This window comes from Vogesella aquatica, assembly GCF_028548455.1.
GTDB classification, from domain to species: domain Bacteria; phylum Pseudomonadota; class Gammaproteobacteria; order Burkholderiales; family Chromobacteriaceae; genus Vogesella; species Vogesella aquatica.
Genome location: NZ_JAQQLF010000010.1, coordinates 1 through 55,122, shown reverse-complemented (window position 1 = coordinate 55,122; position 55,122 = coordinate 1). Strand labels below are relative to the sequence as shown.

Annotated in this window: 59 protein-coding genes (1 of these 59 only partly in view); 19 read left to right on the top strand and 40 right to left on the bottom strand. The window is 60.9% G+C overall.

Features of this window, described 5'->3' with window-relative positions:
- From ileS to PQU95_RS09360, 6 genes are all read right to left on the bottom strand, one after another.
- Positions 1-512, bottom strand: partial view of an isoleucine--tRNA ligase gene (gene ileS / locus PQU95_RS09385; protein WP_272751745.1) — the 5' portion only. Its footprint begins 2,269 nt before the window's first position; 512 of the gene's 2,781 nt are visible here — the first part of the coding sequence; the start codon lies at positions 510-512; its stop codon lies off the left edge, out of view.
- A complete protein-coding gene (locus PQU95_RS09380; protein ID WP_272751744.1) occupies positions 509-1,444 on the bottom strand; it encodes a bifunctional riboflavin kinase/FAD synthetase in 936 nt (311 codons plus the stop codon). The genes ileS and PQU95_RS09380 overlap by 4 nt, the downstream gene beginning before the upstream one ends.
- A 120-nt stretch (positions 1,445-1,564) precedes the next feature.
- Positions 1,565-2,239, bottom strand: a complete 675-nt coding sequence (locus PQU95_RS09375) for an OmpA family protein (RefSeq protein ID WP_272751743.1) — start codon at positions 2,237-2,239, stop codon at positions 1,565-1,567.
- 232 nt (positions 2,240-2,471) lie between these two features.
- Entirely contained in the window at positions 2,472-2,975 is a 504-nt protein-coding gene (locus PQU95_RS09370; RefSeq protein ID WP_272751742.1) for a DUF934 domain-containing protein, read from the bottom strand.
- Entirely contained in the window at positions 2,959-4,614 is a 1,656-nt protein-coding gene (locus PQU95_RS09365) for a nitrite/sulfite reductase (protein WP_272751741.1), read from the bottom strand. The genes PQU95_RS09370 and PQU95_RS09365 overlap by 17 nt, the downstream gene beginning before the upstream one ends.
- Before the next feature lie 52 nt (positions 4,615-4,666).
- Entirely contained in the window at positions 4,667-5,371 is a 705-nt protein-coding gene (locus PQU95_RS09360; protein ID WP_272751740.1) for a phosphoadenylyl-sulfate reductase, read from the bottom strand.
- Positions 5,372-5,482: 111 nt separating this feature from the next.
- On the opposite strand from PQU95_RS09360, the gene cysB reads away from it, so the two are divergent.
- Complete coding sequence (gene cysB / locus PQU95_RS09355; protein ID WP_272751739.1) at positions 5,483-6,421, top strand: HTH-type transcriptional regulator CysB; 939 nt, start codon at positions 5,483-5,485, stop codon at positions 6,419-6,421.
- 91 nt (positions 6,422-6,512) lie between these two features.
- On the opposite strand, the gene fabG is transcribed toward cysB, so the two are convergent.
- Both fabG and PQU95_RS09345 read right to left on the bottom strand, forming a co-directional pair.
- Entirely contained in the window at positions 6,513-7,253 is a 741-nt protein-coding gene (gene fabG / locus PQU95_RS09350; protein ID WP_017510080.1) for a 3-oxoacyl-ACP reductase FabG, read from the bottom strand.
- Between the two features lie 397 nt (positions 7,254-7,650).
- Positions 7,651-9,282: an ABC-F family ATPase gene (locus PQU95_RS09345; RefSeq protein ID WP_272751738.1), complete on the bottom strand. Its 1,632-nt coding sequence runs from the start codon at positions 9,280-9,282 to the stop codon at positions 7,651-7,653.
- Positions 9,283-9,452: 170 nt separating this feature from the next.
- On the opposite strand from PQU95_RS09345, the gene dapA reads away from it, so the two are divergent.
- Together dapA and bamC are read left to right on the top strand one after the other, a co-directional pair.
- The gene (gene dapA, locus PQU95_RS09340) at positions 9,453-10,328 is read left to right on the top strand and encodes a 4-hydroxy-tetrahydrodipicolinate synthase (RefSeq protein ID WP_272751737.1); all 876 of its coding nucleotides are present in this window, start codon (positions 9,453-9,455) and stop codon (positions 10,326-10,328) included.
- A 15-nt stretch (positions 10,329-10,343) separates the two neighbouring features.
- A complete protein-coding gene (bamC, locus tag PQU95_RS09335) occupies positions 10,344-11,459 on the top strand; it encodes an NlpB/DapX family lipoprotein (protein WP_272751736.1) in 1,116 nt (371 codons plus the stop codon).
- A 114-nt stretch (positions 11,460-11,573) separates the two neighbouring features.
- Here bamC and hemN read toward each other — a convergent pair whose 3' ends face one another.
- A complete protein-coding gene (hemN, locus tag PQU95_RS09330) occupies positions 11,574-12,980 on the bottom strand; it encodes an oxygen-independent coproporphyrinogen III oxidase (protein ID WP_272751735.1) in 1,407 nt (468 codons plus the stop codon).
- A 110-nt stretch (positions 12,981-13,090) separates the two neighbouring features.
- Between hemN and fnr the strand changes: the two genes are divergently transcribed.
- Positions 13,091-13,831 carry a fumarate/nitrate reduction transcriptional regulator Fnr gene (gene fnr / locus PQU95_RS09325; RefSeq protein WP_026108164.1) on the top strand — a complete coding sequence of 247 codons (741 nt, stop codon included), beginning with the start codon at positions 13,091-13,093 and terminating at the stop codon, positions 13,829-13,831.
- A 54-nt stretch (positions 13,832-13,885) separates the two neighbouring features.
- On the opposite strand, the gene PQU95_RS09320 is transcribed toward fnr, so the two are convergent.
- The 3 genes from PQU95_RS09320 to PQU95_RS09310 are packed head-to-tail and all read right to left on the bottom strand — an operon-like array spanning position 13,886 to position 16,017.
- Positions 13,886-14,341, bottom strand: a complete 456-nt coding sequence (locus PQU95_RS09320; RefSeq protein ID WP_272751734.1) for a flavodoxin family protein — start codon at positions 14,339-14,341, stop codon at positions 13,886-13,888.
- A complete protein-coding gene (locus PQU95_RS09315) occupies positions 14,338-15,240 on the bottom strand; it encodes a DUF1853 family protein (protein WP_272751733.1) in 903 nt (300 codons plus the stop codon). The genes PQU95_RS09320 and PQU95_RS09315 overlap by 4 nt, the downstream gene beginning before the upstream one ends.
- A 3-nt stretch (positions 15,241-15,243) precedes the next feature.
- Positions 15,244-16,017 (bottom strand): RNA methyltransferase, encoded by a 774-nt coding sequence (locus tag PQU95_RS09310; RefSeq protein ID WP_272751732.1) that lies wholly within the window; start codon positions 16,015-16,017, stop codon positions 15,244-15,246.
- 144 nt (positions 16,018-16,161) lie between these two features.
- Between PQU95_RS09310 and PQU95_RS09305 the strand changes: the two genes are divergently transcribed.
- Positions 16,162-16,956 carry an inositol monophosphatase family protein gene (locus tag PQU95_RS09305; RefSeq protein WP_272751731.1) on the top strand — a complete coding sequence of 265 codons (795 nt, stop codon included), beginning with the start codon at positions 16,162-16,164 and terminating at the stop codon, positions 16,954-16,956.
- 103 nt (positions 16,957-17,059) lie between these two features.
- Positions 17,060-17,278 carry a TIGR02450 family Trp-rich protein gene (locus PQU95_RS09300; RefSeq protein ID WP_272751730.1) on the top strand — a complete coding sequence of 73 codons (219 nt, stop codon included), beginning with the start codon at positions 17,060-17,062 and terminating at the stop codon, positions 17,276-17,278.
- Here the strand turns inward: PQU95_RS09300 and PQU95_RS09295 are convergent.
- Positions 17,273-18,565, bottom strand: a complete 1,293-nt coding sequence (locus tag PQU95_RS09295) for an HD-GYP domain-containing protein (protein WP_272751729.1) — start codon at positions 18,563-18,565, stop codon at positions 17,273-17,275. The genes PQU95_RS09300 and PQU95_RS09295 overlap by 6 nt on opposite strands.
- Before the next feature lie 135 nt (positions 18,566-18,700).
- Complete coding sequence (locus PQU95_RS09290; RefSeq protein ID WP_272751728.1) at positions 18,701-19,732, bottom strand: CDP-6-deoxy-delta-3,4-glucoseen reductase; 1,032 nt, start codon at positions 19,730-19,732, stop codon at positions 18,701-18,703.
- Positions 19,733-19,765: 33 nt separating this feature from the next.
- On the opposite strand from PQU95_RS09290, the gene PQU95_RS09285 reads away from it, so the two are divergent.
- Positions 19,766-20,638, top strand: a complete 873-nt coding sequence (locus tag PQU95_RS09285) for an SDR family oxidoreductase (RefSeq protein ID WP_272751727.1) — start codon at positions 19,766-19,768, stop codon at positions 20,636-20,638.
- Here the strand turns inward: PQU95_RS09285 and PQU95_RS09280 are convergent.
- Positions 20,635-21,258, bottom strand: a complete 624-nt coding sequence (locus tag PQU95_RS09280; RefSeq protein ID WP_272751726.1) for a LysE family translocator — start codon at positions 21,256-21,258, stop codon at positions 20,635-20,637. The genes PQU95_RS09285 and PQU95_RS09280 overlap by 4 nt on opposite strands.
- A 134-nt stretch (positions 21,259-21,392) precedes the next feature.
- Between PQU95_RS09280 and trmB the strand changes: the two genes are divergently transcribed.
- Both trmB and PQU95_RS09270 read left to right on the top strand, forming a co-directional pair.
- Complete coding sequence (trmB, locus tag PQU95_RS09275) at positions 21,393-22,073, top strand: tRNA (guanosine(46)-N7)-methyltransferase TrmB (RefSeq protein WP_272751725.1); 681 nt, start codon at positions 21,393-21,395, stop codon at positions 22,071-22,073.
- A gap of 98 nt (positions 22,074-22,171) precedes the next feature.
- Complete coding sequence (locus tag PQU95_RS09270; protein WP_272751724.1) at positions 22,172-22,930, top strand: hypothetical protein; 759 nt, start codon at positions 22,172-22,174, stop codon at positions 22,928-22,930.
- Between the two features lie 43 nt (positions 22,931-22,973).
- Here PQU95_RS09270 and PQU95_RS09265 read toward each other — a convergent pair whose 3' ends face one another.
- From PQU95_RS09265 to PQU95_RS09250, 4 genes are all read right to left on the bottom strand, one after another.
- A complete protein-coding gene (locus tag PQU95_RS09265; RefSeq protein ID WP_272751723.1) occupies positions 22,974-23,294 on the bottom strand; it encodes a TfoX/Sxy family protein in 321 nt (106 codons plus the stop codon).
- A gap of 92 nt (positions 23,295-23,386) precedes the next feature.
- Positions 23,387-23,944: a Clp protease N-terminal domain-containing protein gene (locus PQU95_RS09260; protein ID WP_272751722.1), complete on the bottom strand. Its 558-nt coding sequence runs from the start codon at positions 23,942-23,944 to the stop codon at positions 23,387-23,389.
- On the bottom strand, positions 23,944-24,159 hold the full coding sequence (locus tag PQU95_RS09255; RefSeq protein ID WP_272751721.1) for a helix-turn-helix domain-containing protein: 216 nt from the start codon (positions 24,157-24,159) through the stop codon (positions 23,944-23,946). The genes PQU95_RS09260 and PQU95_RS09255 overlap by 1 nt, the downstream gene beginning before the upstream one ends.
- Before the next feature lie 637 nt (positions 24,160-24,796).
- A complete protein-coding gene (locus PQU95_RS09250; RefSeq protein ID WP_272751720.1) occupies positions 24,797-25,276 on the bottom strand; it encodes a glutathione peroxidase in 480 nt (159 codons plus the stop codon).
- Between the two features lie 53 nt (positions 25,277-25,329).
- Here PQU95_RS09250 and PQU95_RS09245 point away from each other — a divergent pair, with 53 nt between their 5' ends.
- A complete protein-coding gene (locus tag PQU95_RS09245; RefSeq protein ID WP_272751719.1) occupies positions 25,330-25,806 on the top strand; it encodes a DUF1841 family protein in 477 nt (158 codons plus the stop codon).
- A 78-nt stretch (positions 25,807-25,884) separates the two neighbouring features.
- Here the strand turns inward: PQU95_RS09245 and PQU95_RS09240 are convergent, their stop codons facing one another.
- From PQU95_RS09240 to PQU95_RS09190, 11 genes are all read right to left on the bottom strand, one after another.
- A complete protein-coding gene (locus PQU95_RS09240; RefSeq protein ID WP_272751718.1) occupies positions 25,885-26,796 on the bottom strand; it encodes a MerR family transcriptional regulator in 912 nt (303 codons plus the stop codon).
- Between the two features lie 46 nt (positions 26,797-26,842).
- On the bottom strand, positions 26,843-27,256 hold the full coding sequence (locus PQU95_RS09235; RefSeq protein WP_272751717.1) for a nuclear transport factor 2 family protein: 414 nt from the start codon (positions 27,254-27,256) through the stop codon (positions 26,843-26,845).
- Complete coding sequence (locus PQU95_RS09230) at positions 27,253-28,026, bottom strand: SDR family NAD(P)-dependent oxidoreductase (protein ID WP_272751716.1); 774 nt, start codon at positions 28,024-28,026, stop codon at positions 27,253-27,255. Before PQU95_RS09230 ends, PQU95_RS09235 begins: the two co-directional genes overlap by 4 nt.
- Positions 28,023-28,568, bottom strand: a complete 546-nt coding sequence (locus PQU95_RS09225; protein WP_272751715.1) for a DUF3833 domain-containing protein — start codon at positions 28,566-28,568, stop codon at positions 28,023-28,025. The genes PQU95_RS09230 and PQU95_RS09225 overlap by 4 nt, the downstream gene beginning before the upstream one ends.
- The gene (locus PQU95_RS09220; protein ID WP_272751714.1) at positions 28,565-29,797 is read right to left on the bottom strand and encodes an MFS transporter; all 1,233 of its coding nucleotides are present in this window, start codon (positions 29,795-29,797) and stop codon (positions 28,565-28,567) included. The genes PQU95_RS09225 and PQU95_RS09220 overlap by 4 nt, the downstream gene beginning before the upstream one ends.
- A complete protein-coding gene (locus PQU95_RS09215; RefSeq protein ID WP_272751713.1) occupies positions 29,794-30,306 on the bottom strand; it encodes a chalcone isomerase family protein in 513 nt (170 codons plus the stop codon). Before PQU95_RS09215 ends, PQU95_RS09220 begins: the two co-directional genes overlap by 4 nt.
- Positions 30,299-31,519: an SAM-dependent methyltransferase gene (locus PQU95_RS09210; protein WP_272751712.1), complete on the bottom strand. Its 1,221-nt coding sequence runs from the start codon at positions 31,517-31,519 to the stop codon at positions 30,299-30,301. The genes PQU95_RS09215 and PQU95_RS09210 overlap by 8 nt, the downstream gene beginning before the upstream one ends.
- Positions 31,519-32,277: a DUF1365 domain-containing protein gene (locus tag PQU95_RS09205; protein ID WP_272751711.1), complete on the bottom strand. Its 759-nt coding sequence runs from the start codon at positions 32,275-32,277 to the stop codon at positions 31,519-31,521. Before PQU95_RS09205 ends, PQU95_RS09210 begins: the two co-directional genes overlap by 1 nt.
- Positions 32,274-33,584, bottom strand: a complete 1,311-nt coding sequence (locus PQU95_RS09200; protein ID WP_272751710.1) for an NAD(P)/FAD-dependent oxidoreductase — start codon at positions 33,582-33,584, stop codon at positions 32,274-32,276. Before PQU95_RS09200 ends, PQU95_RS09205 begins: the two co-directional genes overlap by 4 nt.
- A 149-nt stretch (positions 33,585-33,733) precedes the next feature.
- A complete protein-coding gene (locus PQU95_RS09195) occupies positions 33,734-34,687 on the bottom strand; it encodes a D-2-hydroxyacid dehydrogenase (RefSeq protein ID WP_272751709.1) in 954 nt (317 codons plus the stop codon).
- 7 nt (positions 34,688-34,694) lie between these two features.
- Positions 34,695-35,471 carry a DUF2189 domain-containing protein gene (locus tag PQU95_RS09190; protein WP_272751708.1) on the bottom strand — a complete coding sequence of 259 codons (777 nt, stop codon included), beginning with the start codon at positions 35,469-35,471 and terminating at the stop codon, positions 34,695-34,697.
- Positions 35,472-35,617: 146 nt separating this feature from the next.
- Here PQU95_RS09190 and PQU95_RS09185 point away from each other — a divergent pair, with 146 nt between their 5' ends.
- Entirely contained in the window at positions 35,618-35,944 is a 327-nt protein-coding gene (locus PQU95_RS09185; protein WP_272751707.1) for an FKBP-type peptidyl-prolyl cis-trans isomerase, read from the top strand.
- A 66-nt stretch (positions 35,945-36,010) separates the two neighbouring features.
- Here the strand turns inward: PQU95_RS09185 and PQU95_RS09180 are convergent, their stop codons facing one another.
- The 3 genes from PQU95_RS09180 to PQU95_RS09170 all read right to left on the bottom strand — a co-directional run bounded on the left by PQU95_RS09180 (position 36,011) and on the right by PQU95_RS09170 (position 38,562).
- Positions 36,011-36,631, bottom strand: a complete 621-nt coding sequence (locus PQU95_RS09180; protein ID WP_272751706.1) for a DedA family protein — start codon at positions 36,629-36,631, stop codon at positions 36,011-36,013.
- A 330-nt stretch (positions 36,632-36,961) separates the two neighbouring features.
- On the bottom strand, positions 36,962-37,207 hold the full coding sequence (locus PQU95_RS09175; protein WP_227302640.1) for a hypothetical protein: 246 nt from the start codon (positions 37,205-37,207) through the stop codon (positions 36,962-36,964).
- A gap of 233 nt (positions 37,208-37,440) precedes the next feature.
- Positions 37,441-38,562, bottom strand: coding sequence for a ribosomal protein uL16 3-hydroxylase (locus PQU95_RS09170; protein ID WP_272751705.1), 1,122 nt, complete (start codon positions 38,560-38,562; stop codon positions 37,441-37,443).
- Positions 38,563-38,702: 140 nt separating this feature from the next.
- On the opposite strand from PQU95_RS09170, the gene PQU95_RS09165 reads away from it, so the two are divergent.
- Complete coding sequence (locus PQU95_RS09165) at positions 38,703-39,182, top strand: FKBP-type peptidyl-prolyl cis-trans isomerase (RefSeq protein WP_017510244.1); 480 nt, start codon at positions 38,703-38,705, stop codon at positions 39,180-39,182.
- Positions 39,183-39,247: 65 nt separating this feature from the next.
- On the opposite strand, the gene PQU95_RS09160 is transcribed toward PQU95_RS09165, so the two are convergent.
- From PQU95_RS09160 to PQU95_RS09135, 6 genes are all read right to left on the bottom strand, one after another.
- Complete coding sequence (locus PQU95_RS09160) at positions 39,248-39,961, bottom strand: phosphatase PAP2 family protein (RefSeq protein ID WP_272751704.1); 714 nt, start codon at positions 39,959-39,961, stop codon at positions 39,248-39,250.
- Positions 39,962-39,969: 8 nt separating this feature from the next.
- Positions 39,970-40,785, bottom strand: coding sequence for a peptide chain release factor N(5)-glutamine methyltransferase (prmC, locus tag PQU95_RS09155; protein ID WP_272751703.1), 816 nt, complete (start codon positions 40,783-40,785; stop codon positions 39,970-39,972).
- A gap of 3 nt (positions 40,786-40,788) precedes the next feature.
- A complete protein-coding gene (gene mgtE, locus PQU95_RS09150) occupies positions 40,789-42,231 on the bottom strand; it encodes a magnesium transporter (RefSeq protein ID WP_272751702.1) in 1,443 nt (480 codons plus the stop codon).
- 415 nt (positions 42,232-42,646) lie between these two features.
- Positions 42,647-43,330, bottom strand: coding sequence for a monofunctional biosynthetic peptidoglycan transglycosylase (gene mtgA / locus PQU95_RS09145; RefSeq protein ID WP_272751836.1), 684 nt, complete (start codon positions 43,328-43,330; stop codon positions 42,647-42,649).
- A 3-nt stretch (positions 43,331-43,333) separates the two neighbouring features.
- Positions 43,334-44,155, bottom strand: a complete 822-nt coding sequence (aroE, locus tag PQU95_RS09140; protein WP_272751701.1) for a shikimate dehydrogenase — start codon at positions 44,153-44,155, stop codon at positions 43,334-43,336.
- A gap of 109 nt (positions 44,156-44,264) precedes the next feature.
- Positions 44,265-44,714, bottom strand: a complete 450-nt coding sequence (locus tag PQU95_RS09135; RefSeq protein WP_272751700.1) for a rhodanese-like domain-containing protein — start codon at positions 44,712-44,714, stop codon at positions 44,265-44,267.
- A 325-nt stretch (positions 44,715-45,039) separates the two neighbouring features.
- Here PQU95_RS09135 and glnA point away from each other — a divergent pair, with 325 nt between their 5' ends.
- From glnA to PQU95_RS09110, 5 genes are all read left to right on the top strand, one after another.
- Positions 45,040-46,458, top strand: coding sequence for a type I glutamate--ammonia ligase (gene glnA, locus PQU95_RS09130; RefSeq protein ID WP_017510235.1), 1,419 nt, complete (start codon positions 45,040-45,042; stop codon positions 46,456-46,458).
- Positions 46,459-46,653: 195 nt separating this feature from the next.
- The gene (locus tag PQU95_RS09125; RefSeq protein ID WP_272751699.1) at positions 46,654-47,103 is read left to right on the top strand and encodes a DUF4124 domain-containing protein; all 450 of its coding nucleotides are present in this window, start codon (positions 46,654-46,656) and stop codon (positions 47,101-47,103) included.
- A 185-nt stretch (positions 47,104-47,288) separates the two neighbouring features.
- The gene (gene glnL / locus PQU95_RS09120; protein WP_272751698.1) at positions 47,289-48,341 is read left to right on the top strand and encodes a nitrogen regulation protein NR(II); all 1,053 of its coding nucleotides are present in this window, start codon (positions 47,289-47,291) and stop codon (positions 48,339-48,341) included.
- Between the two features lie 18 nt (positions 48,342-48,359).
- Entirely contained in the window at positions 48,360-49,826 is a 1,467-nt protein-coding gene (gene ntrC, locus PQU95_RS09115) for a nitrogen regulation protein NR(I) (RefSeq protein WP_272751697.1), read from the top strand.
- A complete protein-coding gene (locus PQU95_RS09110) occupies positions 49,823-50,341 on the top strand; it encodes a GNAT family N-acetyltransferase (RefSeq protein ID WP_272751696.1) in 519 nt (172 codons plus the stop codon). The genes ntrC and PQU95_RS09110 overlap by 4 nt, the downstream gene beginning before the upstream one ends.
- A gap of 65 nt (positions 50,342-50,406) precedes the next feature.
- On the opposite strand, the gene PQU95_RS09105 is transcribed toward PQU95_RS09110, so the two are convergent.
- Complete coding sequence (locus PQU95_RS09105) at positions 50,407-51,330, bottom strand: LysR family transcriptional regulator (RefSeq protein ID WP_272751695.1); 924 nt, start codon at positions 51,328-51,330, stop codon at positions 50,407-50,409.
- 101 nt (positions 51,331-51,431) lie between these two features.
- Between PQU95_RS09105 and metE the strand changes: the two genes are divergently transcribed.
- Positions 51,432-53,711, top strand: coding sequence for a 5-methyltetrahydropteroyltriglutamate--homocysteine S-methyltransferase (metE, locus tag PQU95_RS09100; protein ID WP_272751694.1), 2,280 nt, complete (start codon positions 51,432-51,434; stop codon positions 53,709-53,711).
- A gap of 419 nt (positions 53,712-54,130) precedes the next feature.
- Positions 54,131-54,919, top strand: coding sequence for a substrate-binding periplasmic protein (locus tag PQU95_RS09095; RefSeq protein WP_272751693.1), 789 nt, complete (start codon positions 54,131-54,133; stop codon positions 54,917-54,919).
- Positions 54,920-55,122: the final 203 nt, after the last annotated feature.

The following is a 55,122-nucleotide window of genomic DNA, read 5'->3' as shown; positions in this document are numbered from 1 at the left end:
AAAATCTTGCCCAGGGTGCGCACGATGTCCGCTTCGGTCTTGAAGTCCATCGTCAGGTACGGGTTGTCCCAGTCGCCCAGCACGCCCAGACGGATAAAGTCTTTTTTCTGGCGCGCGATCTGCTCGTGCGCGTATTCGCGGCACAGCTCGCGGAACTTGGCCGCAGGGATATCCTTGCCGTGCAGTTTTTCCACCATCAGCTCGATAGGCAGGCCGTGGCAATCCCAGCCGGGCACGTAAGGCGCGTCAAAACCGGACAGCGTCTTGGAGCGAACGATGATGTCCTTCAGGATCTTGTTGACCGCATGGCCGATGTGGATGTCGCCGTTGGCGTACGGCGGGCCATCGTGCAGGATGAACTTGGGCCGGCCGGTAGCCATTTTGCGCAGTTTCTGGTAACGCTGCTGCTCGGTCCAGCGCTTCAGCCAGGCGGGTTCACGTTTGGCCAGATCACCGCGCATAGGGAACGGTGTATCCAGCAGGTTGACGGTTTTACGGTAGTCGATGCTCATGCCTGATCTCGTTGCAAACTGGTCAAATAGGTTCTGGCGCTGGCGGCATCGCGTTCGATTTGTGCCACCAGCTCGTTAAAATCATCGTAGCGCGCTTCGTCGCGCAGTTTTTTCAGGAAATGCACCGAAATTCTCTGGCCATACAAGTCGCCATGAAAATCAAACAGATGCACCTCCAGCTTGTAGTTCTGGGTAGTGGTCACCGTGGGATTTTTACCCAGGCTGGCCACGCCGCCCAGACGGCCATACGGCGTATCCACTTGCACCACAAAGATGCCTTCCAGCGCGGGCTTACGGTGCGGCAGGTGTACATTGGCCGTCGGGAAGCCGATGGTACGGCCCAGCTTTTGCCCATGCATGACTTTGCCGCTGATCTGATACGGGCGCCCCAATAGCCGGCCGGCACTATCCAGATCACCTGCGGCCAACCTGTCGCGCACCAGCGTACTGGAAGCACGCTCACCTGCTACCAATACCGAAGGCATGGCCTCGGTGACAAAACCTGGGTGCTGCTGCAGCAGGGCAAAATCACCTTTGCGATCAGCACCAAACTGGAAATCATCACCGATCAACAAATAACGGGTCTGCAGCTCGTCCAGCAAAACCTGCTGGACAAACTGCCCGGCAGGCATGCGCGAGAACGCATGGTTGAAGCGGTAGATGAATACATAGTCAAGCTGCGCCTGCTGTGCCAGGAACTGCAGCTTGTCGCGCAGCACCGCCAGACGTGCCGGTGGTTGCTGGCGTGCAAAAAATTCGCGCGGATGCGGCTCGAATGTCAGCAAGGCCGCAGGCAGGCCACGCGCTGCAGCCTCCTCGCGCAAACGGGCCAGCATACGCTGATGCCCCAGATGGACACCGTCAAAATTGCCGATAGTCAGGGCACAAGGGGGTAACGCAAAACGGCGGGGGTTCCCCAAAAACGCACGCATGGGCGGCTCGATAACAGATCAAAACATCCGATTTTAACCAGCCAACCCCAACATTGCCAGCCATAGCGGAAAACAAAAAAGCCCCGGGTTAGCCGGGGCTTTTGCAGCAAGATCAGCAGATTACTGCTGAACTTCCTTGGCGGTTTCTACAGTCACGTCAAAGCGACGGTCGCTAGCCAGGCAAGCGATCAGGTCTGCACGCTTCTTGAACTTCTTGGCAGTGCATTCTGCAGTCAGTTTGGCTTCGGACTCGCCTTTGCCCACTGCAGTTACTTTGTCGGCCGGAACGCCAGCAGCAACGAAGTAGTCTTTAACGGCGTTAGCACGCTTTTCGGACAGTGCCTGGTTGTATTTCTCGGAGCCCAGGTAGTCGGTGTGACCTTCAACTGCTACGGATTTCAGCAGTTTGTCGGCTTTCAGGCTGGAAACCAGTGTTTCCAGCTGCTGGTTGCCGGCAACGATCTGTGCGCTGTTGAAGCCGAACAGGCCTTCAGCGGACAGGCTAACGGTCTTGAAAACGGTTTGTACTTTAGGAGCGACGACAACCGGGGCCGGAGCTGGTTTTGCAGCAGGGGCCGGAGCCGGAGCCGCCTTGACTGCTTCACGATCGCCACACTCTACCAGACCATCACGAGCCTTGTCGTAAGTGGTCGGCAGGCGCCAGCATTCGCCGTAGGCGTTTTTCACTACTGGGGAGCCAGTCTGGTTGTTGGCGTAGCCTTCGTTAGCCGCAAAGGCATTGCCGGTCAGCAGCAGGGTAGCCAGCAGAGCGCTCAGCTTGATCGATTTTTTCATTTTACTTCCTCTTTGTTGAAACGCGTTCCGCCATTGTTTAAACAGGCCGTGACAACCTGATTAAGCGTGGCACCACAGAACGAATGTCGAAAAAACAGCACAATTGGTAAGTCATTTTCTATGACTATAGGTAAGCAGCTTAGACTATGTCAACGCCAAGCACTCAAAGTTCACACAAAAACACAACACCTTTCAGGCAAATCTTATCGAAACAAATCAACCGAAGTTGCACTCAAGCAACAATTAACGACACACGCCGCCTCAACAGTGGTACCGGTTGCAAAACCGTCGCCTGGTACTGCTCGCTGAAATCGTCCAGCCCGGCCAAGGCGTTTGCGGCGTCACGATCGGCACGAATTACAAACGCATCAAACCCCACTTGCGCCATATACGACAACTGGTCGCGCAGCACATCCCCGATGGCGCGCAACTCGCCCTGATAAGCATGGCGCTCACGCAACAAGCGCGCATGGCTGTAACCACGCCCATCAGAAAATGCCGGGAAGTCAATGGCAACCAGTGGCAGCCCAGCCAAATGCGGCTGCAGCTCTGCTACATCTTGCTCGGGTGCCAACCAGACGGCCAGCCGGCCTTCATGTGGCTTGTCTTTACACTCAAGATAGACAGCCAGCGGCAAGATGACATCTTCTTTTATCGAAAACTCTTCATCCGCACTACGCACCAGGCGCCAGCTGTCGCCATTCACCACCGCGCGATTTTTAATGAGATTTTGCATACACGCGCTCCTTGAACGGGTCCAGCCCGATACGGCGTACAGTCTCGATGAAGTGCTCGCCGTCCTGGCGCTGCTCTACATACAAGGTCATGATTTTTTCAAATGCCGCAGGCACGTCGGCTTGCGCGAAAGAAGGCCCGATCACTTTGCCGATGGCGGTGTAATTGCCCTGGCTACCGCCCAGCGTGATCTGGTACCACTCCTGGCCGTTTTTATCGACCCCCAGAATGCCGATATTACCGATGTGATGGTGTCCACAGGCATTCATGCAGCCGGAGAAGTTGCAGTCGATATCGCCCAGATCGAACAAATAGTCGAGGTCGTCGAACTTGCGCTGGATAGCCTCGGCGACCGGGATGGAGCGCGCATTGGCCAGATCGCAAAAATCGCCACCCGGGCAGCAGATGATGTCGGTCAGCAGGCCGATGTTTGGCGTGGCAAAGCCGTGCTCGCGCGCCAGCTGCCATACGGTATACAGCTCGCTTTCTTTCACATCCGGCAGAATCAGGTTCTGCTCGTGTGCGGAACGGATCTCGCCAAAACCGAAGCGGTCGGCCATGTCGGCCACCGCATCCATCTGGTCGGCGGTGATGTCACCTGGCGGTACGCCGGTTTTTTTCAGCGACAGCACTACCGAGCGGTAACCGGCGCGCTTGTGGGCGCGGGTGTTGCGCTCTACCCAGCGGGCAAAGGCCGGTTCGGCCAGCTTGTCGGTGAACCCGGCAGGGTTGGCCGCCAGCGTTTCGTACGCCGGGTCGGTAAAGAAGCTGGCGTAGTACGCCACGTCGGCATCGCTCAGCGTGGACGGGCCGTCTTTCAGATGCAGCCACTCGTCTTCTACCTTGGCGGCAAACGCCTCCACGGTCATGGCCTGCACCAGAATCTTGATGCGGGCCTTGTATTTGTTGTCGCGGCGACCGTAGCGGTTGTACACACGCAGTACGGCGTCCAGATAGGTAAGCAGATGCTGCGGCGGCAGGAACTCGCGCACCACCTTGCCCACAATCGGGGTACGACCCAGACCACCGCCTACCAGCACGCGGAAGCCGACTTCGCCGGCGTCGTTGCGCACCACGTGCAGGCCGATATCGTGTACCTGGGTGGCGGCACGGTCGTCGGTGCTACCGGACACGGCAATCTTGAACTTGCGCGGCAAATAGGCGAACTCGGGGTGCAGCGTGCTCCACTGGCGGATGATTTCGCAGTAGGCGCGGCCATCGATCAGCTCGTCGGCTGCCACACCGGCAAAGGCGTCGGTGGTGGTATTGCGCACGCAGTTGCCGGATGTCTGGATGGCGTGCATTTCCACATCGGCCAGCTCGGCCAGGATGTCCGGCACGCGCGCCAGTTCCGGCCAGTTGAACTGGATGTTCTGGCGTGTGGTGAAGTGGCCGTAGCCACGGTCGTAGGTACGCGCGATGTGCGCCAGCTTGCGCATTTGCAGGCTGGAGAAATGGCCGTAGGGAATGGCCACACGCAACATGGGCGCGTGGCGCTGGATATACAGGCCATTCATCAGGCGCAGCGGGCGGAATTCTTCTTCCGATAGCTCGCCGGCCAGATAGCGCTGGGTCTGGCTGCGGAACTGCTCTACCCGCTCGCGCACCAGACGGAAATCGACTTCATCGTACTTGTACATGCCGTGCTCTCTTGATCAAGGTTGGCCGCATAGTGCGGCCAACGTCTCCGTATTAGTCGGGGCGTTTCAGCGGGCTGGCTTTCACGTGCAGGCCACACTCTTTGGATTCGGGGTTTTCCCACCACCAGCGGCCGGCGCGGACATCCTCGCCCATGGCGATGGGGCGTGTACAGGGGGCACAGCCGATAGACGGCACATGCTTGTCGTGCAACGCGTTATACGGCACACCGTGCTCGCGGATATACGCCCAGATGTCTTTTTCAGTCCACTCGATCAGCGGGTTGTACTTCATCAGGCCGTTGTCAGCGTCGTGCTCGCGGTCGCCCAGGTCTTGCCGTGTCGGCGATTGCTGGCGGCGCAGGCCGGTAATCCAGGCGTCCAGGCCGGACAACGCTCTCTTGAGCGGGGCAATCTTGCGGATGTGGCAACAGGATTTACGCTGCTCTACGCTGTTGTAGAAGGCATTGATGCCGTTCTCGTTGACGTAAGCTTCCAGCGCTGCGGCATCCGGGTAATACACACGGATAGGGTAAGCCGGATAGGCCTCGCCCACTTTCTGCATCAGGTCATAGGTTTCCAGCGGCAGGCGGCCGGTATCCAGGCTGAAAATGGCAATGGGGAGGGACAGTTTGGCGATCAGGTGCGTCAGCACCATGTCTTCGGCGCCAAAGCTGTTGGCCAAGGCCACCTTGCCGTGCGTGCGGGCAATTTCCTGCAGCAGGGCTTCGGTCTGGGCTAGCTTGTCGGCAAGGCTCATCGGGTGCCTCCTGGGCATACGGACAGAGGATGCCATGGTAGCCAAAGGCTTTAAATCGGAAAAGAATATTGTGTTAGTATTTAATTACTTTCAGTTTTAAGAGATCAAGACATGAAACTCCAGCAATTGCGCTATCTGGTGGAAGTGGCCAAACAGGGGCTGAACGTTTCCGAGGCGGCAGAAAAACTGCACACTTCGCAGCCCGGTATTTCCAAACAGATTCGCCTGCTGGAAGACGAGCTGGGCATTCAGGTATTCATCCGTAACGGTAAACGTGTCGTCGCCGTGTCCGAGCCAGGCAAAGAGGTGCTGCGCATTTCCGAACGCATCCTGCGCGAAGCACAAAACCTGAAGCGCGTGGGCGACGAGTTCTCCAAAGAAGCCGAAGGCGCGCTGACCATCGCCACCACCCACACCCAGGCACGCTACGCCCTGCCTGGCGTGATTGCCGAATTTGTGCGCCGCTACCCCAAGGTGCGCCTGTCGATCAAACAAGGCAGCCCGACACAGATTTGCGACATGGTGGTCTCTGGCGAGGCGGACCTGGCCATCGCTACCGAAGGCATTTCACTCTACAAAGAGCTGGCCATGCTGCCCTGCTACGAATGGAACCGCAGCATCGTGGCGCCCGATGGCCACCCGTTGCTGGCGCTGGGCCGCCCGCTCACGCTGGATGACATTGCCAGCTTCCCCATCATTACCTACGACTTTGCCTTTGCCGGGCGCTCGCGCATCAACCAGGCGTTTACCGATGCCGGCAAAACGCCCAATGTGGTCCTTACTGCCATCGATACCGACGTGATCAAGACCTACGTCAAACTGGGCCTGGGTATCGGCATTATCGCCAGCATGGCGTTCGAACCCGAGCGCGATACCGGCTTGCAGGCGCTGGACGCCAGCCACCTGTTCGAGCCGTCCACCACCAAGATCGGCATCCGCAAAGACGCCTACCTGCGCGGCTACGCCTACACCTTTGTCGAGCTGTTTGCACCGCACCTGCACCGCAAAGAGGTTGACAGCGCGCTGCACCACGGTGATGACGAAGAGTAAATACCTCCCTCGATGAGCCAACGGCTGGCATGCAGCCATGAAAAAACCCGCCAGCCTGGCGGGTTTTTTGCAGCTAGCCTTGCGGCCAACCTTACAGTGTCAGGCCACCAGTGACTTCGATGGCAGCACCGTTGATGTAGCTGGCTTCGTCGGAAGCGAGCCAGGCGTACACGTTGGCAATCTCTTCCGGCTGCGCCATGCGCTTCATCGGCACCTTGTCTTCCATGGCCTGGATCACTTTTTCCGGCATGGACTTCAGGATAGGGGTAGCCACAAAGCCCGGACATACGGCGTTGGCACGAATGCCCTTTTTGCCCAGCTCTTTGGCCCAGGTTTTCACGAAACCGATTACGCCAAACTTGGAGGCAGCGTAGTTGGTCTGGCCGAAGTTGCCATACACACCCACCACAGACGACGCATTCAGGATCACACCGGCACCCTGTTCGATCATGGTATCCACCACGGCCTTGGTGCAGTTGTAAACGCCCTTCAGGTTGATGTCGATTACCTTGTCGAACTGGTCTTCGGTCATCTTGATCAGCTGGGCATCCATCACGATACCGGCGTTGTTCACCAGTACGTCGATACGGCCAAACTGGGTTTTCAGCGCGCCAACCATATCGGCGATCTGGGCACGGTCGGTCACGTCCACCTTGTAACCTACTGCTTCGCCACCGGCTGCTTTCAGCTCTTCCACCACCGCATTAACGGCATCCAGGTTGATGTCGCAAACGGCAACGATCGCGCCTTCCTTGATGAATTTTTCGGCAGTTGCTTTACCGATACCGCTGGCACCACCGGTAATGATGGAGACTTTCCCTTTCAAGCGCATAATTCTTCCTTTGCATTCAGTTGCAGGCGACCCGATTGTCGACCGGATATTGCTCCACCACCGACCCTCAAGGCCGAGTCCCTGTTTTTATTGTCTGTCTTGTCTTGTTATGCCGGTTGCACTGCCGCGTTTTGCAGCGCACAACCATCTTGCGCTGCAATATAACGCAAGCGCTCGCCGGCGGTAAAGCAAACGCTCTATAGACTGCCATCAAGGCTGGCAGGGCTGTGGCGCGATTATCGCAATGCAAAAAAATTCATCGAAAAAACAGCTATTTGCCGTCTGAGGCCACGAACACCACACCTACCCACCTGCCAGACTTGCCGGCAAACAAACCCAGTGCGCATGAAAAAAGGCAGCCATGGCTGCCTTTGTCCTTATATCCGGCCGTACCGGCTTACTCCAGGCCTTTGCTGGCCAGGTAGTCTTCGTAGTTGCCGGTGTAATAGTCAAAACCGCCTTTACCATCCAGCTCCAGAATGTGGTCGGCCAGCGAGCTGACAAACTGACGGTCGTGCGAGACGAAAATCAGGGTGCCCTTGTACTTTTCCAGCGCCATGTTCAAGGCTTCGATCGACTCCATATCCATATGGTTGGTCGGTTCATCCATGATCATTACGTTCGGCTTTTGCAGAATCAGCTTGCCGTACAACATGCGCCCCTTTTCACCACCGGACAGCACTCGTACCGGCTTGTCCACATCGTTGCTGCCAAACAGCAGGCGGCCTAGCGTACCGCGAATGATCTGCTCGTCGTCGCCTTCCTGGCCCCACTCGCGCATCCAGTCGGTCAGTGTGCTATCGCTGGCAAACTCGGCTTCGTGATCCTGGGCAAAGTAGCCCACTTGCGCCTTTTCGGCCCACTTGATCTGGCCGTAGTCGGCAGTAATGCCTTCGGCCAGAGGGGCTTCGAATGCACCAGCCAGCAGCTTCACCAGCGTGGATTTACCGGCACCGTTCGGGCCGATGATGGCCAGGCGCGCGCCGGCTTCCAGGATAAAGCTCAGATCTTTCAGCAGGACCTTCTTGTCGTAGGCCTTGTTCAGGCTGTCCACCTCTACAGCCTGGCGGTGCAGTTTGAACTTGTCGTCCATTTCAAAGCGGATAAACGGGCTCTGACGGCTGGATGGTTTCACTTCCACCATATCGGCCTTCAGTTTGTCCGCCTGCTTCAGGCGGCTGGTGGCCTGACGGGCCTTGGACTTGTTGGCCGAGAAGCGCGCCACAAACTCGTGCAGTTCCTGGATACGCTCTTTGGCCTTGCTGTTGGATGCCAGCTGGCGCTCGCGGGCCTGGGTAGACGCGATCATGTAGTCGTCGTAGTTACCCGGGTAGATGCGGATGGTGTTGTAGTCCAGATCGGCCATGTGGGTGCACACCGAGTTCAGGAAGTGTCGGTCGTGCGAAATAATGATCATGGTGGCGTTGCGCTCGTTCAGCACGTGCTCCAGCCAGCGAATGGTGTTGATGTCCAGGTTGTTGGTCGGTTCGTCCAGCAGCAGGATATCCGGGTTGGAGAACAGCGCCTGGGCCAGCAGCACGCGCAGCTTCCAGCCTGGGGCCACTTCGCTCATCGGGCCAAAGTGTTGCTCTACCGGAATGCCCACACCCATCAGCAGCTCGCCGGCGCGCGCTTCGGCAGTGTAGCCGTCATACTCGGCGAACTTGGCCTCCAGCTCGGCCGCATGCATGTAGTCGTCTTCGGTGGCTTCCAGGTTGGCGTAGATGGCATCACGCTCGCTCATGGCCGCCCACATTTCGGTATGGCCTTGCAGCACAACATCGATTACACGCTGATCTTCGTAAGCAAACTGGTCCTGGCGCAGCTTACCCAGACGCAGGCCGTTTTCGATGGCCACTTCGCCACTGGTCTGCTCCAGGTCCCCGCCCAGAATTTTCATGAAGGTCGATTTGCCGGAGCCGTTGGCACCGATCAGGCCGTAGCGGTTGCCCTCGCCAAACTTGACCGAAACTTTGTCGAAAAGCGGCTTGGCGCCGAACTGCATGGTAATGTTGCTTGTCGTAATCACGCGGATAATTCCTCTGCCAGTCTCTGAATGTGTACCGGAAAACCGTGTATTTTAGCACAAAAACCCGTGCAATCAGCGTGTTGCGGCCAACGTGCATTGCTTGCGCCGCAATAGCGGAATTCCGCTACAATCAAACACCTTACTTAATCCATTACATATAGGCAGAAGCTATGCTTACCGGCAGCCTTGTTGCTCTGGTCACCCCGATGTTCGAGGACGGCCAGGTCGATTTCGAATCGCTCAAACGTCTCGTGGACTTTCACATCGATAACGGTACCGACGGCATTGTGGCCGTAGGCACAACCGGCGAATCCGCCACGCTGGGCGTGGAAGAACATATCAAGGTGGTAGCGGCTGTAGCCCAGCATGCCGCCGGCCGCCTTACCGTGGTTGCCGGCACCGGCGCCAACTCCACCGCCGAAGCCATCGAACTGGCCCAATTGGCCAAACAGGCCGGTGCCAGCCACAGCCTGTCCGTGGTGCCCTACTACAACAAGCCCACGCAAGAAGGCATCTACCAGCACTACCGCGCCATTGCCGAGGCGGTAGACATCCCGCTGATCATGTACAACGTGCCGGGCCGTACCGTGGCCGACATGAGTAATGACACAGCACTGCGCCTGGCGCAGATCGACAACATCGTCGGTCTGAAAGATGCTACTGGCGATATCGGCCGTGCCTGCGACCTGGTGCTGCGCGCCCCGGCCAACCTGGCGCTGTACTCCGGCGACGACGCCACCGGCATGGCTTTCATGCTGTGCGGCGGCCACGGTGTGATTTCGGTTACCGCCAACGTGGCACCCAAGCTGATGAGTCAGCTATGCAAGGCATCCCGTGCCGGCGACACCGTCGCAGCCCGTGCCATCAACGACCAGCTGCAAGGCCTGCACAAACAGCTGTTCTGCGAGCCGAACCCTATCCCGGCCAAGTGGGCGCTGCATCGCCTCGGCCTGATGCCGGCCGGCCTGCGCCTGCCGCTTACCCCGCTGAGCCAGGGTGCCGTCGCCACCGTCGAAGCCGCCATGAAACAGGCCAACGTCCTGTAAACCATGAAGCCCGCAATGAACAAGACCCTGATCTCCGGCCTGCTGTGTGCAGGCCTGCTGAGCGCCTGCGCCGGCAGCAACCCCGACCTGAAATACGAATTCAAGTCGGATAGCCCGAAACCGAAATCCACACTGGAAGTGCCGCCAGACCTGAGCGCCCCGACCCAGCAAGACCGGTACCCTATTCCCCAGGTGAATACTGCCAGCGCCAGCAGCCAGGCCTCGGCCGCAAGCCCTGCCGCGGCACCGGCCACCCAGGCAGCAGCCGCCAGGAGTGCCGCGGTGGAGCGTGCCGGCACCCAGCGCTGGGTCAGCATCCCGGGCAAGAGCCCGGCAGAAGTATGGCCACTGCTGAAAGCTTTCTGGCTGGATAACGGCTTCGTGATCCAGAACGAAGAAGCGGATATCGGCTACATGGAAACCGACTGGGCGGAAAACCGCGCCAAGCTGGGCGCTACCACCGTCCGCGGCCTGCTGGAAACCGTTGGTCTGGGTAGCGTGTTTTCTACACCGGAGCGCGATAAATTCCGTATCCGCATCGAGAAAACGGCCAGCGGTACCGACGTCTTCTTCAGCCACCGCGGCATGTACGAGATCTACATCAACGAAGCCAAAGAAGAAACACGCTGGCAGCCTCGCCCGACCGACCCGGAAATCGAAGCGGTGTTCCTGAGCCGCTTCCTGGTACGCCTGGGGATGGATGAAGCCGTGGCCGCGAAAACCGTACGCCAGGAACAAGCTGCCACCACGGCACGCGCACGCCTGGTCAAGGGCGGTATCGAGCTGGATGACAGCTACGATCGTGCATGGCGTCGTGTCGGCCTGGTGCTGGAGCACAACGGCCTGGCCATTACCGACCGTGACCGCACACTGGGTGCCTACTTCGTGAAGCCCGGCAACGATGACGTGCAAAAAGCCAACGCACAAAGCAGCGGTAGCCTGTTGTCCAAACTGGCTTTCTGGAAAGACAGCAAACCGGGTGACAATGCCAGCGTGCCAAACCTGCGCGTACAGCTGACCCGCCAGGGCGAACAGCAAGTACGTGTAGAGCTGCGCACCGCCGACAATGCCGTGGTCACCGACAAGGGCCTGGAAGCCTTGCTGCAGCAGATGGTCAACGAGCTGAAATAAGCTGCCTCCTGCTCATGCCAGCCCGCCCTTTGTGGCGGGCTTTTCATTGTACCGGCAGCAAAAAGCCGACAGCCTCACTGCAGGGCTGTCGGCTTTTCTCTGGCCAGCACCGACTCAGATGGTTTTGGAATAGCGCGCCTTGGTTTCACGCTCGCGCAGATGGCGGTCGAAAATCATCGCGATATTGCGAATCAGGAAACGCCCCTTGGGTGCCACCATCAGGAAGTCGCCATCAAAGGTCAGCAGCCCTTCGCTCTGGAACGCCCGAATCTGCGGCAGCTCGACAGCAAAATAATCGGCAAAATTGATGGCAAAGGTCTGCTCTATCGCCTCGATCGACAAAGAGAAGCGACACATCAGCGCCTGTATCACGCTACGGCGCAAGATATCATCCTGGTTCAGCGTCATGCCGCGCAGCACCGGCAGGTGGCCGGCATCCAGCGCGGCGTAGTATGCATCCAGCTCTTTTTCGTTCTGCGTATAACAGGGGCCAACCTTGCCTATGGAAGACACGCCCAGGCCAATCATGTCGCAGTCGGCGTGAGTAGAATAGCCCTGGAAGTTGCGTTGCAGGCGCCCCTGCTGCAAGGCGCGGGTGAGTTCGTCGTCCGGCTTGGCAAAGTGGTCCATGCCGATAAACACATAACCGGCTTCTGCCAGCTGCTGTACCGAGTTCTGCAGGATGTCCAGTTTGGTGGCCGACGAGGGCAAATCCGCCTCGTTAATGCGGCGCTGCGGCATGAAGACGGTAGGCAAATGCGCATAGTTGTACAGCGCGATGCGGTCCGGCGACATGGCAATCACACGGCTGACCGTGTTTTCCAGCGAGTGCGCCGTCTGCTTGGGCAGGCCATAGATCAGGTCTACGCTGATGGACTTGAAGCCGGCTTCGCGCGCCGCATCCATCACCACACGGGTTTCTTCCTCGCTCTGGATGCGATTCACTGCCTCCTGCACCACAGGGTCAAAATCCTGGATACCGATACTCATGCGGTTGAAACCCAGCCGGGCCAGGTGCAGTACCGTGTCGCGGCCAACCTTGCGCGGGTCGATTTCGATAGAAAACTCCCCTTCCGGCAGTAGCTCGAAATGCTGGCGGATGATCCCCATCACGCGGTCAAGCTGTTCGTCGGACAGGAAAGTGGGCGTACCGCCACCAAAATGCAGCTGGATCACTTTTTCGCGGTTGCCCAGTTTTTCGGCCACCAGACGGATTTCCTTCTCCAGGTAATCCAGATAAGCGTCGGCGCGGGTCTTGTCCTTGGTAATGATCTTGTTGCAGCCGCAGTAGTAGCAAATGGTGTTGCAGAACGGCACATGCACATAGAGCGAGATGGGCCGATGATTGGCGCCGATCGCGCGGTGGGCCAGCCATTGCTCGTAATCACTCACCCCGAAGCCGCCATGAAAGCGGTCGGCCGTCGGGTATGAAGTGTAGCGCGGGCCTGAACCTTCCAGCCTTTCGATGAGTTCTCTATCGAATACACACTGTGTCGGCGTGAAATTTATGGTGGGTGTCATAATTAATCTGGTTGGAAAACCGGTGGTGGGCTGGTAAATTTGCGCAATTGCCACTTTTTCTGCTTTGACGCGTATCAAGCAAGCCCGCTTGCTTGGCGAAAACCTACTCTATGACTGACCACACACACTCTTTGCACGCACTAAAAGTGTCGTGCTCCAACTGCAGCCTGCGAGAACTGTGCCTCCCACTGGGCTTGAACCGCGATGAGATGGCGCAACTGGACGCCGTGATCCGTCAAAGCCGACGCTTGAAACGTGGCGAGTATCTGTTCCGCTCTGGCGAAGGCTTCCGTTCGCTGTACGCCGTGCGTACCGGCTACTTCAAAACCTGTGTCTCCAGCCAGGACGGCCGCGAACAGGTTACCGGTTTTCACATGTCGGGCGAGCTGATGGGCCTGGACGGCATTTCGTCCAACCTGCACGGCTGCGACGCCATCGCACTGGAAGACAGCGAAGTGTGCGAGCTGCCATTCAACCGCATGGAAACCCTCGGTCGTGACATCCCCAGCCTGCAGCACCACTTTTTCCGCCTGATGAGCCGTGAAATCGTGCGTGACCAATCTGTCATGTTGCTGCTAGGCAACATGAAAGCCGAGGAGCGCCTGGCGGCATTTTTGCTGAACTTGTCACAACGCCTATCAGCCCGCGGCTTTGCGGCCAACGATTTCATCCTGCGCATGAGCCGCGAAGAAATCGGCAGCTTCCTGGGGCTGAAACTGGAAACAGTCAGCCGCACCCTGTCCAAGTTCCAGCAACAAGGCTGGCTGGTGGTAGACCACAAACATATCCAGCTGGTAAAGCCGGAAGAGCTGAAGCAGCTGGTAGCAGGCTGTTCGCAAGCACAGCACTAAGCCGCCCCCCACACTGCATGCCCAACGCCCCGTCACGGGGCGTTTTGTTTGTGGCTACAGCATGCCGATAGACAGCGCAGCTGCCAGGGTGGCGCCCAGCTCGGCCGCGGCGGCCAGGTCTGCCGGCTGCGGCACGCCGCGTACCAGCAGTGGCGGGTAGGCCTGCCGCCAGCAGTAGCCACGGGCGATGCGCTCGATGGCCTGCTGCGCGCCCAGGCCATCGTTGCCGGCGCTGATCAGGATAGCGTACGGCAGGCCGGCCACCTTGCCCTGCGCCGGGTAATAGGTGCGGTCGAAGAAGTCTTTCAATGCGCCGGCCATATAGCCAAAGTTCTCCGGCGTGGCCAGCAACAGCGCATCGCAACCCAGCAATTCATCTACGCCGGCTTGCAGGGCGGGCATGATGCGCACTGTCACGCTACTTTCCTGCATCGCCGCCGCGGCTGCCGCCTTGGCCAGCTGCAAAGTATTGCCGGTTTGGCTGCTCCACAGCACCAGGAGTGTTTTCATGCGGCCAACCTTGGTAGCAAGGCGCCCAGCAGCTCTGGCACTGGCCAGCTGTCGGGCACGACAAAACCACGCGCCACCTCCTGCCACACCCCGCTCTCGTCCGGCAGCAGCTCCGCCAACAGCCATGGGCCTTCCGCCTGCGCCAGCTGGGCACGCATGGCAGGCAGGCTCTGCGTTGTAGCTTCGTCTGCTTGCGCCGGGCCAAGCCATTGCAAACGCGGCAGCGCCAACCAGCGGCTGTGCGGGTGCTGCTGCGGCCAACTATCCTGCTGCCGGCACCACCAGCCGCGGCAAGCGGCAGTATTGATAGCAGGATGCGTGGGGGCCGTATCGGCGGGGAAGAACAGCCAGCCAGTCAGGCGGCTGCAGGCGGCAAGCTGCCCGAAACCATCCGGCAGCCTGGCTGCCGGGTGTTGAGCCAAGGTGAGCTGGCTGGCCAGCTTGCGGTATTTGAGCCACCAGGCATCGCGCAGGCCCGGCCCCACCAGCGCGTGCGGGGCGCTATCCAGCTGCAGATAGAACTTGCTGGCGGCTTCCAGGTGGCAAGGCTCGCCGTCTATGCGCAGCAGAAAGTCGAATTCGCCCACCGTCAGCGTGCCATCGCGCACCGGCAGGTTGGCCGCGACCAGCTCGATGTGCGGCGCCTGGCTGAACCAGTACCCCAGCAGCGCTTCGGCGTATAGCCCCAGGCGGCGCGTAGGGCGGGCTGCCAGCCACGCCAGCAGCGGGGTGGGGTCGGCATCCAGCGCCAGCAGCTGCGGCCAACCTTGCGGCCCTAGCAGGCGCTGGCGGCTGATTTCCACCCCGCTATGCCAGGGCGGGGGCGCGGCCAGCAGGTAGGCCAGGTCGCGCACCGGCTGGCTACGTAGCTGCGCGCACTGCGCCAGGCCGGGCAACACGGTTTACTCGCCCTGCTTGTCGCGCGGCGGCAGGCTGCCGTCGGCCACGCGCTGCACCTGCTTGAAAAAGCCGCGCAGAATGTCGATTTCCTCGCGCAATACGCCTGCGCGGTTGAACAGCGCGCGCATGCGGCGCATCAGGCGCTCGCTGTTGCGCCGCTCGTAGTAGCCGATGGCTTCCAGCGTGTTGTCCAGGTGGCCGCACATGCCTTCCACCTCGGCCATGCTGGCGGCCTCGCCTTCCGCTTTCAGGTAGTTCACGTCCACACCCGTGTGGCTGAACAGCTCGTAGGTCATCACCTGTACCGCCATGGCCAGGTTCAGCGAGAAGTAGTCCGGGTTGCCCGGCACGGTCACCAGGCGGTTACACATTTCCACTTCTTCGATGGACAGGCCGAAGGTTTCGTTGCCGAACACCAGCGCTACCTGCTCGCCGTCGCGGGCGCGGGCAATCAGCTCGGGCGCCGTTTCGCGCGGGGTGGACAGCGGCGTGGTGAGCTCGCGGCGGCGGCTGGTCAGTGCGCAGGCCACGGTCACGTCCGACAGCGCTTCGGTAAGGCTGCCAACGACGGTAGCGTGCTCGAGTACGTCTACCGCACCCGAGGCCAGTACGTTGGCCTCTTCGCTGGGAAACACTTTGGGTTCAACCAGATACAAGCGGGTCAGGCCCATGGTTTTCATGGCCCGTGCCGCCGAGCCGATATTGCCCGGGTGGCTGGGGCGCGCCAGTACGACGCGAATGTTCTTTAAAAAATCAGGTACTTGGGGTTTATTCATCGGGTAATTTTGAGTAGAATCGCGGGCTATTCAAAAACACCGCTGCGAAAGCGGTGTTTATCGTTCCTTAACCCAGACAGTTTACGACAAGCGCGCACCCCACGAAGGGGCTGCGCTTGTTTTGTATGATTTTAGAGGCCGTCAATGCATCCAATGCTCAATGTCGCGGTAAAAGCCGCTCGCCGTGCAGCCAACGTTATCCAGCGTGCATCGCTGAACCTGGATACCGTGCGTGTTGAAAAGAAAAAACACAACGACTTCGTGTCCGAAGTCGATAAAGCTGCCGAACAAGCCATCATTGATGTCATTCTGGATGCCTATCCGAAGCATGCGATTCTAGCAGAAGAGTCCGGCGGCCGCGGTCTGGGTACCTCCGAGTACGAGTGGATCATCGACCCGATCGATGGCACCACCAACTTCATTCACGGTCACCCGCAATACTGCATTTCCATCGCACTGGCTCACCGCGGCCAGATCCAGCAGGCGGTGGTTTACGACCCGAACCGCAACGACATGTTCACCGCCAGCCGTGGCGTGGGCTCGTTCCTGAACGACCGTCGTATCCGCGTCTCCAAACGCATCAACATGAACGAATGCCTGATCGCCACCGGCTTCCCGGTAGTAGACCAGAGCATGCTGGACACCCATCTGGCCATCCTGAAAGACGTGATCGGCAAAACCGCCGGCGCCCGTCGTGAAGGCTCCGCCGCGCTGGACCTGTGCAACGTGGCCTGCGGCCGCGTGGATGGTTTCTTCGAATTCAACCTGAAGCCGTGGGACATCGCTGCAGGTAGCCTGATCGTGCAAGAGGCTGGCGGTATCGTCACCAATATGCACGGTGAAGACGGCTGGTTCGAAAGCGGCGACATCGTGGCTGCCGCCCCGAAAGTACTGGGCCAGCTGCTGCCGCTGATCGCCCCGCATGTGAAGAGCGCCTAAGTCGCCCTTCCCCGTAAACGCCCCCGCGCTGCCTGCAGCCGGGGGCGTTGTCGTTACGGGAACCACCCGTGCCTTATCCTATCGAAGCCAGCAAGGAGACCCCATGCCGGTTAACCATAAAAAACTGCAAGGCAGCAAGTGGACTGCCGTTACCCCGCGTGAGCGCGAAAAACACTTTCTGGTGGTGAAGGTGGAATACGACGCCGACGACGCCCAGAAAGCATTACGCGTAACGCTGGAGGCGGTACTGTCGCACCGCCACTTCACCCTGCCCTGGCGCGAGCTGGGCGACACGGCACAGTGGCAGCCAGGCTGGCTATAAGCCAGCCGGTACCGTCTTGCTGGTCAGCCCGAGAAACAGCACCACCAGTGGCTCGAACAGCTCGGATTCGTCTGCGGCCAACTTCAGCCGCTGCCGCGTCAGGTCGCGCGACAGGTGGCGCGACAGCCAGTTAGTTTCGTTGATCACCCACGCCAGCTCCTGCCACAGCGGCTCGTGGCCCTCGCCTTCGGGCGCGTGCTTGGTCAGCATGTCCAGCCCAACACTATTGAACGCACGCTGGATGCTGTTGAGCCGCATCGCCAGGTGGCCAAACAGCTGCCAACCGGCCTCGCCCATTGTCTGCGACTCGATGTGTTGCATCACTTCGTGCACCCGCGCAAAGCGCAGCAGCAGCTGGTGCAGCGACGACTGCAGCGCGTCTACCGGCTGTAACAGGCCGCTTTCGCGCGGCAAGCGTGCCGCCCGTAGCTGGGCAGGCACCCGTACCGCGGCCGAAAACTGGCCAGGCAACAGTTTGAGCGCCACTTGCAGCTGCCCCACCGGCTGGCGGGCGTGCTCGAAGATACCGGCCGCCATCTCGGCCAGCGCCAGTACCTCGGCGTTGTGCCCCACTGCCTCGCCGCGCAGCTGGCGCGGGTAGCCGCTGCCGTCCACCCGCTCGTGGTGCTGCAAGATCAGGTTGGCCACCTCCGGCGGCACAGCGCGTAGCTCGCTGGCCCACACATAACCGATCAGCGGGTGGGCATCGAACTGGCGCCAGGCGTCGGCCGACAGCGGCCCGCCCTGCTGCCAGATAGCGGGGTCCAGATACAAATAACCCACATCGTGCAGTAAGCCGGCCACCAGCAGCAGCTGGGCATCGCGTGGCGACGGTGCCAGGCTCCACGCCAGCGCGGCCACGCGCAAGCTGTGGCGGAACACGTCGGGAAAGCGGTTGGCGATCAGCTGCAGGGCCTGGGCGGCCAAGGGGGGCAAGGACAGCACTGCCAGCTCGCGCTGCAGCGTACGCTGGCCCTGCTCCAGCCAGGCGGCCAGCAGCGGGTCGTCCGCCAGCAACTGCTGCATGCCCTCGCGCAGGCGCGCCAGCAAGCCGGTGGTATCGACCTGCAGCTGGGTTTCCAGCGGCTGGCGCAAACGGTGGTTGGCCAGCAGCTCGCTGCTGCGGCTATCGAGACGGCTACCACGTGCCAACAGCTTGGTACCGTTGGCCGCCAGGATATCCTGGCTGGCATGCACGGCGAGCTGGCTGTCTGCGCCCTGCAGGTTGGCCAGGAAATGCTGGTTGACATTTTCCAGCGTCAACAGTGAGTCCGACTCGCGGTGCATGTCATTCGCCCGATTTTTTGTAATGATTCAATAAAGCAAACTTTTAGACAGTCGCCCAGCAAAATGTCGCTTCCATGACAAAGCCCCGGTGGGCACGGGGCCGACCGGGGCTGCTGCATACGCACGGCAAGCTGCTTACTTGCTGGCGCTGCCCATGTCCTTGGACAGGAAGAAGGCATCGGAGAAGAACTCGTCTGCCGGCAAGCTGCGCTCGCCGATAAAGGCAGTATGCGCGGCCTCTACCATCACCGGTGCACCGCAGGCATACACCTGGTAGCCGGCCAGGCTGTCGAAGTCGTCCAGCACCGCCTGGTGCACGAAGCCGGTGCGGCCCTGCCAGTTGTGCTCGGGCAGCGCGTCCGACACCACCGGGATAAAGGTGATGTTGGTGTGCTGTGCCTGCCACTGGCCAGCCATCTCGGCCAGGTACAGGTCAGCCGGGGTGCGGGCACCCCAGTAGAACACGATGGGGCGGGTAATGCCCTGGTGGATGGCGTGCTCGATAATGCCCTTGATCGGGGCAAAACCGGTACCGCTGGCCACCATGATGATGGGCTTGTCGGAATCTTCACGCAGGAAGAACGAGCCCAGCGGGCCCTTGAAGCGCATGATCTCTTTCTCTTTCATGGTGTTGAACACGTAGTCGGAGAACGAGCCGCCAGGCTGGTGGCGGATATGCAGCTCGATAAACGCGTCGTCGTGCGGCGCATTGGCAATGGAGAAGCTGCGCTTCTTGCCGTCTTTCATCAGGATATCGATGTACTGGCCGGCCTTGAACTGCAGGCGTTCCGACACCGGCAGCTTCAGCTTCAGCACGGCCACGTCGTGGATCTTGTCGATTTTTTCCACGCGGCACGGCAGGGTCTTGATCTGGATATCACCGACACCCGCTACCTCGCGCGCCTCGATGGTCAGGTCGCCCTTGGGTTTGGCACAGCAGAACAGCGCCATGCCCTGGGCACGGTCGGCTGCCGACAGCGCCTTGTCCTGCGCGCCGCCGTGTTCTACCTCACCCTCTACAACCTTGCCCTTGCAAGCGCCGCAGGCACCATCGCGGCAGCCGTACGGCAGGCCGACAGACTGGCGCAATGCCGCTTCCAGAATGGTTTCATGCGCTTCTACGCCAAAAGAATGGCCGCTTGGAAGCACCTTTACCTGACACGTCATCTTCTTCCCTTAAACTTCGCTAAAATGGCCGGCATGCGAACCTTGTTGATACTGGGCAGCGGCGATGTCGCCTTGCGCGCCCTCCCCCTGCTGACGCCACACTGGCGGGTCATTGCACTGATACGCCGCCCGGAAGCGGCCGCCACCTGGCGCGCGCTGGGCGCCCGCCCCTTGCTGGCTGACCTGGACGACAAAAACAGCCTGTCGCGCATTGCCGGGCTGGCCGACGCCATGCTGTACACCGCACCGCCGCCAGAACAGGGCAGGATAGACCCCAGAATGCGCAAGGTCTTGTCGCAGCTGGCAAAAACGGGGAGTCTACCACAGCAAATCGTCTATATCAGCACCAGCGGCGTGTACGGCAATGCCGATGGCAAGTGGCTGAGCGAGACCGCCCCGCTGCGGCCAACCTCACCCCGCGCCCAGCGCCGCGTGGACGCCGAACGTTGCCTGCGCGCCTTTGCCGTAGCGCACGGCACCGCACTCACCATTCTGCGCGCGCCAGGCATCTACGCCGCCGAGCGCCTGCCGCTGGCCCGCCTGCAAAACGGCACCCCGCTGATCAACGCCAGCGAAGACAGCATCAGCAACCACATTCACGCCAGCGACCTGGCTCGCCTGTGCGCCGCCGCCCTGCAGCGCCGCCGCAGCGGCATTCGCGCGTACAACGCCTGCGACAGCCAGCCTCTGCCGGTAGGCGAATGGTACGACCAGCTGGCCGACACCCTGGGCCTGCCACGCGCGCCGCGCCTGCCCCGCGCCCAGGTACAACAGCAGGTATCACCCGGACTGTGGTCTTTCATGGCCGAGTCACGCCGCCTGAGCAACGCCCGTCTGCTGCGCGAGCTGCCCGGCTGCCTGCACTACCCCACCGTCGGCCACCTGCTACGCACGCTGGGTCGCTAGCGCGGCTGCCACAACAGCCGGCCGGCCAGCAAGGCAAATACGCCGCCCAGCACATACTGCGGCCAACGTCGGGCAGGGGCAGCCACCAAACGCCGCGCCAGCCGGCTGGCCGCCACAATGACCACGCCATTCACCAACAACCCTACCCCATTCAGCACCGTCGCCAGCAACAGGAACCACATCAGCAGCGACCCAGGCGCAGGCGGGACAAACTGCGGGAACAGCGCCAGCACGAACAAGGCCATTTTCGGGTTGAGCAAATTGGTCCACAGCCCCTGACGAAAAGCCGTACCCGCCGATAAGCCTTCGTTTGCCGCCACCGCAGCAGCAGGCTGGCCACCGCGCACGCAGCCCCACGCCAGGTACAGCAAATACCCCGCGCCCAGGTAGCGGATCAGATCGTAAGCCAGCGGCACAAGCTGCAGCAGCTGCGACAAACCCAAGGCGGCAGCCAGGGCATGGCAATACACCCCGGCCTGTATGCCGGCCAGCGTGGCAAAGCCGGCCCGCACGCCCTGGCTGGCACTACGCGAAGCGATCAGCAACATATCCGGCCCCGGTGTTAGCGCCAGTACCAGCGCAGCCAAAGCAAACAGCGTGATATTTTCCATGCCCGGCATGGCGTATTCCTATTGAACAAGGCAAGACCGCAGCCTAAGTACCCGCCGCCGGCAAGTCAACGCCGCGTCGCGCTATCCGGCAGGCGCAAGATTCGGTAACATCGCGATCTTTTTGCAGTTTTTGAGTTCGCACCATGGAAAATCCAGGCTTCAAGCGCGCCATCCGCAGCTTTGTACTGCGTCAGGGCCACCTCTCCGCTTCCCAGCAACGCGCCATCGACGAAGGCATGCCGCGCTGGGGTATCGAATACCGCCCCGAGCAGCTGGACCTGGCCCAGGCCTTTGGCCGCGACGCGCCCAAGATTCTGGAAATCGGCTTTGGCATGGGCGGCGCCACCGCCGAGATTGCGGCCAACATGCCGCATCACGACTACCTGGGCGTAGAAGTCCACAGCCCGGGCGTAGGCAACCTGTTCAAGCTGATCGAGGAAAAGCAGCTTACCAACCTGCGCCTGCTGCGCCACGACGCGGTAGAAGTGCTGGACAATATGCTGGCCGATGGCAGCCTGGACGGCGTGCATATTTTCTTCCCCGACCCCTGGCACAAAAAACGCCATAACAAGCGCCGCCTGATCCAGGCCCCGCTGGTAGAAAAGCTGGTGAAAAAGCTGAAGCCCGGCGGCTACCTGCACGCCGCTACCGACTGGGAAGACTACGCCATCCAGATTCTGGAAGTCTTCAACGGCAACACCGACCTGCAGAACACCGCCGAAGCGTACGCACCGCGCCCGGACTACCGCCCGCTGACCAAGTTCGAAGCCCGCGGCATCCGCCTGGGCCACGGCGTGTGGGACATCATCTTTACCCGCAAGTAAGACAAGGGTAAGTGTGAAAAAGACGGCCAGCATGCACCGCCATAAGGCGTAAAAGCGCACAGATCGTTTCACGGATCTGCCTTTACCAGCCCGCATGCTTGCTTGAGCGAAACAAAAATGCCCCGCCATCGGCCGGGGCATTTTTTTGGGCTATCGAGCACACCGCCAACGCCGTGAAGCACTACGCCACTAAACGTGGTGGACAGCGCCACCTGACTTTGTACTTTCAGGCATCTGCCACCCCTCACATACAAAATGCATATATCATCCCTGCGGCCAACAACAGCAGTGCAGACCACTGCATTCAAACCTTAGCCATCACAAGGAAAACATCAATGTTCTGCATCACTTGCGGCGCTGACAATGTCGAAAGTTCAGCGCACTGCATCCGCTGCGGCCAAGATTTGGTGACGCTTAGAATAGACAAGTACTCGACACCATTCTCTCCCGCCTCAAGCGCAACCCTTTGGAATCCGGATGTCGCGGCGCTTCTGAGCATGCCGTTCAGCCCGATATTTGGTGCAATCATTCATGCGCTGAACTGGCAGCGTCTGGGGCAGTCCCGGCGCGCCCTCGTAGCGTGGTCATGGGGCACATTCATCTTATTGGCATTTATAGGTGTCACTTTCTATGGCGCAGTTGCGCACCTGAGCGCACATACTATCCATGCCTACTTGCGCCTTACGCAAATCGTTGCGCTTCCTCTTTGGTATTTTGCTACGGCTCGTGCCCAAGGGAAATTCATTGGACTGAAATTGAAAGGCGAATACTTACGGGAGAGCTGGTTCATTCCGGTAGCTGTCGCGACTATCCTGGTCGGGGCGCTTTATGGCTTATCTGGCACGCTCCAGCAATGACTGACATGCCAGTCAACCTGAATCGCCCTGGCATGACGGCGAGTTACCGTGAGCGCTTCACGTAAGCCAATGCTTCAGCTGCCAGTTCCGTGAAGTGCTGGGCTTCCTCTACTGGCAAGGCCACCCACTCTTTCATGGGGCGGCCTGTCCCAGAGGGATCCCAAAGCGCTGCATTGTCGAGAGACAACGCCTTTTTGTGATGTTCACCTGTGAGCTTGAATACAAGCCTGTCGTTGTGCAGTGACACAAAAGCCTTGCCGTTGACTTTGAGGCATGACTTGCCAAACATTTGACCTGCAGTGACTTCCTGGCTGGTTTTTAGTGTGGCTTTGAGCTTCTCGTATTCGATGGCGGTCGATGACATTCGGCAGCTCCTTGGCAATGTCTAACATAAGGCTAGGGTACTGGCCTGATTACCGCCGTCCCGCTTAAGCCCCTTGATAGTGCAGCATGGACTTATAGGCGTGTCCGATACGCAAGAATTTCCGCCTTTGCTGCCTCGTTGAGCTTTTCTGGGTCAATACCCATCGCACGGAAGGCACGTGCGGCTACACCATATTGCGCAGACAGGGCTGCCAAGAGTACGTGGGCACTCAGCAGCGGGGCCGTCGAGTCGGCTTTATGTTCTTTCTTCATTATCTCGCGCGTCAATGTCTGCATTAATGCTTGAGCAGACGGTTGGGCTTTATAAAGACCATCGCCAGTCGGTATCGCTGTGGGCTGATCAGCAATGTCATTCACACAAGATAAGGACACTCCCACACTGTGCAATGCATCCTTGTATTGCTTGGCGATGGCTGCAGGAAAGCAGTCCGGGTTGGCATGTAGCCGCAGAAGTGCCTTACGGGCAGTGCCATCAGGCAACGCCAAGGCTGACAGAACAAAATGCTCGGCACCCGGCTTCATTTGACCATCGGCATTGCCAAATTTTTCGGCGGCCAAACAAAGTGCTTTGATTGTGTTCATATCACGAAAACGCTGCCTGATGGTTTTAAACATAAGAATGCCTTTCATCAATCAGTTTTGGAGTGAACGTTTGCCAAGCGCTTATGTGCAGCCTGTTTGGAGACACCAAGTGCCTCGGCAATTTGCGACCAGGACCACCCCTGTTCAAGCGCAGCCATGACAGCACGATGTTCAAGTTTATCGGCCAGTAGTCGCAGTGCGACAACAGCGGCCAAAGCTTCGGCAGGCTCTTCAGCAGGGGGAAGAGATTTGAGGTCTATCATGCGTCAACATTAGTTGACGATCCTCATCGTGTCAACCCGTGTTGACGAATGTGCCGGGCTAAATGCCAAAGCCAAAAGCCAGCGGTACAGGAACAAGAGATCATTGCAGAGTTTGCATGGGGTATAGGCAACTGGCGTTTTCCAATGCCGGGTGGAAAGCGATACGCCGGGTGGTTCCCCGCGCAAGCCCGACACCGCCGCAGCGGTAAGCTTATCCGGCCGGCACTGCGGGGTGCTCGCCTTGTGGGGCACTGCTTGGTCAAACCGTACTGGCAGGGATCGCCCTGCTGCGGCCGGTTTTTTCACGCATGCCACCACCTGACATGCGCCGATGCAGCAAAAATGGCGTTAACCGGCCCCAATGACAGTGCCGCCCCCAAGTGGGCGGCAAGAATCCACCATGCCAGGCATGTCGCAAAGAAATAGGATGCAGGGCCCCATAGAACGAGCCCCCCCACCGGTAGCACCTTTTGCCTAGATGCAGACCAGCTTGGCGATAGCAGACAGCTCTGGATGCTGCAATCACCAGCGTCCGCCAGTACGGCTGTACGCTATGCCCATAGCGGCGCCGCTCTGCGCGTCGGGTCAACATTAGGCACCACAAGCTAGCGGTCTTTCTCTGATCCAGCGCTACCGGCTAGCCACCCAGCAGCGCCTCGATATCCGGCAGCAGTTCGTGCGGCTCGGCGGCGGGCTCGTAGCGTTTGACCAGCCGGCCTTTGCGGTCGATCAGGAACTTGGTGAAGTTCCACTTTACCGGGTGCGGGTGGCCGCTTTCCACACCGGTAAGCCATTGCCACAGCAGGCTGGCGGCGGGGCCGTTGACGTCGCCCTTGGCAAACAGCGGGAAGCTTACGCCAAAGCGTGTCTCGCAAAAGGTAGCGATGTCGTCTGCGCTGCCCGGCTCCTGGCCACCAAACTGGTTGCACGGGAAAGCCAGTACGGTAAAGCCGCGCGCCCCCAGGGCGGCCTGCAGTTCCTGCAGGCCCTGGTACTGGCGGGTATAGCCGCATTCGCTGGCGGTATTCACCACCAGCACCACCTGGCCCAGGTAATCGGCCAGGGGCTGCGGGCGGCCATCGGCCAGGTTGGCCGCAAAGCTGGCAAGCGTGGTCATGGTGCGTGTGTCTCCGTATAATGCTGATTTCCCGAACAAATCAGTCAACAATCATGTTTGCACCCAGCCGGCAGGATGCCCGCCGTTTCTTTTTTGATACCTGGCAAAAACAGCAAGCCGGCCACCCGCTCAGCGACCTGGAAAAGCTGCTCGCCAGTGTGATTGCCGCCCACCCCGAGTACCACGCCATCCTTAGCCGCCCCGAGCAGTACGGCGAGCGCGAATGGCTGCCGGAGCAAGGCGAAACCAACCCCTTCATGCACATGAGCATGCACCTGGCGGTGGAAGAACAGCTGTCCATCGACCAGCCGTTTGGCATTCGCACCCTATACCAGCAGCTGCTGGCCAAAACCGGCAGCGAACACGACGCGCAACACGAAGTAATCGACTGCCTGGGCGAGATGATCTGGCAGGCGCAGCGCTACGGCGGCGGGCCGGATGTCAACGTGTACCTGTCCTGTATTCGCGGCAAGCTGGGCCAAGACCCGGAAGACGAACGCCGCCTGAACCTGAAAGACATGGACGACTGAGCCGGATTGTCTGGCGTAAAACAAAGGGACCGCACGCCGGTCCCTTTGTTATGGTCAAGCCGCTACGGTTTTGCAAACCTAGCCGGCAGGCCGGGCGCGCCACTGCGCTACCAGCTCGTCCAGCTGGCCGGGTTCCTGCAGATGGATAACACCCTGCGGCAGCTGGCGCAGGCCGCGACAGCCCTTGCCCCCCAGCCACAGCTGTGTCGCGGCAGGTAATAGTGCACGCAGCTGTTCGGCCACAGCCTGCACACTGCCCTCGTACGCACCGGAGAACGACAGCACCACAATATCCACCTGATGCTTTTCTGCGGCAAATGCCACGTCCTGCAGCGGCATCTGCGCGCCGAAGGCGATGGCGTCGCAACCGGCCAGGCGTAGCAGCGCCTCCACCATCAGCAGACCCAGCACATGCAGCTCGCCCGGTGGCGTGGTCAGCATCACGCGGGGCGACATGGCGCCGGCCGGAATGGCCGCCAGGGTTTCCCGCATCACCCGGCTGACCGCCTCGGAGTACAAGTGTTCTTCGGCAATCTGCAGCTCGCCGCGCATCCACGCATCGCCCACCAGCTGGTTGGCCTCGGGCAAAAAGTCGCAGGCAAAGCGGCGCAGCCCCAGCTCCAGCATGCGGTGGCGCAGGTAGGCACGCGTGGCTTGCGCATCGTGGCTTTGTAGCGCTGCCACCAGGCCCTGGCATACGTCGGACACCTGGCGCTGCGGGGTGTGCTCGGTGGTGAGCGCCTGCAGCTGGGCATCGCTCATGGCCATCAGCTTGCCGGGGCGAAACCCCAGGTCGAGCAGGCGGCGAATCAGCTTTAGCCGCGCCAGGTCGGCCTGCGAGTACAAGCGGTCGCCGGCGGCATCGCGCGCGGGCTGCGGAAAGCCGTAGCGGCGCTCCCACATGCGCAGCAGGTCTTTGGGGATGCCGGTTTCGCGCTCGATGGCGGCAATCGGCAGGCCAGTGGCGTCGTTTTCGGGCAGTTCGTTCATGATTTGTACAGGGCCGCAAGCGACAAGACATTAACAAAGGCAGGCATTATGCCACGCGCCGTTTCAGACAGCGCAGCAGCCCGCCCAGCAGCGGCAGCTTTTCGTACAGGCCTTCGGCGGCGTCCCAGTAGTCGCGGTGGTCCACAATACGGCCGTCGCTGCCCAGTACAAACAGGGTACCGCCGTGGATGCACTGCGGCTTGCCCAGCATGGCAAAGGTGAAATCCCAGGTGACAAAGGCCTTGTCACCCTGTGCGATGACCTCGCCAATCACGAAGCGTGGCTCGGCCAGGCTACGGAACATGCGTGCGTACAGCGCCTTGATCTGCGAGCGCCCCTTGATGACGTTAAAGGGGTCGCGAAAGCTGGCGCCGTCGGCGTATACCGCGTCGATTTCGTCCAGCGTGGCGGGGGAAAGGGTTGCAAACCAGTCCAGATGGCGGGCAAGTGCGGGGTTCATAGTCCGGTTACCTTGTGTGCAAGCCAGAAATACAGGCGGTAGGGCAGGTGTGCGGCCAACTTCAGCGCACGCGTAAAACGCTTGGGAAAATGGATGTCAAATTCGCCGCGCGCCAGGCCACGCAAGATGGCGTCGGCGGCTTGCTGCGGGCTGATCAGCGCGGGCATGGCAAAGTCGTTTTGTGCGGTAAGCCGCGTAGTGACAAAACCGGGGTTCACCACGTACACGCCCACGCCGTGCGGGTGCAGGTCCAGATACAGCGTTTGCGCCAGGTGGTTTAGCGCCGCCTTGGTAGCACCGTATACCAGGCCATTGCTCATGCCGGCCCAGCCGGCCACGCTGGCTACCAGCACCAGCCCGCCGCCCTGCTGCGCCATCAGCTGCGGTACGTTGGCCGCCACACCGTACAGGCTGGCCAGCAGGTTGACATTCACCATGCGCTGCGCGGCTTCCGGTGTCAGCTCCCAGGCGCGCAGCGGGGTGTAATCGCCCGCCAGCATCACCACCAGGTCGATGCGCCCCCAGCTGGCGAGCAGGCTGTCGCGTACGCGCTGCCAGTCTTCCGGCACGGTGGCATCCATCGCGTGTACCTGCATGCGCTCTTGCCCGGCCGCTACGGCGTGCAGCGCGGCTTCGGTACGGCCGGACAGCGCCACGTGTGCGCCCTGCTGCTGCAGCGCCTGCGCCAGCGCCGCACCTATGCCATGGCCGGCGCCCACCAGCCACACGCGCTGGCCGTGCCAATCACGCAGCTTGGGGTTCAGGCTCACGGCTGCGCCCCTTTGCGAAAGAACAGCGTGACCTCGCCCAGCTTGATGCCCCATTTGCTCATCACCGAGCGGTTCAGCACCGTGCGCTCGTCCAGCTGGTACATCCAGTCGTCGAAGCGTACCTCGTACACGGTGCCGTCTACCGGCAGGCGCAGGGTGTAATCCCAGAACAGGGCGAAGCCTTCGGTGCGGCCGCTGGCCTGGCCGACCACGTCATCCGCCGTGCCGGTGTAGCGGCCGTCGGGCAGCTTTTTCAGCGTCCAGATGCGGCGCTGCTTTTCGCCGTCGTCGTAGCTAAAGTGCTCGTCCAGCACGCCGGTATCGCCCTGCCAGCTGGCGTTCATCTGCACGGTAAAGCGGCGGATGACTTTGCCGCTGCGGTCCTGAAAGGTGCCTTGCGCCGTCACCGGGCCGTCAAAGTAGCTTTTCAGGTCAAAGGTTGGCCGCGTACCGCGGTAGTCGTCGATACTGGCGGTACTGCAGCCACCCAGTGCCAATGCCGCCATCGCGGCCACCAGCCAAGCCCATCGTTTCCACATCATGCTGCTCCTTGCATGGGCGGCCGGTATCGCAAGCACCCCCACGCCATCAATTTGAAAAGTGCCGGCAAGGCCGCGTACACCCACATCAGGCCACCGGCCGCCTGGCCGGGCACATAGCCCGCCCACTGCGCCAGCGGCAGTGCCACCCCGGCAGCCACGGCCAGCGCCAGCTTGTTGAGCATGGACACGGCACCGAATACCGCCCCACCGGCCTGCTGTACGCGGGCGCCCAGCACGTCGGCCACCAGCGCGCTGGCAAAGGCCAGATCTGCGCCCAGCGCCACGCCGGTCAGCACGCACACCAGCGTAAAACCGGCACTATCCCCGGCGGCCAACAACGGCACCGGCATGAAGCCCAGCAGCGCCAGCGCCATGCCGGCCCGCCAGGCGCGCACCTTGCCGATACGGTCGGCCAGCCACACCCACGCGGGGAGCGACGCGCCCGCCGCCACAAAGTAGGCCAGCAAAAATACGCCGGTCTGCGCGCTGGCCTGCAGCACGTCGGCCACGTAAAAATTCAGCAAGGTCGCCGGTATGGCCATGGCCACCGCATTCAGCAGCAGCACCACACCAGCGGCGCGCAACGCGCCGTCACGCCACCAGGCTGGCCCGGCTTGTGCGGCCACCTCGGCTGCGGCAGGTGCCGGTAGCCGCGGCGCCCAGACTGCGGCCAACCCTGCCAGCAGTACCAAGGCCAGCAGCACCCAGACAAAGCGCTGCATGGCCGCCATCTCGCCCATGCTGCCGGCCCACCATGCCGGCAGTGCTGCCGCCAGCAGCACACCCGCCAGCCCCCAGCCCTCGCGCCAGGCAGCTACCCGCGCCCGGCCGGCCGGCGTGGGCCACAGCGCGGCGCCGTAGCGCAGCAGAGCGATGGTGAGCCAACCGTGCGCCAGGTATACCAGCAGCAGCGCACCAGACAGCTGCAGCCACAGCGGCCAGCCCGGCTGCGGCCACAGCAGCCAGGCAAAGCCCGCTACGGCAGCGGCTGCGGCCAACCCAGCCGCCAGACGCAGCGCGCTACGCCCCAGGCGGTCTTGCCACTGCCCCAGCAGCGGGTCCAGCACGGTGTCCAGCAGCCGCGTCACAAACAGCAGCAAGCCCAGGCTGGATAGCGCCATGCCAAAGTCGCGGGCGTACAGCGCCGGCAAATGCAGGTACACCGGCAAGGCCAGCATGGCGAGCGGCATGGCCGCCAGGCCGGCCAGCGCCAGCTGCAGGGGCGTCATCCGCGGCCGTTCAGCAGCTGCTCGCGCAGCGCCGGCGCACGCGAGGCCGGGTCTAACCAGATGCGGAAAAACATGCGCGCCAGCAGCGGGTCGTCCACCGTGCGCGTGTGGCGGCCGTTGTGCCAGAAGCGCAGGCTGTTGCCATCGAATGCACCGACAATTTCGTCGCCCTGCTGTACGTCGGGGATGGCTGCAGCCAAGGTATCGCGCCAGCTGGTGCGGCGGTTTTCCGGCAGGCCGTAGCGCTGCATTTCTTCCAGGCTGATATCGACGATCTTGGCCGACGGAATATCGCGGGCGTAGCGCAACGACAGCGCAAACGGCCGCGCCCAGTCAAACGCCTGGCCCTGCTGGGTATACAGCGTAGCGTCGTACAGCTTGAAACCGAACCAGCGCAAATTGCCCTGCCCTAAGGGGCGCAGGTTTGCGAGCTCTGCAGGCAGGGCCATGACGACCTCCGTTACCATCAAGCCGGCGAGCAAGGCGCCGGTAGCCACCCATCTAGACATGACGCGTCATCTCCAGCTGGCATACATCGGTGCGCCCGGCGTCAAAGCCGGCAATGCAGTAGTAGAAGTAAAACTGCCACAGCCGCACAAAGGCCTCGTCAAACCCTTGGGCGCGCACGCGCAGCTGTACAGCGTCGAAGTCTGCCAGCCAGCGGCGCAGCGTTTCGGCGTAGTCGGCACCAAAGGTGTAGCGCTCGCCCAGGCGCAGGCCGGCATTGGCAATGTGCTGCTCCAGCTGGCCGGGCGAGGGCAGCATGCCGCCAGGAAAGATGAACTGCTGGATAAAATCGGTGCTGCTGCGGTAGCGCGCAAAATACTCGTCGCCAATGGTAATCACCTGTACCACCGCCTTGCCGCCCGGCTTGAGCCGCGCGCGCAGGGTGGCAAAGTAGGACGGCCACCAGCGCTCGCCTACCGCTTCCAGCATTTCGATGGACACGATATGGTCGAACTCGCCGTCAATATCGCGGTAGTCCTGCAGGCGCAGGTCGGCCTGCTGTGCCATGCCCGCTGCGGCCAACCTTTGCTGCGCCCAGGCCAGCTGCTCGGTAGACAGCGTCACGCCGGTAACGTGTACACCACGGGTGCGGATGGCGTATTCGGCAAAGCCGCCCCAGCCACAGCCGATTTCCAGAATACGCTGCCCTGGCCGGGCGTCCAGCCGCTGCAGGATGCGCTCGTACTTGGCCCACTGCGCCGACTCCAGGCTCTGGCGGTAGTTACCGTCAAACACTGCCGACGAATAGCTCATGCTGGGGTCCAGCCACAGCTTGTAAAACTCGTTGCCCAGGTCGTAGTGGGCGTGGATATTGCGCCGGCTGCCCTTGCGCGTATTGGCACGGGTCAGGTGGCGCAGCAGGTAGCCCACCTTGCCCAGCCAGCTACCGTGGATGGCCTGCTCGACCGCCGCCTCGTTCTGCAGCGCCAGGCGCATTAGTGCTACCCAGTCCGGCGAGCTGGCCTGGCCATCGCGCCAGGCTTCGGCCAGGCCAATGTCACCAGCCAGCGCAATGCGGCGCAGGGCGCGCCAGTCGTGAATGTGCAGGGTGGCGTCCAGGCCCGCGTGGCGGCCACTGTACAGCTGCTGGCTGCCGTCCGGGCCCACCAGCAATAGCTGGCCGTACAGCAGCCGGCTCAGGCCAGCCAGTAGCGGGCGGGCGTACCATGGCGCGCGCAGCGCCTGCGGGTTCAGGGAAGGGCTCAGGGTCGTCATCACACACTCCGGGAATCGGTAGGCGGCGTGGCGGGCACGCCTTGTTTGCCAAAAAAGGGAACACGTTTGCGCCATAGCTGCAGCGCCTGCCAGTGGATGCGCGCCCACACGGCAAAGGTGAGCGTGGCGCAGCCCAGCACCAGCTGCCATACCGTGGCGGCACCCGGCGGCTGCGGCCAACCTTGCTGGGTGGCGACAAAGTCGGTGTTGTCGCCGTCGCGGCTATAGGCAATGCGTACGCTGAAGCGCCCATCGGCCTGGCGGGCAAAGCGAAAGCGGTAGCTGCCTTCCACCTGGAAAAACGGCGACACGTGCAGCGCTTTGGGCGCGGCAAAGCTGTCGCGCGCCTGCATCGGGCGCCAGTCCGGGTGGTGTACGCAGTAGTCGTGGTGCTGGCCAAAGGTATTGCTGACCTCCACCCATACCGCCCGCAGCGCGGCGGCGCGGTCGAACACCAGGTAAAAGCTCACCGGGTTGAAGGCGTAGCCCAGCACGCTTGGCAGGGTGTGCAGCTCGATGCGGCTGGCGTCGTGAAAACCGGCTGCGGCCAACCTTTGCGTGAGCCACGGCCACAGCGCGCTACCGTCACGCGGGCCGTGGCGTCGGCGTAGCCAGCACACGCCAGGCGCCAGCCGGTGTGCCGGCACATCGCCATCGGGCAGGCTCACCGCGACCCAGCTGTGGCGGTAGGCAAAATGGTGCCGTGCGGGCTGGCGGCGGCCGTGCCATACCCGCCCGGCGTACAGCTGCACGCTCATGTTGCGGCACCGGCCAGCTGCGGCAGCGGCGCATGCGCGGCCACCGGCTGGCTGATGTCCCACGGCACGGTAGCTCCCAACCCCTGGGCCACGGCCATGCCGGCCTTGAGGCCGTCTTCATGAAAACCGTAGCCGGCCCACGCACCGGCAAACCAGGTACGCTGGCGCCCCTGGATCTGCGCCAGCGCCTGCTGTGCGGCAATGGCGTCACGGTCGAATACCGGGTGGGCGTAGTCGAACTCGGCCAGCACGCCCTGCGGCTGGCGGTAAGGGTTCAGCGTGACGATAACGGGTTGCTGGAACGGCAACTGCTGCAGCGTGTTAAGCAGATAGCTCACCATCACCGGCGTATCGCTCTCCCCTGCCCTGCCAACGCGGTAATTCCACGCTGCCCAGGCTTGCTGGCGCTGGGGCAGGAAGCTGGCGTCGGTGTGCAGCACGGCGCGGTTAGGCTGGTAGCGCAGCCGCGACAGTACGCTGCTTTCCGCCGGGCTGGCATCGGCTAGCAAGGCCAGCGCCTGGTCGCTATGGCAGGCCAGCACCAGGTGGTCGAAGCGCTCCTCGCCGTGGCGGCTATGCACGGTCACGCCGTGGGCATCGCGCAGTACACGCTGCACCGGGCTATCCAGCCGCAGGCCGGGCAGGTCTTGCAGCATGCGCTGTACGTAGACACGCGAGCCGCCTTGCACGGTTTTCCACTGCGGCCGGTCCAGCACCTGCATCAGGCCGTGGTTCAGACAGAAATCAAAGAAAGTGGCAGCGGGAAAGGCCGCCATATCGCGGGTGGAGCTGGACCAGATGGCTGCACCCATCGGCAGCAGGTACCAGTCGCGCAGCGCTTGGCCGTAGCCGTGGCGGTTCAGCAGCTGGCCCAGGGTGTCGCCGGTGACGCGCGCCTCGTCACGCAAGGCCGGGGCCTGGCGGTGCAGGCGCAGAATGTCGCGCAGCATATGCCAGAACGCCGGGCGCAGCAGGTTGCGCTTCTGGGCAAACAGGGTAAACAAGTCGCTGCCGGCCCACTCGAGCTTTTCCTGGTCCAGCGCTACCGAAAACGTCATTTCGGTGTGATGCACCGGTACGCCAAGCAGGGCGAACAGACGAATCAGGTTGGGATAGGTGCGGTCGTTGTGCACCAGAAAACCGGTATCCACCGGGGCAGTCACGCCATCCAGCGTCACGTCCACCGTGTTGCTATGGCCACCGGCGTAGTGACCCGCCTCAAACAGGGTAACTTCATGGCCGCTACGGGCCAGTAACCAAGCTGCCGACAGGCCTGCGATGCCCGCTCCCGCTACTGCAATGTGCATGCTGACTTCCTTGTGTCTGGTGCTACCGACAGGCAACACCGGATAACTGTGGTTTTGTTTATGCTTTGTACTGTACAAAATTGATTAGTTCAATAAAAAAACCCGCTTTGCGGGTTTTTTGTCGATACCGGGTCAACAGGCTTTGCTGCTTAGCCCAGCCTGTTCTGGCGCTGGCCTTGCTGCCAGGCTGCAATATTGGCCACCAGCTGTGCGGCCAACCTGCCCATCGCCTCGCGGCTAGCCCAGCCCACGTGCGGCGTAACAATCAGGTGCGGCAGGCGCGCTTTCAGCAAGGGGTTGCCTTCGCGCGGCGGCTCTACCGACAACACATCGAAACCGGCACCACCGATCTGGCCGTACTTCAAGGCGGCCACCAGCGCGTCTTCGTCTACCAGGCCGCCGCGGGCGGTATTCACCAGGATGGCGCCCGGCTTCATCGCCATCAGCTCGGGCTGGGCGATCAGGTTGCGCGTGCTGTCATTCAGCGGGCAATGCAGGGAAATCACGTCGGAGGTGGCCAGCAAGGTGTCGAACGACACATAGCCATCGCGCACCACGCCCGCGCCCTTGCGCTCGCCAAACTGAACCTGCATGCCAAAAGCCCGCGCGCGGCTGGCCATGGCCTGGCCAATGCCGCCACTACCGAAGATACCCAGCGTCGCGCCCTGCAAATCGCGAATGGGCGCGCCAAAATGGCAGAACTGCGGCGCGTTCTGCCACACACCGGCCGCCACATCCCGCTGGTAGGCCGGCAGGTTGCGCATCAGCGCCATCATCAGCATGAAAGCGTGCTCGGCTACCGTGTCGTCACCGTAATGCCGGATATTGGCCACCGCCACGCCTTGGCGACGGCAGGCGTCGATATCGATGTGGTTGTAGCCGGTGGCCGCAATTGCCAGCATTTTCAGCTGCGGCAGCGCTGTCAGGGTAGCGGCGTCGAACGGTACTTTATTGGTGATGACCACGTCGGCGCCGGCGCAACGGGCGACGATATCGTCGCGGCCACTGGCGGCATACTCGACATAGTGATGAGCAAACGGAAAAGCCGGCAGCGGCACAGGCAGGCTGTCACGGTCCAGAAACACAATACGCAAGGGGGTCATGGCGGGTTCAGCATTCGTAGGAAATAAGGGCACGGTAGGCATGCCAGCTGGACAAGCCCAGCAGCGGCGCCACCAGCAACAGCCCGACAAACTGGCTGGCCAAGCCTATCGCAACAAGTGCCACGATCATAGCGGCCCATACCACCATCGTCACCCCGTTGCGGCCAACCACTTGCAGGCTGGCTTGCATGGCGGTGATCACGTCTATTTCCTTGTCCAGCAACATGGCGCAAGTGCAAATGCTCAGCGACAGCACTAACAGCACAAACAGCAGCGACATGCCCACCCAGCTCAATGACAGCAGCAGGTTATCACCCTGCAGCAAGCCCGGCAGCAGGGCATCCAGCCGGGGCAGCCGCCCTTGGTCGAACAGGGCAAACAACAGCATCGAGCAGGCGCCCCAGGCGCAAGACAGCAGTGCCATCACACAGCCATACAGCGCCAAAGCACCAGGGTTGGCGCGCCAGGCCAGCGCGCTATGCAGCAGCATCACGCGGCCACCGTTAAATGCCTGCTGCTGCCTGGCGATATCGTAAAGCCCTGCGGCCAGAAACGGCCCCAATAGCCAGCAGGCACAGCCCAGCGCCAGTGCCAGTTCCGGAAAATACTGCAATAGATACGCCAGACCATAGGCCATCAGCACATACACCGCACCGTATAACAAGGCATCGGCAGGCGTACGCTGCAAATCACGCCACCCCAGTTTCAGCCAGCGAAAAGGGGCAGCCAGGCCCTGGCGCTGCACCACGATATGCTGCTGCGTAGCCAGACAAAGTAAGGTCATCGCCCTGCCCCCTTTAGCGCTTGTGTCAGTTAACCGATATTTTTTTATAAGACACTGATTGGCATATACAAAAGCAGTCGCCCACAGCCCGCACCATGGCTGATAGAATACGCCCCCTGATCAATGCGGTAACGAAGGGCATCACAATGGCAGAACTGATCATCGAAGATCTGGTGACAGGCGAAGGTAAAGAAGCAGTCGCAGGCGAAGAAGTCACCGTGCACTACACCGGCTGGCTGACTGACGGCACCAAATTCGACTCCAGCAAAGACCGTTTCCAGCCGTTCAGCTTCCCGCTGGGCGAAGGCTACGTGATCAAGGGCTGGGATCAGGGTGTACTGGGCATGAAGGTGGGCGGCAAACGCAAGCTGACCATTCCGTCCGACCTGGGCTACGGCGCGCGCGGCGCTGGCGGCGTTATCCCGCCGCATGCCACCCTTGTATTCGAAGTCGAGCTGCTGCAGGTAGGCTAAGCCTGTCCGCCATGAAAAACGCCCCGCAGCATTAGCGCGGGGCGTTTTTCATTGAAGCGGCCAACATCAGGCATCCGCCTTCACCGCCAGGCGCTTCTTGCGCCAGTACAGTACACCCAGCACCACCCCGGCCACCGCCAGGGCGATAAGAATACCGGCTTGGCCACGATGCACCATATGCATCAGCCATTCGCGGTTACGTGCGCCGAAGTAGCCCAGATACACCCACACCGGCACCGAGATCAGCGCGGCAAAACCGTCCATCATCACAAAACGCCAGTAAGGAATACGCCGGGTCAGGCCGGCAGTAAGGAAGATGGGCGAGCGCAGGCCTGGCAGAAAACGGGCAACAAACAGCACCCAGTTACCGTAGCGGGCAAACTTTTCCTGGGTAGCGGCAAAACGCTCGGGCGTCATGATCTTGGCTACCGGGCGAAAGCGCAGCACCCTCTCGCCGTACAAACGGCCCGCGGCAAACATGATGCCATCGCCAGCCAGCACCCCTGCCATACCCACCGCGAACATCCAGTGCACATCGGTATAGCCCAGGCCGGAAATAATGCCACCGGCTACCAAGGTAATGTCCTCAGGAATCGGCACGCCAAAACCACAGACCAACAGCACGATGAATACGGCAAAGTAGCCATACCCGGTAAAGAAGTCGAGAAGGAGTTGCAGGATGTCCATGTCTGCCCGAGGTGCGGAGAAAGATAAGCGAGCCACTTCGACCGTTACCCGGCGCAGCGGTTCAAAACGGCAGCCATCATATCACAGCCCCTGCAGACGGCTTGTGAGCAACATCGCGGCCAGCCACATCCTGGAGAAAGCAGCAGCATCCCGCAGCCGCAACAGACACGGACCGGCAAAATCCATTTTGTATGAAACCATGCCAATACAGTGTAGTGGCAACACCGCAGATACCAGCTAAAGGCAAGACGGGAAACGCAGAAGACAAAAACGACAGGCAAGAAAAAACCGGCCCGAGGGCCGGTTTTCATGTAAACACGTAAAACGTGATTACTGAGCAGCGGAAGCAGCCGGTGCGGAAGCGTCAGCAGCCGGTGCGGAAGCGTCAGCAGCAGGAGCGGAAGCTTCAACAGCAGGAGCGGAAGCTTCAACAGCAGGAGCGGAAGCTTCAACTGGAGCTTCTTCTTTTTTACCGCAAGCGGACAGAGCAACGGCCAGCAGGGCAGCAACGATGAGCGACTGTTTCATTTGTGTATTACCTTTGAAAGTAAGTGTTGAACAAGACGTCTGGTTCACTACTCTCTCTCAAAAAAAATTCCAGACAGAGAAAGCAGTGTAGATACTGTCAGTGCGCAAATTCTAGCACGAATAAAATTGTTGGGAAGGGGGTAAACGCTAATTTATTGCGGATATTTGCATGACCCATGCTGCATCGCAACATATTTCCAATGCCAAACCCCGTGCTTTCGATAAAAAATCTTCGTTTGCGATCACTTACCTTGCCTCATTCATGCTTCAACAGCATGGCCCTAAGCGGCAATATGCCACCATCCCGATAGATAACCCTCGAACAACAAAGGCAACATACTGTCTGACAATCCGGCAGACTCCAGTTGACGGGCGTTGGCCAAGTGCTGCCATGCGGCCAGCTGCTCCGGTTCGCATTCCAACAGCTGTCCGTTGCAGTACAGCATGTCATTAACATAAAGAATCTGGCTCTTCAAATCCAGAACAATGCCATGCGCCTTGGCCTGCTCGGCAAATGTTTCTTCGTCCAGCTCGTCCTCGGCACCCTCATAAAACACATGCGGCTTGGGTTCGGTAAGGTAGTGCCCCAAAAAGTCGGCCACCACTTTTTTATCCCAGCTGATCTGCTGCAGCATCTGGCTGACCTGCTCTACCATCGCATCGCTGATCTGCGCCGGTGCTGCCTGTTGCTGCAGGTCAGGATCCGCGTAACGGCCTTGCACGCAAACACGGTCTTGCAGGTACACCAGGAACTCGGTGGCAATTTCCTGCGCCGAGGGGGCGCGAAAACCGATGGAGTACGTCATGCCCGGCTCCAGTGCCACGCCGTAGTGTGCGCACTTGGGCGGCAGGTACAGCATGTCGCCGTGTTCCAGGATGAATTCCTCTTCTACCTGGAAGTCTTTCAGCACCTTGATAGGGGTATCCTCGATAAATGACTCATCCTGTTGCGACGAAATCTGCCAGCGCTTGCGGCCACCCACTTGCAGCAAGAACACGTCATAAGAATCGAAGTGCGGGCCAACCGTACCGCCTGGTGGCGCGTAGCTGATCATCAGGTCATCCAGCCGTGCATACGGCATGAAATCGAAACGCCATAAAATGTCGGCAATATGCGGCAGGTGGTGATTGACGTTCTGTACCAGGATGGTCCAGTCGGTTTCCGGCAGGCGGCGCAGGCGGCCGGCACGGAACGGGCCGCGCTCCAGGTGCCATTTGCCCTGCTTGTATTCGATCAGGCGGGATTCCACGTCTTCGTCGGCGGCCAGCTTGGCCAGCCAGGCGTAGTCCACATGCTCGCCAACATCTTTCAGGGCGCCACGGATGAGCAAGGGCTTCTTGTGCCAGTACTCTTTTAAAAAGGTCTCGGCGGTCATGCCGCCCAGCAGTTCGATTGGTTTCATGGCAGATTCTCGTTACGCATTCAGGCAATGGTTTACAATACGGGGATATCTGTTTTGCGCCGGATTTTGCTGCAACCCAAGGCTTGCCGGCCTGCGATGCATCAAGATTCCCTTTCTTTTCTCTACGACGGTACCGCCTCATGCAAATCGTTAAAAACTCGGTCGTAACCATTCACTACGAAATGTACGACGCCGACAACACCCTGCTCGACAAAACTGAAGAGCCAATTGCTTACCTGCATGGCGGCTACGACGGCATTTTCCCGCTGGTGGAAGAAGCACTGCACGGCAAGGCCGTGGGTGAATCCATCACCGTAACCCTGACCCCGGACGACGCCTTTGGCGAACCGGAAGAAGAGCTGGTGCGCGTAGAGCCGCTGGACGTACTGCCGGAAGAAGTTGAAGTCGGCATGATGTTCGAAGCAGACGACCCGGAAACCGGCGACGTGATCCTGTTCCGCGTCACCGACGTAGCCGACGGCAAAGCCGTACTGGACGGCAACCACCCACTGGCTGGCCTGACCATCCGCTTCCAGGCTACCGTGGCAGAAGTTCGCCCGGCTACCCCGGACGAAATTACCCACGGCCACGCCCATGGCGAACACGGTCACCATCACTAAGCCATTGCAAATGGCAGGCTGATGACAAAACGGGGCGCACGCCCCGTTTTTTGCGCCCAGTATTTTCAGCGGGCCGCCACTTTTCCCCGCAGCGCTACCACACCGATAGCCAGTGTGATCAGGTTATACAGCACATACGCCTCGTTCGGCCTGCCCTGCCCCAGCTTCCATACCGTCACCGCCAGCAACACCAGCACCAAGGCTTTCACTGCCGGCAGCAGCAGGGCTGTTGGCGCGGCACTTTTGCCTACCCGCCCCGCCACATGCGCCAGGGTAAAACCGCAAGCCGCCCCGGCCAGCACATCCAGCGGCCAGTGCACGCCAATCGCCAGCCGCGACAGGCACACCAGTGCGGCCAACAGTGCCAGGCCAAGCTGGGTAGGCAGCGAGCGGCGCGGCATCAGAGCACCGGCCAACACCGCCACGGCAATGGCATGGCCGGAAGGAAACGAGTGGTTGCCCGGTAATACATCCAGCAAATTAACCGTGCCCGCAGGCAGTACCAGCGGCGGGCGCAGCACATCAAAGCCGGCTTTCAAGGCGATACTGGCCAAGACACCCGCCGAGCCCAGCACCAGCATGCGCGGCAACAAGGCCGGCTGCCTTGCGGCCAACAGCAGCAGCACGCCGATCACCAGCGTCCATTCGCCCGCCATGCTCAGCAGCCGCCACACCGCACCTGGCAGCACGGCCAAGGCATGGTGCAGCGTGATGAACAACGCCTGGTTCACCCCGGTCAGCCACACCAGCAGCGCCAGTACACCAAATACCAAGGCCATGACCCTGCTCATGGCTTGCAACCTAGCGTGACACGGTCCAGCCCCGCCAGGTCCGGCAGCGTGTGTACCTGCTGCAAGCCGGCTTGTTCGAACAGCTCGCGGCACGCCGGGCCCTGGTCGTAACCATGCTCCACCATCAGCCAGCCGCCTGCGGCCAACCTGGCCGGCGCCCCTGCGGCGATAGCGCGCAGGCAGTCCAGGCCATCGTTACCATCGGTCAGCGCCATGCGTGGCTCGAAACGCACGTCGCCTTCGCCCAGATGATGATCGGCGGCATCGATATACGGCGGGTTGCTGACAATCAGTTCATATTGCGCAGCCGCAGGCAGCGGGGCAAACCAGCTGCCGTGATGAAACGCCACGCTCGCCCCCAGCGCCTCGGCATTACCGCGCGCCATGGCCAATGCGTCCGGCGACAGATCTACCGCTGCTACCTGCCAGGCGGGGGCTTCCAGCGCCAGCGTCACCGCGATGGCTCCACTGCCGGTGCCCAGGTCTGCCACACGGGCAGCCGTCTTGCGGCCAACCTTGTCCAGTGCAGCCTCTACCAGATGCTCGGTTTCCGGGCGCGGAATCAGTACTGCCGGGCTCACGGCAAAGCGGCGGCCATAAAACTCGCGCTCGCCCAGCAAATAGGCTACCGGCTCGCCGGCCTGGCGGCGCTGGGCCAGCAGGCTAAACGCTTGCCACTGCGCATCCGGCAGCGGCTCGGGGCCTGCCGACACCATGGCGCTGTGGCTCAGGCCGCTGACCTGCGCCAGCAGCAGGCGGGCTTCCAGCCGTGGCAAGTCAAAATGGCGTAATGCTTCGTTTAGCGTAGGCATGGTTTACAGCAAGAAAAGGCTGGCGAGGCCAAGGAAGATGAAGAAGCCGCCCGAGTCGGTACACGCGGTAATCAGTACGCTGCTGCCCACTGCCGGGTCTTTGCCGAAGCGCTCCATCATGGTAGGAATCAGCACCCCCATGGACGCCGCCAGCATCAGGTTCAGCGTGGTGGCGGCCAACATCACCAGGCCCAGCGCGAAATTGCCGTACAGCATCCAGGCCAGCACGCCCAGCGCCCCGCCCCACACCACGCCATTAATCACCGACACCCCCAGCTCTTTGCGCCACAGGCGATTGGCCTGCCCGGGCTGCAGCTGACCCATTGCCAGTGCGCGCACAATCATGGTGATGGTCTGGTTGCCGGAGTTACCGCCAATCCCCGCCACAATCGGCATCAGTGCGGCCAAGGCGACCAGCTTTTCGATACTGCCCTCAAAGGCACCAATGACGCGGCTGGCGACAAAGGCGGTACACAGGTTGATGGCCAGCCAGGCCCAGCGGTTTTTCACCGAATCGATCACCGGGGCAAACAGGTCTTCCTCTTCTTTCAGGCCGGCCAGGTTCAGCGCCTCGGTTTCCGATTCCTCGCGGATCAAATCCACCATCTCGTCTACCGTCAGGCGGCCAATCAGCACACCATGCTCGTCCAGCACCGGAGCCGTTACCAGGTCATAGCGCTCGAAAGCCAGCGCAGCGTCGGCCGCATCTTCTTCCGGGCGGAAGCTCACCACCTCGGTGGCCATCACCTCTGCTACCAGCGCGTCGGTGTCAGACACCAGCAGCTTGCGCACCGGCAGCACGCCCTTGAGCACACCGTCTTCGTCGGTAACGAAGATCTTGTCGGTCTGGCTGGGCAGCTCGTCAAAGCGGCGCAGATAGCGCAATACCACCTCGCAGCTGACATCGGCGCGAATCTTTACCAGCTCGAAGTCCATCAGGGCACCCACCTGGTGCTCTTCGTACGACAGTACCGACTGCAGTTGCTGGCGTTCTTCTTCGTCCAGGCCGCCCATTACCTCGTACACCACCTGGCGCGGCAAGTCGGCGGCCAGGTCGGCCAGCTCGTCGGCGTCCAGCTGCTCGGCGGCGGCCACCAGCTCGTGCTGCTCCATCGACTCGATCAGCGATTCGCGTACCGCGTCGGATACCTCCAGCAGGATGTCGCCTTCGTCGTCGCTATGCACCAGATTCCACACCAGCAGGCGGTCTTCCAGTGGCAGGGCTTCCAGAATGTAGGCGATATCCGCCGGGTGCAGTGCTTCGAGCTTGTGCTCCAGCTCGGCCAGGTTTTGTTTGTGAACGAGCGATTCCACCAGGTCATGGCGCGGCATGTCCTGGCGATGCACAAGGTCCTCTACCAGACGATGGCGCTCGATAAGGCGCTGTACCTGGGTAAGGCTGTCCTGCAGACGATCGGTGGGTTGTTTCTTGTCGACAACCGTCATGCACGTCTCCTTCCGCCTTTGGCGGGAATGACGCTGCATCCGGCAAAAAGGCGGGGCTAGTAGTGAGCCGTAATGGCTAAATCAGATGAGTAATAACTGGGTAAGTCCATGAGTTAAACCGCGCTCCTGCGCAGCTATCACGAGAGAGGCGGAATTGTAGCATGCAGTGCGGTGGGCAACCAGCGCACACGGGCGTGAAAAACCGGCCAGACGGCGCGGTGGCCTTATCAGGAAAACGCTTGCTTTGCACGCATTGGGCTCAAGGCAAAAGTGTGCCCGGCACACTCACCCGGCAAATCGGTAGCCTGATAGCGTTACCGGTATGGCAACCAGGCCCGCAGCCACTGCCGCACCGGCAAAAAACAAACTGGCTCCGCAAGCGGAGCCAGTCGACACACCGTAAAACCGTTTAAAACTATGGCGTATCGGCCATTGGCATGCGCCGCAAAATGATGCGGGTCTTGCGCGCCAGGCCCGGTGCATTGCGGTGCTCGTCGTAATAACGCGGGTTAGGCACCATGGCGGCCAACTTGGCCGCCTGGCCGGCAGACAAGCGCGAGGCGGGCGTGCGGTAGTAGTAACGCGCAGCGGCCTCGGCACCAAACACGCCATTACCCCACTCGATCACGTTCAGGTAGATCTCGAAGATGCGGCGCTTCTCCATCACCGCCTCCAGCATCACCGTGATCATGGCCTCTTCCAGCTTGCGCCACGGGGTTTTGCGGCCGGACAAGAACAGGTTTTTAGCCAGCTGCTGGCTAATGGTAGAACCGCCGGCCACGATGCGCCCTTGTTTCATGTTCTTCTCGAACGCTGCCTCGATGCCATCCCAGTCAAAGCCTTCATGGTCGACAAACTTGGCGTCCTCCGAGGCGATCAGCGCACGCTTGAGGTTAGGCGAGATACGCTCGTACGGCACCCATTTGTGGCGCAGCTCGGCCTCGGGGTCGTCTTTCTGCAGCAGTGCCAGCTGCTCGGTCATGAAGGCGCTAGCCGACGGGTTGAAACTGCGCCAGTACACGATGTGGCCGAAGATCCACAGGTTGTACAGAAAAAGGGCGGCCAACAGGGCCGCCCCGATGCGTAAGGTCCAGCGCAACACTTAGGCCAGTACCTCGCGCAGCATGTTGGTGACTTTACGCGTTTCCGGCTGCACGTCACGCCAGATACGGAACGACTCGGCCGCCTGCTCCACCAGCATGCCCAGGCCATCGGCCAGCATGCCGGCCTGCTCGCCTTGCGCACGGCGCAGGAAAGGCGTCAGGCCACGGCTGTATACCATGTCGTAAGCCAGCGCACCGGCCGCAAAAATGCCGGCAGGCATCGGTGGCAACTCGCCCTGCAGGCTGGTGGACGTACCGTTGATGACGATATCGAACTGGCGGCCCGCCAGTGCCTCGTAGCCTGTGGCCTCGATCTGGCCCAGGCTGGCAAACTGTGCGGCCAACGCTTCAGCCTTCACCACGGTACGGTTGGCAATGGTCAGCGTAGCCGGTTTCTCTGCCAGCAATGTGGGCAGTACACCGCGCACCGCACCACCCGCACCCAGCAGCAGCACGCGCTTGCCGGTAATGGCTACGTCCAGGTTGTCGACGATATCGCGCACCAGGCCCACGCCATCGGTGTTGTCGCCGTAAATCTTGCCGTCACGGAAGCTCAGGGTATTCACCGCCTCGGACAAACGTGCGCACTCGCTGACTTCCTGGGCAAAACGGAAAGCATCGCCTTTGAACGGCAGCGTCACATTCAAACCGCGGCCACCTGCCGCCACAAAAGCAGATACGACTTCGTCAAACTTGCCGATATCGGCAAACAGCTTTTCGTACTGCAATGCCTGGCCGGTGGCGCTGGCAAATTCGCTATGGATGAAAGGCGATTGGCTATGCGAAATAGGGTTGCCAATTACAGCGTAACGATCAGTCATGATTCACTTCTCTATATGGGGTAAGTCAGGCAAGCCGGTGGCAGCCGCTTGGCCGAAAGCACACTTTGCCTTGTCGGACAGGAAACTGCAACCGCCTGTTGCCACACTGTCAGCCCTGAATCCACGGCAAGCCGGCAGCCTTCCAGCCATTGAGCTGGCCGCGGTGCTGCTGCACGTCACGGTCACCTTCAAAACCTTCCAGTACGTTATATACCTCGGCATAGCCTGCTTCTGCGGCCAACCTGGCCGCTTCGTCCGAGCGCGCACCGCTGCGGCAGATAAACAGCACCGTTGCCCCCTTGTCTACCTGTTGCTGCAGCTGCGTGATAAACGCGGCATTGGGCACCATGCCGGGGTAGCTGCGCAGCTCGATACGCACGGCGTCGGGAACCACGCCGACAAACTGCCACTCTGCAGCACTACGCACGTCCACCATTACGGCAGCGGGCAACCCCTGGCATAGTGCCCAGGCCTCGGCTGGCAACACGGCACCGCTATACGCCAGGCCCAGCTCGCCACCACGGTTGCGGGCGGTGGACAGAATGGTTTCGACAGTCATCTTGCTCTCCTTCAATAGATATGGGCTAAGGGCCACCGCAGCCCATTGATTGTCATCACGACATCACGGCACGATTTGCATAATAATGTGAACCATCATGCAGTGTGACAAGCAGGCAGGCAAGCGTTGCCATGCACCAAAAACGCGCACCAAATTAGCGCACGCACCAAAATAGACCCAAAATAGCCCTGGCTGGCACGCCAACCGGGTGAATGCAGTACCCGAAACCGCGCCAGATGGCTGGCACGGTTCATGCTTTTAGTCCGGCACACCTGTATTTGTGCCATCTCGTTTGATGCACTTAGCTTTTCTCTAGGAGATATCCATGGCGGTTGCAGACGTAGTCAAGCTCATTACCGAAAACGACGTAAAATTTGTCGACTTGCGCTTTACCGACACAATGGGTAAAGAGCAGCACGTAACCATTCCGGCACACGTTCTGCTGGAAGATGCTGACGAGTGGTTCGAGCGCGGCCACGCGTTTGATGGCTCCTCCATTGCTGGCTGGAAAGGCATCCAGGCCTCCGACATGCTGCTGATGGCCGACCCGGCTACCGCCAAAATCGACCCGTTCTTCGACGAGCCGACCGTATTCATGAGCTGCGACGTCATCGACCCGGCCGATGGCAAGGGTTACGACCGCTGCCCGCGCTCGGTAGCCAAGCGCGCCGAAGCCTACCTGAAAGCGTCCGGTATTGGCGACACCGCCTTCTTCGGCCCGGAACCAGAATTCTTCATCTTCGACAGCATTACCTGGGGCACCGACATGTCCGGCTGCTTCGTGAAGATCAAGGCAGAAGAAGCTGCCTGGGCCTCCGCAGAAGAGTTCGAAGGCGGCAACACCGGCCACCGTCCTGGCGTTAAAGGCGGCTACTTCCCGGTACCACCGGTAGACTCCTCGCAAGACATCCGCTCGGCCATGGTGCTGCTGCTGGAAGAGCTGGGCGTACCGGTAGAAGTACACCACCACGAAGTGGCGACTGCCGGCCAGAACGAAATCGGTACCAAGTTCAGCACCCTGACCCAGCGTGCTGACTGGACCCAGATCCTGAAATACGTGGTGCACAACGTCGCCCACAGCTACGGCAAAACCGCCACCTTCATGCCTAAGCCTATCGTTGGCGACAACGGTTCCGGCATGCACGTGCACCAGTCCATCTGGAAAGATGGCAAAAACCTGTTTGCCGGCGACGGCTACGCAGGCCTGTCCGACATCGCCCTGTATTACATCGGCGGTATCATCAAGCATGCCAAGGCACTGAACGCCATTACCAACCCGGGCACCAACTCCTACAAGCGTCTGGTACCGCACTACGAAGCACCGGTAAAACTGGCCTACTCCGCCAAGAACCGTTCCGCTTCCATCCGTATCCCGCACGTAGCAAGCCCGAAAGGCCGCCGTATCGAGGCCCGCTTCCCGGACCCGCTGGCTAACCCGTACCTGTGCTTCTCCGCCCTGCTGATGGCTGGTCTGGATGGTATCCAGAACAAGATCCACCCTGGCGATGCAGCAGACAAGAACCTGTACGATCTGCCGCCGGAAGAAGACAAACTGATCCCGACCGTGTGCGCCTCGCTGGATGAAGCCCTGGCCGCACTGGACGCAGACCGCGAGTTCCTGACCCGTGGTGGTGTGTTCTCCAACGAATGGATCGACGCCTACATCGACCTGAAGATGAAGGAAGTGAACCTGACCCGCATGACTACCCACCCGGTAGAATTTGCGATGTACTACAGCCTGTAAGCGATTCGACCCGCGTACGCTGCAACCCCGCACCGGCAACGGTGCGGGGTTTTCATTTGCTCAGGGCCTGGCAAACCACAGCACGCAGTCAGCCCCAGCTTTTTTGCATTGGCACTGCCACCTGGCAAGAGATTGAATTATCATGCGTTTGCAATGACTATCGCCCATTTCCCTATGCGCCGGACTCTGTTTATCTTGCTCCTTTGCAGCCTATCGCAAGCCCAGGCCAGCACCATTTATCGCTATGTTGATAAAGACGGGCACGTTACGTTTACCAATATGCCGCAGCCAGGGGCGCAGGCCATCTCGATTACACCAGCCAACCCGGACGGAGGTACGCGTGGCAGCATCACGCCACGTAATGGCTCGGTACGCCCACGCGCCCCAACGGCCAACGTAGCGGTACCGTCGGTCGACGCCGGCACGCAACGCAACCGCGACGAAGGCCGCCGCCGCATTCTGCAAACCGAGCTGGATAACGAGCAAAAAGCCTTGAGCGAAGCACGCACCGCTTTGAGTGAAGCCCGACGCAAACCCGGCACCGCTACAGCGCAGCTACAACGCCTGCAAGACGCAGTCACCGATCGCGAGCGCAATATCGATGCGCTGAATAAAGAGCTAGGCCGTAGCGCCGCACCAAAGTAGTGCAGTACACTCACCAAAACGACGCCCCCATCCAGACGCCCTAGTTTGTGCGCCGTTTTGTAGCGTATCCGCCGCCTGCTTGCGCTGCCTGGCAGCCCCTGCGCGGGCGCGGCTTTTGCTAAGACACCGTTAATAGCGGCGCCAGCCTGGTGCCGCTAGCCACACAGGCAAACCGGACCAACACCATGCCCCCACACCCGTACGCCGGACTCGACCTGCTCGATACCCCGGTGATGATTGTCGAGCGCAACGGCCAGCTTCACTACGCCAACCCGGCCAGTGAAAACCTGCTGGGCATCAGCCATAAAGGGCTGAAAAAGCACACGCTGTACGAGCACTTCCACCACCCGCGTGCCTTGAAAAACGCCGTGCAAATGGCGCTGGACCACGCCGGCAGCTTTATCGAGCACGACCTGGAAATCTCGCCGGAAGGCGACCATCCGCTGCATATCGGCCTCACCGTTACCCCCATCGATGGCCCGGTACGCCTGGCGCTGGTAGAGATGCGCCCTATCGAGCAGCAGCTGCGCATCGTCAACGAAGAGCGCCTGCTGCTGCAGCAGCAAGCCAACCGCGAGCTGATCCGCAACCTGGCGCATGAAATCAAGAACCCGCTGGGTGGCATCCGTGGCGCTGCCCAGCTGCTAGAGCACGAAATCGCCGATCGCCCCGAGCTGCTGGAGTACACCGGCGTGATTCGCGAAGAAGCCCTGCGCTTGCAGTCGCTGGTAGACCGTCTGCTGGCACCGCACCGCCGCCACATCGCCAACGACGTGAATATCCACGAAGTACTGGAACGCGTGCGCAGCATCATCCTGGCCGAGTACCCGCACGGCCTGCTGGTAAAACGCGACTACGACATCAGCCTGCCCATGTTGGCCGCAGACAAAGAGCAGCTCATCCAGGTGGTACTGAATATCGGCAAGAATGCCGTACAAGCCATGCAAGGCAACGGCGAGCTGGTTTTGCGCACCCGCGTGGCACGCCAGGTCACGCTGGCGCGAAAGCGTCACAACCTGGCACTAAAATTGCAGATCATCGATAACGGCCCCGGTATTCCGGAAGAAATCCGCAACCATGTGTTCTACCCGCTGGTCACCGGCCGGGCAGAGGGCACTGGGCTGGGGCTGACGCTGGCGCAGACTTTTGTGCACCAGCATGGCGGTACCATCGAATTCGAATCGCGGCCGGGCCATACCTGCTTCACGGTACTGATGCCGTTCGGCCCCGATCAATAAACCACAAGGCGAGCCAACATGACGCAAACGGTCTGGATCATCGACGACGACAAAGCCATCCGCTGGGTGCTGGAAAAGTCGCTCTCGCGCAGCAATATCGCCTACCAGAGCTTTGCCAGCGCCGACGATGCGCTGAACGCCCTGTACGACACCCTCCCCAGCGTCATCATCAGTGATGTACGCATGCCGGGCACCGATGGCCTGAAATTTCTGGGCAAGGTCAAAGCCGAGCACCCTGCGCTGCCGGTCATCATCATGACGGCGCACTCCGACCTGGACTCGGCCGTCTCGGCCTTCCAGGGCGGGGCCTTCGAGTACCTGCCCAAACCATTCGACGTAGACCAGGCGGTGGCGCTGATCGAACGCGCGCTCGCCGAGAGCCGCAGCGGCGATGCCGTTGGCGAAAGCCCGGAAGCCATGCCGGCGCTGCTGGGCCAGGCCCCGGCGATGCAGGACGTGTTCCGCGCCATTGGCCGCCTGTCGCAGTCCAGCGTGACCGTGCTGATTACCGGCGAATCCGGCACCGGTAAAGAACGCGTGGCCGAGGCGCTGCACCGCCACTCGGTACGCGCCAGCAAGCCGTTTATCGCGCTGAACACCGCCGCTATCCCGAAAGACCTGCTGGAATCCGAGCTGTTCGGCCACGAAAAGGGTGCCTTTACCGGCGCGGTGGGCAGCCGTCGCGGCCGCTTCGAGGAAGCCGAAGGCGGCACGCTGTTTCTGGATGAAATCGGCGACATGCCCACCGAGCTGCAAACCCGCCTGCTGCGCGTGCTGTCTGATGGCCACTTTTACCGCGTGGGTGGCCACACACCGATCAAAGCCAATGTGCGCGTGATCGCCGCCACCCACCAGCACCTGGAGGAGCGCGTCAAGCAAGGCCAGTTCCGCGAGGACTTGTTCCACCGCCTGAACGTGATCCGTCTGCGCCTGCCACCGCTGCGCGAGCGCAGCGAAGACATTCCGCTGCTGGTACGCCATTTCTTGTCGCGCAGTGCGGCCAACCTGGGCGTGGAACCCAAGCGCCTGTCCGACAGCGCCATGGCCTTTGTGCGCCAGTACGCCTTCCCCGGTAACGTGCGCCAGCTGGAAAACCTGTGCCAGTGGATTACCGTGATGGCGCCGGGCCAGACCGTGGAAAGCGCCGACCTGCCACCCGAGTTCCGCCTGCCGCCCGACGCGGCGCCGGCCAGCCACAGCCATGAGGCCGATGCCAGCGCGCAGCCCGCCAGCGTGCCATTGCATGCTACGCCAGCCCTGGCCGATGGCGACTGGCTGCAACTGCTGGCACGCGAGGTCAGCCAAAGGTTGGCCGCAGGGGAAACCGGCATCATCGACGACCTGACCGCACGCTTCGAGAGCACCTGCATCAAGAGCGGCCTGGCACACACCGGCGGGCGCAAAGTCGAAGCCGCACAGCTGCTGGGCTGGGGCCGCAACACGCTTACCCGCAAAATCCAGGAGCTGGGGCTGGAGCACGAATGATCACCATCCGCCCCTTGCACACCATCGCCCAGCAGCCGTTGGCCGCACTGGTATTGCTACTGCAAGACAGCGTGCACGGCGGCGCCTCGGTCGGCTTTCTGGCACCGCTAACGCACCAAGAAGCACATGACTACTGGCAGGGTGTTGCGGCAGCGCTGGGCCCGCTGCTGCATTGCTGGGTGGCAGAAGATCAAAGCCGGATTATCGGCACCGTACAGCTGGCGCTATGCGGCAAGGCCAACGGCCGCCACCGTGGTGAAATCCAGAAGCTGATGGTGCACAGCCGCGCGCGTGGCCTGGGTATTGCTTGCCTGTTGATGCAGGAGGCCGAAACGGCGGCGTGGGCGGCCGGTTGCAGCACGCTGGTGCTGGATACCGATAGCACATCGGTAGCGGCCAGCCTCTACCCCAAGCTGGGCTGGGTGCACGCCGGCGACATCCCGGCCTACGCCGCCAGCCCGGATGGCAGCCTGCATACCACCCGCAATTTCTACAAACTGCAGGGCACCCAGTAGCCATTAACGGCCACAAAAAAACGGCACGCCGCAGCTTGCGGACGTGCCGTTTTTTACTGGAGGGCTCAAGCCAGCACGCTCAAGCCGGGCAGCGTGGCAAAACTCTGCTCGCGCACGGTATGCAGAAAATCATGCATATACGCCAGCCCCGCATCATCCTGACGTAATGCCGCGTACAGCTCGCTTTGCAAGCCTGCATCACCGATGCGGGCGCTGGCAATATAGCCGCGGTCCAGATACGGTTTCACCGCCCAGAACGGCATGGCCGCCACGCCACGACGGCTGGCCACCAGCTGGATGATGGCTACCGTCAGCTCCGAGGTGCGCCGGGCGGGATTCACCCCTGCCGGCTTCAATACCTTGCGCACCAGGTCCAGCATGACATCCGGCACCGGGTAGTGGATCAGCGTTTCGTCGGCAAAATCCCCGGCCTGCCACACCGGCTTGGCCGCCAGCGGGTGGTCTTTCGCCATGATCAGCACCATCTCGTAGGCGAACAATGGCTGGTAGACCACGCCATCCTGCGGCTCGGCCTCCGAGCAGATGGCCAGGTCGGCACGGCGCGTTAGCAGCAGGCCTACCGGGTCGGCATGGAAGCCGGACACGATATCCAGCTCCACCGCCGGCCAGTGCTGGCGAAAGGCGTCCATCGCCGGCATCAGCCAGTCAAAACAGGTATGGCACTCCACCGCAATGCGCAGCTCCCCCGCCTCGCCTTCGCGCAGCCGTGCCAGGTCGCGCTCGGCCTGCATCACGCGCGCCGCCACGTCGCGCGCCAGCGCCAGCAAGCGCTCGCCTGCGGGGGTAAAGCGCAGCGGCTGCGTTTTGCGCTCGAACAAGGCCAGGCCGTAAGCCTCTTCCAGCGCTTTGAGCTGGTGCGATAGCGCCGACTGCGTCAGGAATACGCGCTTGGCCGCCTGCGACACGCTGCCACACTCGGCCAGCGCCAGCAGGGTTTTCAGATGGCGGAGTTCCAGCTGGCTTTGCATGATGAATCACCTTAATGGTCAACGTTAAAATAATGAAATTGCCTCATGATTGTAGTTGCCGCATGCTGAATGCACAACATTCATCACGAAAGGCATTCCACATGAGCCAAGTTCATCTTCTGGGTTTCCCCCGCATCGGCGCCAAGCGCGAACTGAAATTCCTGCTGGAGCAATACTGGCGTAGCGACGTCAGCGAACAAGCGCTACAGCACGGTGTACGCGAACTGCGCCAGCGCCACTGGCTGCTACAAAAAGGCGCCGGGGTCGACCTGAGCCCGGTGGGCGATTTCTCCTTGTACGACCACGTGCTGGACGCACAGATTCTGGTAGGTGCCATCCCGCCTCGCTTCGGCTTTGACGCCGCCAAGCTCAGCCTGGCGCAGTACTTTGAGCTGGCACGCGGCAATGCCAGCCAGCATGCACTGGAAATGACCAAATGGTTCGATACCAATTACCACTACCTGGTACCGGAATGGCACGCTAACACCACTTTTGCGGCCAACCCTGCCCCGCTGCTGGCACAGGTGGCAGAAGCCCAGGCACTGGGTCTGAAAGCCAAGCCGGTGCTGGTCGGCCCGCTTACCCTGCTGTGGCTGGGCAAATGCAAAGGCACCGACTTTGATCGCCTCAGCCTGCTGCCAGCACTGCTACGCAGCTACCAGGCACTGCTGGGTGCGCTGAACGACGCGAAAGTGGACTGGGTACAACTGGACGAACCCATCCTGGCACTAGACCTGCCTGCAGAATGGCTAGCTGCATTCCATAACGTCTACCAGACGCTGGCCGATACCCCGCTCAAATTGCTGCTGGCCACCTACTTCGGCAGCGTGGCCGAGCACGCTGACCTGCTGCACAGCCTGCCGCTAGCCGGTGTGCATCTGGACTTGGTGCGCGCACCGGAACAGCTGGCCACCCTGCTGCAAGGTTGGCCGCAAGGCCGCGTGCTGTCGGCAGGCCTGATTGATGGCCGCAATATCTGGCGCAACAACCTGTCTGCCACGTTGGCAAGTGCCGAAAACCTGCGCCAACAGCTGGGCGAGCAGTTATGGCTGGCCCCGAGCTGCAGCCTGCTGCACACCCCGGTAGATCTGGCACAGGAAGTACAGCTGGATGTGGACCTGAAGAGCTGGCTGGCGTTTGCAGTACAAAAGCTCAACGAACTCAAACTGCTCAAACGTGGCCTGCTGCAAGGCCGCGACAACATCAGTAACGAGCTGGCCGCCAGCGACTTTGCCAGCCAGCAACGCCGCCAGCACCCGCGTATCCACCGTGCCGACGTCAGCGCGCGCCTGGCCACACTGCCGGCCGATAGCGATCGTCGCCACAGCCCCTACCCGGCACGCGCCGCCGCGCAGGCTGCCTGGCTGAAGCTGCCGCTGCTACCCACCACCACCATCGGTTCGTTCCCGCAGACCGCCGAGATCCGCAGCGCACGTGCCGCCTTCAAACGCGGCGAGCTCGATGCCGCGGCTTACCAACAAGCCATGAAGGCTGAAATCGAGCTGGTGATCCGCAAGCAGGAAGCACTGGGTATCGATGTGCTGGTGCACGGCGAAGCCGAGCGTAACGATATGGTGGAGTACTTTGGCGAGCAGCTGGCAGGCTTTGCCTTTACCGAATACGGCTGGGTGCAAAGCTACGGTAGTCGCTGCGTAAAACCGCCATTGATTTTTGGCGACGTCGCCCGCCCGCAAGCCATGACCGTGGCCTGGTCGGTGTACGCCCAAAGCCTGACCCCGCGCCCGGTGAAAGGCATGCTCACCGGCCCGGTGACCATCCTGCAGTGGAGCTTTGTCCGCGATGACCTGCCGCGCAGCGAGGTGTGCCGCCAGATTGCGCTCGCCATCAACGACGAAGTACTGGACCTGGAAAACGCCGGCATCAAGGTGATCCAGATCGACGAGCCCGCCGTACGCGAAGGCCTGCCGCTAAAGCGTGCCGACTGGGATGCCTACCTGGCCTGGGCTGGCGAAGCGTTCCGCCTGTCGTGCGCCCGCGTCGATGACAGCACGCAGATCCACACCCATATGTGCTACTCGGAGTTCGGTGACATCCTGCCGGCCATCGCCGCACTGGACGCCGACGTGATTACCATCGAAACCTCGCGCTCGGACATGGCGCTGCTGCGCGACTTTGCCAGCTTTGCCTACCCTAACGAAATCGGCCCTGGTGTGTACGATATTCACAGCCCGCGTATTCCAGCCGAACACGAACTGGAAAAGCTGCTCAGCAAGGCCCTGGATGTGATTCCGGCCCAACGGCTGTGGGTAAACCCCGACTGCGGCCTGAAAACCCGCGGCTGGCCCGAAGCCGAAGCCGCACTGCAGCGCATGGTGACGGTCACACAGTGCCTGCGCAGCAAACTGGCCACTACCGTGTAAACGTCAGCGGCATATAGCTTGGCCGGCCAACAAGGTATCACTGCGAGCAAGCCAAGTTAAGACTTGAGTCAATTCTCGCCCTGGCTTGCAACACCCTCCATTTGCCATGCAAACGGAGGGTGTCATGCCTTATTTCATTGCCAGATGCACACCATGCCAGCCTGCTGCCATCGCGCAAAGCTTGCATAACCATACTTCACGCAAGCAATTCGGCAATACTTCGGTCAACGTTAGCTACAGCGCATAAGATGAAATGCCTGCCACGCATCTGCACAAGCGAATCGCAAATAGCAGTGCTGCGGCCAAGACTGGCAAGTATTCACTATAATCAGCCCTGACATGATGCATTTACGCCTTTCCATTGCCGGGGAGGGGCCGTCCATTGCGATCAGTCGCCAGCAGTAGCAAAAGGAGGCTTGATGGGCGTTCCCTTGGCTAGTTGTGCCTTCGCAGTGTTTACGCTGGTATTTTCTGCCCGGGAGGCCTGCGCGATAGACGCTCCGGCACTGCGCTATTCCGGCAACCCCGACTACCCGCCCTATCACTGGTGCCATGACCATCGCAGCTTCACCGGTGCCAGCGTAGAACAGCTGCAACGCATTCTGCCTGCCAGGGTAAAACTGCTTCCGCAGCTTTACCCATGGAAACGGGTCTTACAACGTGCCGAAAATGGCCAAATAGATATTATCCTGCCCTTGCGTATCAATGCTGACCGCGCCCGCTATCTACGCTTCAGTCAAACCCCTGCTTTCGAAAACCCCATTGCTGTTTTTGTGCGCAAGGACAAGCACATCCTCTACGATGGCTGGCATAGCCTAAAGTCGTATCGTGGCGGTATCAGCCTGGGCGACATTTTCGGCGATGGCTTTGACGAGTATCTCGCCGCATATCTCACCGTAGAAACCGCATCAGACATGGCCAGCAATTTCAGAAAACTTGAACTTGGCCGCATCGACTACTTTGTCACTGGCAGGTATGTCGGCATGGCTTATCTCAAAAAAAGACAACTTGCCGACATCATCACAGATCTGCCCAACCCGGTCTCTGTCAGCAAAATTCATATAGGTTTCGGCAAGTTTGTACCGGATGACGTGATCAACGACATAGACAAGGCCTTGAGAAAAATGGCCGATAGCGGAGCATCTACAGCATTACTCAAAAAATGGGTCAATATATATGCTGAGAGTAAAGGCAGTGATTGTTTCTAACCCTGACATAAAGCCCGCACTCGCGGGCTTTATGTCAGGGTCGGCAGGCTGCGGCCAAGGTTGGCCGCGGGGTGGTGCGCGGTATTTTCGCCGCACCAAAGCACAAAGCCCAGCTCGTCTGAGCTGGGCTTCGGTATCGGGCGTCTGGCGGTGTCCTACTTTCACACAGGTATCTGCACTATCATCGGCGCTGAGGCGTTTCA

Excerpts from the sequence above, each read along its gene's own strand:
- PQU95_RS09170 (WP_272751705.1), bottom strand. The coding sequence starts at position 38,562 with ATGAAACCAATCGAACTGCTGGGCGGCATGACCGCCGAGACCTTTTTA.
- PQU95_RS09380 (WP_272751744.1), bottom strand. The coding sequence starts at position 1,444 with ATGCGTGCGTTTTTGGGGAACCCCCGCCGTTTTGCGTTACCCCCTTGT.
- PQU95_RS09260 (WP_272751722.1), bottom strand. The coding sequence starts at position 23,944 with ATGAAAGGCATTCTTATGTTTAAAACCATCAGGCAGCGTTTTCGTGAT.
- PQU95_RS09200 (WP_272751710.1), bottom strand. The coding sequence starts at position 33,584 with ATGCACATTGCAGTAGCGGGAGCGGGCATCGCAGGCCTGTCGGCAGCT.
- PQU95_RS09160 (WP_272751704.1), bottom strand. The coding sequence starts at position 39,961 with ATGGCCTTGGTATTTGGTGTACTGGCGCTGCTGGTGTGGCTGACCGGG.
- PQU95_RS09105 (WP_272751695.1), bottom strand. The coding sequence starts at position 51,330 with ATGCAAAGCCAGCTGGAACTCCGCCATCTGAAAACCCTGCTGGCGCTG.
- PQU95_RS09210 (WP_272751712.1), bottom strand. The coding sequence starts at position 31,519 with ATGACGACCCTGAGCCCTTCCCTGAACCCGCAGGCGCTGCGCGCGCCA.
- PQU95_RS09250 (WP_272751720.1), bottom strand. The coding sequence starts at position 25,276 with ATGACCACGCTTGCCAGCTTTGCGGCCAACCTGGCCGATGGCCGCCCG.
- PQU95_RS09305 (WP_272751731.1), top strand. The coding sequence starts at position 16,162 with ATGCATCCAATGCTCAATGTCGCGGTAAAAGCCGCTCGCCGTGCAGCC.
- aroE (WP_272751701.1), bottom strand. The coding sequence starts at position 44,155 with ATGACTGATCGTTACGCTGTAATTGGCAACCCTATTTCGCATAGCCAA.
- PQU95_RS09165 (WP_017510244.1), top strand. The coding sequence starts at position 38,703 with ATGCAAATCGTTAAAAACTCGGTCGTAACCATTCACTACGAAATGTAC.
- PQU95_RS09370 (WP_272751742.1), bottom strand. The coding sequence starts at position 2,975 with ATGCAAAATCTCATTAAAAATCGCGCGGTGGTGAATGGCGACAGCTGG.
- PQU95_RS09095 (WP_272751693.1), top strand. The coding sequence starts at position 54,131 with ATGGGCGTTCCCTTGGCTAGTTGTGCCTTCGCAGTGTTTACGCTGGTA.
- PQU95_RS09240 (WP_272751718.1), bottom strand. The coding sequence starts at position 26,796 with ATGAACGAACTGCCCGAAAACGACGCCACTGGCCTGCCGATTGCCGCC.
- PQU95_RS09220 (WP_272751714.1), bottom strand. The coding sequence starts at position 29,797 with ATGACGCCCCTGCAGCTGGCGCTGGCCGGCCTGGCGGCCATGCCGCTC.
- glnA (WP_017510235.1), top strand. The coding sequence starts at position 45,040 with ATGGCGGTTGCAGACGTAGTCAAGCTCATTACCGAAAACGACGTAAAA.
- PQU95_RS09235 (WP_272751717.1), bottom strand. The coding sequence starts at position 27,256 with ATGAACCCCGCACTTGCCCGCCATCTGGACTGGTTTGCAACCCTTTCC.
- PQU95_RS09285 (WP_272751727.1), top strand. The coding sequence starts at position 19,766 with ATGCGAACCTTGTTGATACTGGGCAGCGGCGATGTCGCCTTGCGCGCC.
- hemN (WP_272751735.1), bottom strand. The coding sequence starts at position 12,980 with ATGACACCCACCATAAATTTCACGCCGACACAGTGTGTATTCGATAGA.
- PQU95_RS09180 (WP_272751706.1), bottom strand. The coding sequence starts at position 36,631 with ATGGACATCCTGCAACTCCTTCTCGACTTCTTTACCGGGTATGGCTAC.
- PQU95_RS09245 (WP_272751719.1), top strand. The coding sequence starts at position 25,330 with ATGTTTGCACCCAGCCGGCAGGATGCCCGCCGTTTCTTTTTTGATACC.
- glnL (WP_272751698.1), top strand. The coding sequence starts at position 47,289 with ATGCCCCCACACCCGTACGCCGGACTCGACCTGCTCGATACCCCGGTG.
- PQU95_RS09185 (WP_272751707.1), top strand. The coding sequence starts at position 35,618 with ATGGCAGAACTGATCATCGAAGATCTGGTGACAGGCGAAGGTAAAGAA.
- PQU95_RS09255 (WP_272751721.1), bottom strand. The coding sequence starts at position 24,159 with ATGATAGACCTCAAATCTCTTCCCCCTGCTGAAGAGCCTGCCGAAGCT.
- metE (WP_272751694.1), top strand. The coding sequence starts at position 51,432 with ATGAGCCAAGTTCATCTTCTGGGTTTCCCCCGCATCGGCGCCAAGCGC.
- PQU95_RS09205 (WP_272751711.1), bottom strand. The coding sequence starts at position 32,277 with ATGAGCGTGCAGCTGTACGCCGGGCGGGTATGGCACGGCCGCCGCCAG.
- PQU95_RS09365 (WP_272751741.1), bottom strand. The coding sequence starts at position 4,614 with ATGTACAAGTACGATGAAGTCGATTTCCGTCTGGTGCGCGAGCGGGTA.
- bamC (WP_272751736.1), top strand. The coding sequence starts at position 10,344 with ATGAACAAGACCCTGATCTCCGGCCTGCTGTGTGCAGGCCTGCTGAGC.
- PQU95_RS09225 (WP_272751715.1), bottom strand. The coding sequence starts at position 28,568 with ATGATGTGGAAACGATGGGCTTGGCTGGTGGCCGCGATGGCGGCATTG.
- PQU95_RS09195 (WP_272751709.1), bottom strand. The coding sequence starts at position 34,687 with ATGACCCCCTTGCGTATTGTGTTTCTGGACCGTGACAGCCTGCCTGTG.
- fabG (WP_017510080.1), bottom strand. The coding sequence starts at position 7,253 with ATGCGCTTGAAAGGGAAAGTCTCCATCATTACCGGTGGTGCCAGCGGT.
- PQU95_RS09135 (WP_272751700.1), bottom strand. The coding sequence starts at position 44,714 with ATGACTGTCGAAACCATTCTGTCCACCGCCCGCAACCGTGGTGGCGAG.
- PQU95_RS09320 (WP_272751734.1), bottom strand. The coding sequence starts at position 14,341 with ATGAAAACACTCCTGGTGCTGTGGAGCAGCCAAACCGGCAATACTTTG.
- trmB (WP_272751725.1), top strand. The coding sequence starts at position 21,393 with ATGGAAAATCCAGGCTTCAAGCGCGCCATCCGCAGCTTTGTACTGCGT.
- PQU95_RS09190 (WP_272751708.1), bottom strand. The coding sequence starts at position 35,471 with ATGACCTTACTTTGTCTGGCTACGCAGCAGCATATCGTGGTGCAGCGC.
- PQU95_RS09300 (WP_272751730.1), top strand. The coding sequence starts at position 17,060 with ATGCCGGTTAACCATAAAAAACTGCAAGGCAGCAAGTGGACTGCCGTT.
- mgtE (WP_272751702.1), bottom strand. The coding sequence starts at position 42,231 with ATGACGGTTGTCGACAAGAAACAACCCACCGATCGTCTGCAGGACAGC.
- PQU95_RS09375 (WP_272751743.1), bottom strand. The coding sequence starts at position 2,239 with ATGAAAAAATCGATCAAGCTGAGCGCTCTGCTGGCTACCCTGCTGCTG.
- PQU95_RS09295 (WP_272751729.1), bottom strand. The coding sequence starts at position 18,565 with ATGCACCGCGAGTCGGACTCACTGTTGACGCTGGAAAATGTCAACCAG.
- dapA (WP_272751737.1), top strand. The coding sequence starts at position 9,453 with ATGCTTACCGGCAGCCTTGTTGCTCTGGTCACCCCGATGTTCGAGGAC.
- PQU95_RS09290 (WP_272751728.1), bottom strand. The coding sequence starts at position 19,732 with ATGACGTGTCAGGTAAAGGTGCTTCCAAGCGGCCATTCTTTTGGCGTA.
- prmC (WP_272751703.1), bottom strand. The coding sequence starts at position 40,785 with ATGCCTACGCTAAACGAAGCATTACGCCATTTTGACTTGCCACGGCTG.
- ntrC (WP_272751697.1), top strand. The coding sequence starts at position 48,360 with ATGACGCAAACGGTCTGGATCATCGACGACGACAAAGCCATCCGCTGG.
- PQU95_RS09215 (WP_272751713.1), bottom strand. The coding sequence starts at position 30,306 with ATGTCTAGATGGGTGGCTACCGGCGCCTTGCTCGCCGGCTTGATGGTA.
- PQU95_RS09110 (WP_272751696.1), top strand. The coding sequence starts at position 49,823 with ATGATCACCATCCGCCCCTTGCACACCATCGCCCAGCAGCCGTTGGCC.
- PQU95_RS09310 (WP_272751732.1), bottom strand. The coding sequence starts at position 16,017 with ATGAATAAACCCCAAGTACCTGATTTTTTAAAGAACATTCGCGTCGTA.
- fnr (WP_026108164.1), top strand. The coding sequence starts at position 13,091 with ATGACTGACCACACACACTCTTTGCACGCACTAAAAGTGTCGTGCTCC.
- PQU95_RS09265 (WP_272751723.1), bottom strand. The coding sequence starts at position 23,294 with ATGTCATCGACCGCCATCGAATACGAGAAGCTCAAAGCCACACTAAAA.
- cysB (WP_272751739.1), top strand. The coding sequence starts at position 5,483 with ATGAAACTCCAGCAATTGCGCTATCTGGTGGAAGTGGCCAAACAGGGG.
- PQU95_RS09360 (WP_272751740.1), bottom strand. The coding sequence starts at position 5,371 with ATGAGCCTTGCCGACAAGCTAGCCCAGACCGAAGCCCTGCTGCAGGAA.
- PQU95_RS09280 (WP_272751726.1), bottom strand. The coding sequence starts at position 21,258 with ATGCCGGGCATGGAAAATATCACGCTGTTTGCTTTGGCTGCGCTGGTA.